Here is a 57,671-nt window from a genome sequence, read left to right as displayed (position 1 = left end):
ATTGCTAGTTTTATCAGATGATGGCGTGAATGCAGAGTGGATTGGTATTCCAGCATTATTAGCTGTTAGTGGTTTGCATCATCATTTAGTAAAAGCAGGAACGCGGACGAAAGTAAGTATTATCGTAAAAACAGCAGAAGCAAGAGACGTTCATCAATGTGCACTGTTAATTGGTTACGGGGCGGATGCTGTATTCCCAAGTTTAGCAATTGATACTTTTGATGGCTTAATTAAAGAAGGGCGCATTAAAGGCTTCACGCTAGATGAGGCGGAAAGTCGTTATATTGAAGCAATTACCGATGGAATTTTAAAAATCATGTCGAAAATGGGGATTTCTACCGTTCAAAGTTATCGTGGGGCACAGATTTTTGAAGCAATCGGAATTGGCGACGAAGTAATTAATAATTATTTTCCAGGTACCGCCTCACAAATTGGTGGGATTCCACTAGAAGTTATCGCTCAAGAAGCTTGGTTGCGCCACCGTGAAGCCTATCATGATATTGGCTACCAAAGTTTCACGCTTAATACAGGCGGAGAGTATCAGTGGCGTTCAAACGGAGAATATCACGTATATAATCCACTTGCAATCCATTCTTTACAACAAGCTACGCGTGAAAATGACCGAGAAACATATAATTTATATTCGGATTTAATGCAAAATCAAAGTAATGCCTTTTTAAGAGGGTTATTAACATTTACAAGCGACCGCAAGCCGATTCCTTTAGATGAGGTAGAGCCTGCGGAGTCGATTTTCAAGCGTTTTAAGTCTGGCGCGATGTCTTATGGTTCGATTAGTCAAGAAGCTCATGAGGCACTTGCTATCGCGATGAACCGTATTGGCGGCAAAAGTAATAGTGGAGAAGGCGGCGAAAACCCGAACCGCTTTACGCCAGATGAAAATGGAGATTGGCGTAGAAGTGCTATAAAACAAATCGCTTCTGGACGTTTTGGCGTAACAAGTCATTATTTGGTCAATGCAGAGGAACTTCAAATCAAAATGGCTCAAGGGGCAAAACCTGGTGAAGGCGGACATTTACCTGGGAAAAAAGTTTATCCATGGATTTCCAAAACACGTGGTTCCACAACAGGGGTTGGCCTCATTTCACCACCACCGCATCATGATATTTATTCAATTGAAGATTTATCGCAACTAATTTTCGACTTAAAAAACGCTAACCAAAATGCGCGTGTAAACGTAAAATTAGTTTCGAAAACAGGGATTGGAACGATTGCTGCTGGGGTTGCTAAAGGAAATGCTGATGTCATTTTAGTAAGTGGCTATGAAGGCGGAACCGGGGCAGCGGCAAGAACAAGTATCCGTCATGCAGGTGTGCCGTGGGAAATCGGCTTAGCTGAAACTCACCAAACATTACTGCTGAATGGCTTGAGAAATAAAGTTGTCGTTGAAACAGACGGAAAACTAATGACCGGGAAAGACGTTTTAGTTGCTGCTATGCTTGGTGCAGAAGAATTTGGATTCGCAACTGCGCCACTTGTAACGCTAGGTTGTGTTATGATGCGTGTTTGTCATTTAGATACATGTCCAGTTGGAGTAGCAACGCAAAATCCTGAGCTTCGTAAAAAATTCAATGGTTCAGCAGATTATGTGGTTAACTTTTTCCATTTTATTGTTGCAGAAATGCGCGAAATGATGGCTGAGCTTGGATTTAGAAGTCTAACAGAAATTATTGGTCATAAAGAGTTTTTAACAACCCATGAGAAAAAAGAAGCGCACTGGAAAGCGAAATATATCGACTTTTCGAATATGCTTTACAGCGATGACTTTTATAAAAATCAAGTCCAATACTGTACGAAACAGCAAGACCACAAAATCGATCAAACGCTAGATATGCGAGAAATTGTTCCATTAATTAAACCGGCACTCGAAAACGGTGAAAAAGTAACTGGAACTTTCGCAGTACGAAACGTTGACCGCGCAATTGGTACGATTGCAGGCTCCTTTATAAGTAAAAAATATGGTGCGGTAGGTTTACCTGAAGACACCATTTCACTTGATTTTGTCGGATCTGCAGGTCAAAGCTTTGGCGCTTATACACCACTTGGCATGACGCTTCGAATTCATGGTGATGCTAATGACTACTTCGGAAAAGGGCTTTCTGGTGGTAAATTAATTGTAAGTCCAGATCATAGAACACCAATTAAAGCTCATGACTCCGCAATTGTTGGAAATGTAACGCTATACGGGGCAACGGGAGGGCATGCGTATATGCACGGAAAAGCAGGTGCACGGTTTGCCGTTCGTAATAGTGGCGCAACAGCTGTAGTGGAAGGCATTGGCGATAATGGTTGTGAATATATGACTGGCGGGACGGTAGTTATTCTCGGAGAAATCGGCGAGAACTTTGCAGCTGGGATGTCTGGTGGAGTTGCATACATTTACACGAAAAACAGCCAAGAAACAACTACAAAAATCAACCATGAACTTGTTAACAGTAGGTCTACGTTATCTGCACCAGAATTAGCTAAACTAAAACAGTTAATCGAGCAACATGCTAACCTTACTCGAAGCGAGTTTGCACAAGAAATTCTTAGCAACTGGGAAGATGAAAAAGCGAATTTTATTTTCGTTATCCCGAATGAATATGAAATGATGTTAACAAGAATAACTTCACTAGAACAAACTGGAAAAACACATGATGAAGCAGAATTACAAGCTTTTTATGAACATAAAGACGGAAAATTAATTGCCGGAGTGGCGAAATAGAGAGGAGTGAAAGCATGGGAAAAGCAACTGGATTTATGGAATATGATCGAATTCCTTCGCCAGGACGTGATCCGAAAAGTCGGACGCGTGACTGGAATGAATATAGTTTACCGATGCCGGTAGCAGATTTAACTTTACAAGCCGCTCGCTGTATGGATTGTGGTGTGCCATTTTGTAGTGTAGGAATGGAAATTAAAAATGGTGTTTCAGGCTGTCCGCTGCATAATTTAATTCCCGAGTGGAACGATGCCGTTTATCGGGGTGATTGGTATGAAGCATTACAACTGCTTCTAAAAACAAATAATTTTCCAGAGTTTACTGGTAGAATTTGTCCAGCCCCGTGTGAGGGTGGTTGTACGGTAGCTATTTCTGAACCTGCTGTCGGCATTAAATCAATTGAAAAAGCAATTATTGATCGCGGTTTTGAGGAAGGTTGGATTAAACCTCAACCTCCTAAGAAACGTACCGGCAAACGTATTGCTGTGATTGGCTCTGGACCAGCTGGACTTGCTTGTGCGGATCAATTAAATAAAGCTGGTCATAGTGTGACAGTCATCGAGAAAAGTGATCGAATTGGTGGCTTATTGATGTATGGTATTCCAACGATGAAACTAGAAAAAGAACAAGTGACACGCCGAGTGAACTTGATGGCGGAAGAAGGAATTGAATTTGTAACAGGTGTTGCAGCAGGTACAGATGTTACTTTTGCTGAACTGCGCGCTGAATATGATTCGATTGTTCTTGCGACTGGGGCTGGTAATGCACGAGATATTCCGCTTGCTGGACGTGATGCGGCTGGGATTCACTTCGCCGTTCCGTATTTGACACAAAGCACACGCGATAATTTAGATAATGGCGGAGTTCAAACACTTTCTGCTAAAGATAAAAATGTTGTTATTATTGGTGGCGGGGATACTGGGGCTGACTGTGTGGCAACTGCGCTTAGACAAGGCGCTAAAAGTATTTATCAATTCGGTATTCAAGATAAATTACCCGAATTAAGAAATGGTGAAAATCCATGGCCGCAATATCCACGTGTTTTCAAAATGGATTATGCGCATGAAGAAGCAGAAGCAGTGTACGGCAGAGATCCACGTGAGTATCTCATCAATACTACTTCTTTCGAAAAAGATGCAGCAGGAAATCTTGTTGGGCTTCACACGGTAGAAGTTACAGAAGATAAAGAGACGAGACAATATACACCTGTAGAAGGTAGCGAGAAATATTTTGAAGTAGATATGGTTTTAATTGCTATTGGTTTTGCTGGTACGACAGAAGATATATTTACTAATTTCGGTGTAGGAAAAACAGAGCGCCATACAATTGACGCTGCTAAAGGATTTTACCGCACAAGTGAAGAAGGCGTGTTTGCTTGTGGGGATGCACGTCACGGTCAAAGTTTAGTTGTAACCGCGATTGCAGAAGGAAGAGAAGCAGCACGTGAAGTTGACTTTTACTTGATGGGAGAAACATTTTTACCATAATAAAAAAAGAGCTTATCCTAAAAAGGGTAAGCTCTTTTTTGACCAATTATTTCATTCCTGAAACATTGAATCCTTTTAAAATGTACTTTTGGAATGTCATGAAAATCAAGATGATTGGAATGACCATGAAAGTTGCTCCGGCCATTTGTAAAGCGTAGTTGCTGCCGTATTGTCCTTTTAATAATTGAAGACCGACTGATAGGGTATAGAATTTTTCGTCGTTGGCAATGATTAACGGCCATAAGAAGGAGTTCCAACCGGCGATGAATGTAAGAATACCTTGTACCGCAAGCACAGGACGGGAAATCGGAATAACTATCCGCCAGAAAATGTAAAATTCACTAGCGCCATCAAGTCTTGCTGCTTCGAGTAAATCATCAGATATGGTGGACATAAATTGACGGAATAAGAAAATCCCGAATGCGCCAACAAGTCCTGGAAGCACGATACCTGTCATCGTATTCGTTAATCCAGCCGCATTAAGCAACAAGTAAACCGGAATCATTGTTACTTGTCCTGGAATCATCATAGTAGCAAGGACAAGATAAAATAACTTGTTTTTCCCTTTAAATTTAAATTTAGCAAAGCCGTAACCCGCCATCGCATTTAAAAATAAACCGAAAAACGAGAAGAACACAATGATTAACGTATTTTTCAAGTAAATAGCAAAGTCCATTTCGGTAAATAGTTTGGTGAAATTATCTAGTGTAAAAGTTTCTGGCCAAATAGTAGGTGGGATTTTTAAAATTTCAGCATCCGTTTTCAAAGAGGAGAGAACCATCCAAATGAACGGTAAAATCATAAAGAATCCGCCAACTGTTAAAATTGTAATTACGGCAATTTGAGCGCCGCGCGACTTTTGTCTATATTGATTCATTTATAAACACTCCTCTCTTAAATATCCCCGTCATTATTTTTGCGCTGAATCCGGAATTGAATAATCGTGATAATAATAATCGCGATAAACAAGATAAACGATCCAGCAGCGGCATAACCAAATTTACTTAATTGGAAACCGTTTTGATAGATAAAGAGGGCAACAGAGTTCGTACTATCAAGTGGTCCACCTTCTGTCATAACGAACGGCTCCTCGAAGAATTGTAACCAACCAATCATCGTTGTAACTGTTACAAAGAAAATCGCGAAACGAAGCATTGGAACAGTAATTTTAAATAGTTGTTGGCGGCTATTTGCTCCGTCAAGTGAGGCTGCTTCGTAATATTCACGTGGAATGCCTTGAAGTGCGGCTAAGAAAATAATCATATTTACACCGATTGCTCGCCAAACAGCTAGGATAATCAGTGATAGTTTCGCAATAGTAGGGTCTTGTAACCATGGAACTGGTCCTAAGTCTAAAAACGAAAGCAAATAGTTAAGTAAACCAAAGCGCGGATTATATAAGTAACTCCAAACAACGGCTACAGCGACAACGTTTGTAATTGAAGGAGTATAGAAAATTAACCGGAAAAATTGGAAAATCTTTGCTTGCGAAAAGTTAATCATCAGCGCAATACCAAGCGAGCAAACGATAACCAGTGGAACGCCAATAACTACATAGAAAAGCGTGTTAAAAATAGATTTTAAAAATACCGGGTCTTGCATAATATTGACGTAATTGTCCACACCAACAAAGTTAATTTTAGAGTAATCGGCAAGCCCGACTAAATCAATGTCCGTAAAACTAATGACAAAAGCAAGCAAAATCGGAAGTAGGGAAAACAGAAGAAGTAAAAACAGTGCTGGCGATATAAACAAATAGGGTGTGTTTTTATTTAAAAATTGTTTCATAACATCCAGTCCATTCTAAAAGGGCAAATGGCAGAATAAATCATTTGCCCTTTTTATTCGTTATTTTTTAAGAAGTGCTTCTACTTGATCGTTGAAAGTATCCATTTGTGTTTGTACATCTGCCCCGCCACGGTAAATTTGTTCCCAAGATTTTCCGTATAATTGAGCAATTTCTTCAAATTGTGGGATAAGTGGCATTGGTTCTGCAGTTTTCATTTGTTCGCCAAAGACTTTGTAGTAAGGGTCGTTTTTCAGCATATCGTCTTCCCAAGCATCCATACGTGCTGGCATCGAGTTTGTATCTTTTAACCAAGATAATTGCACGTCAGGTTGACTCATATAGTCCATGAATTTAAGCGCATCATCTTTTTTGTTACTATATTTGAAAATGGAAAGGTTAGCGCCGCCTAAGCTTGATTCGTTATTTTCTTTTTTAGGTAGTACAGCAGTTGCCCATTTTCCGTCAATGTCAGGGGCAGTGTCTTTCAGTGTATTAACCATCCAAGGGCCACTCATGAACATTGGTACAATTCCGTCGCCGCCAAAGCTTTGAGACGCGTCTAAACCAAGATCAGTGTCTGGTGCGGAACCATTTTTAATGAAACTATCTAAATAAGTAACAGTGTCTACGAAAGGTTTTTTATTGAATACTGGAGTACCGTCTTTATCGAAAAGAGGGGAGCCGTTTTGACGTCCGAAAATGAAACCAGTAGTTTGTTCGTTTGGATCAATTGCAAAGCCGTACATATCTTTGCCGCGTTTAGAAAGTTTAAGTGCAGCGTCAGATAGTTCATCCCATGTTTTTGGAGCTTCATTATAACCAACTTTTTTCAGTAAATCGGTACGGTAGAATAATACGCGAGTTTCTGCATACCACGGAACACCGTATGTTTTTCCATCAAATTGAGTAGTTTTTACTGAACCAGGGAAAAATAGATCAGAGTTCATATTTTTACTTTTTTCTACATCTTTTGTAATATCAAGTAGTGCACCAGCTTCGACAAATTCAGGCATCCACGTTGTTCCCATTTGGACTACATCGGGGCCAGATTTTGAAGCAACGGCTGTAAGTAATTTATCATGTGCATTTGCCCAAGGAATAACTTGAACTTTAACTTCGATGCCAGTATCTTTCGTGAATTTTTGTGCGAGTTCTTTTAATGACTTGGCTTCATCGCCCATAGCCCAAACATTTAATACTTTAGAATCGCTGGAATTTGCATCATCCTTTGACCCACCACACGCCATTAATACTAAACTAAGCGACAACACTAAAGCTAAAACGACAAACATCTTTTTCTTCATGATTTTTCCTCCATTTTTTGTTTTTTTCAAAGCAACTTGACTAACTAAAAGCTGTTAAAGAATAAAAACTGTTGTACAGAACTTACGCGCCGTACGGGATGAAGCAAATTGTGAAAATCAATTCACATACACAATATTTCATAGAAACGTTTCGACAAGGTTATTATAGTATATTATGTAATCGGTTTCAAGTGAATTGCTATTTTATTTTTAGTTTATCTAGTTAGGACGTTGTGTATCAATGCTTTTGGTATCAGAAAAATTTGAACGAGTAAAATTCTCAAAAACGAGATACTATAGAAAGAACTGGAAAATAGGACCGTTTCACCATGTGAATGTCGTTTTTGGTTGACTAAAGAAAAGAAAGCGCTTATACTGTTGTTATATTTGAATAGAAACGTTTCGAAAAATGTGTGCAGGAGGTTCCTATGAAACAAGAAAAAGTACAAGAATTAGTTAGTCAAATGACCTTAGATGAAAAAATCGCTCAATGTCTTCAACTTTCGCCTTTTCTTTTTAAAGGTACAAACAAAAATGCAGAACTAACAGGGCCACTTCTTCAAGAAATGAAATTAACGGATGCGCATACTGAAAATGCGGGTTCGGTGCTTGGATCAAGTTCGGCGCTTGATATGATTGGTATTCAAGAAGCTTATTTAAAAACGAATCGCTTAGGAATTCCGCTTGTTTTTATGGCGGATGTTATACATGGTTATAAAACGGTTTTTCCTATTCCACTTGCACTTGGTTGTTCTTTTGACCGGGAGACAGTTCGAGTGATGGCAGAAGTTTCGGCGCTCGAAGCAACTGCAGATGGGCATCATGTCACTTTTTCACCAATGCTTGATTTAGTACGTGACCCTCGGTGGGGACGTGTGATGGAATCAACTGGTGAGGATCCATTTTTAAATAGTGAGCTTGGGAAAGCAATGGTAGATGGTTACCAAGGTGATGCGAGTAAACTACATGAAAACTTGGAGCAGATGGCGGCATGTGTCAAACATTTTGCGGCATACGGGGCTGCGGAAGCTGGGCTGGAATACAACACAGTTAATATGTCTACGCGCGAACTATATCAAAATTATTTACCGGCTTACAATGCGGCGATACAAGCTGGAGCTAAATTAGTCATGACTGCTTTTAACGTAGTGGACGGGATTCCAGCAACAATGAACAAATGGCTGAACCGAGATGTGCTACGAGGCGAAATGGAGTTTGACGGTGTACTTATTTCTGACTGGGGCGCTGTTGCCGAAGTAATTAATCACGGAACAGCAAGAAATCCTAAAGAAGCTGCACAGTTTTCGATGGAAGCAGGCGTTGATTTAGAAATGATGACGACTTGTTATATCCATGAATTAAAAGGTTTAATTGAAGAAGGCAAATTATCCGAAAGCCTTTTAGATGAAGCAGTACTTCGGATGTTAAATTTAAAAAATGATTTAGGACTATTTGAAGATCCATATCGCGGATTAAAAAATAACGACCGTACAAAAGACATTTTAACCGATGAAAGTCGCGGGAAAGCTCGGGCAGCAGGCGTTGAATCCGCTGTGTTATTAGAAAACAAAAACCAATTACTTCCACTGGCTAAAGAAGCAAAAATTGCCTTGGTTGGTCCGCTTGCAACGTCACCTGATATTCTCGGCGGTTGGAATGTATACGGCGAAGAAAAAGATGGCATCAATGTTGAAACAGGTTTGCGTGAAGTATTTGAAACAGTCGAGATTGTTTCAACGGAGTACACTGAATTGTCGGAAGAAGACAAAGTGGCAGTGAAAGCGGCAGTACAGAATATGGATGTTGTCGTACTTGCGCTAGGTGAAAAAAATGAATGGGGCGGAGAAGCAGGAAGTCTTGCTACTATTCGTTTACCAGAAGCACAATATCAATTAGCGAAATTCGTTCAAACACTAGGAAAACCAGTTGTTATTACATTATTTAATGGTAGACCGCTTGAAGTGAAAGAGTTAGCAGAATCTAGTGATGCTCTTCTTGAATTATGGTTCCCAGGAACAGAAGCAGGTCGTGTCACTGCAGATTTATTAAGTGGTGCAAGTAATCCTTCCGGGAAATTATCCATGTCATTCCCGCAAACGACTGGTCAAATTCCGGTTTATTACAATCATTTACGCACTGGACGACCACAAACACCGGAAAATAAAGGCGAACGCTATGTGTCGCATTATCTTGATATTCCAAATGAACCATTTTATCCATTTGGTTATGGAAAAAGCTATAGCGAATTCGAGTTAAAAACAAGTGCTCTTCCGAAAGAACTAAATTTAGGCGAACCACTACTTGTAGAAGTAACCATTAAAAACATTAGTGATATTGCTGGAAAAGAAGTAATCCAAGTGTATTTACAAGATGTGACAGCGAGCATTTCACGGCCTGTCAAAGAATTAAAAGCTTTTGAAAAAGTGGCGCTTCAAGCTGGCGAAGAAAAAACAGTTACATTTGAATTAACAAGCGAGGCGTTTTCATTCTATAACCATCAACTTGAAAAAGTGCAAGAACCGGGACTTCACCGAGTTTTTGTTGGGACTAGTAGTGAAGATGTAGACGTTTTTGAAGTGGAAGTGGGTGGATATGTGTGACAATGTTAAAAGAAATTAAAAAAGCGGATTTATCAGCCGCATTTTATCCGAGCGGGGAGCTTGCTTGGCTAAAATTAAAAGATATTATGCTAAATCAAGTGATTCAAAATCCATTAGAAAATCGCTTATCGCAAATATATGTACGCGCGCATTTAGGAGATAAAATAGAAATTTATCCACTACTTAGCAGGGATGCTGAAGTTGGTTTTAACGAAAACGGCGTGGAGTATCGCGGTGTAGTTGGACCATTTCGTTATAGCGTGCAAATGCATTTTCATACGCGCGGTTGGTTTTATGATGTCACAGTGGATGGTGATCTTGAGTTTGATCTTGTTTACTTACAAGACTTGGGGCTTGCAGAACAAGCGGCAGTGAGAACAAATGAAGCTTATATGTCGCAATATATTGATTATCATGTGACAGAAGGCACGACTGGTTTCACTGTTCAAGCCCGCCAAAACCAACCACAAAATGAACGTTTCCCAGCAGTTCAAATCGGAGCATTAACGAAAATTGTAGGGTATGCAACAGATGGTTTTGATATTTATGGGACTAATTATAAACTGACTGGCGAACTAGCTAACCTTAAGGAAAAATCATTGCCAAACCGCGTCTACCAATACGAATTCGCTCAAATTTCCTTACAAACAGAGCTATTTACTAATCACGGTGAAACAAGCTTTTACGGGTATGCAACAGAAAATCAACCAAAAGCATCTGGAGCACCAATCGAAAATTTAGCGGAACTAAAAAGTAATATTTCAGAGCAACCTTATCAACCAAGTACTAAAGCCATATTAAACAAACATATAGGAACACCAATTACCGGCGAAACAATTTCTGACAGCTGGCTTCAAGAGAACTTCCCAGACCGGATTCAAGAAGAACAACAAAACGGCGCACTGCTCTCCTTTTTCACACCAAACTATGCACATGTTGTGATGCGTGAAAAAGAAGCAGAACTAGAACGCCCGCATGGCAGTATTTTGCTTGATAAAGTCGATGTATTAAATCCAGAAGCGACTCTTTCAGCAACAACGTACATGTACGGGGCATTTTTATCACAATTAGTTGCTGGAAATACGAATATGAACAAATGGAATAGCCACGCGCGTAATCCGCTCAATATTCTTCAAACAAGCGGATTAAGAATTTATATCGAATTAGATTCCGAACTTCGACTGCTCGGCGTACCGTCTGTCTGGGAAACTAGTACGAATTACTCAACTTGGTATTATCAGTGGAACGGCGACCTAATCACGGTACAAACCACCTTAACTGCTGATAGTAAAGAGGCATTCGTCACCGTTCATTCGGAAAAAGGTCATTCTTATAAATTAGTCTTAACAAATCAAGTAACTATGGGGACAAATGAATATGATACTACCGTGAAAAAAGAAATCAAAGACGGAATCGTCACTTATTTCCCAGCAGAAGACTCGCCGATTTTAGAAACCTATCCGGCACTTCAATTCCGCGTAGATGGAACTTATAATGAACTGACTGACGAACGTTATTTTGCGAAAGATTACACAGGAACAGCAGGTTTGGATGTGTTTGTTTTTGAACCAAGTGATAAAGCTACTTTCCATGTTCAAGCAAAACTCAGCGATGAATTCTCGAAACCAACTGAGGATTTAGAAGCAAACAACAAAGTAATTCGCGCTAGCTATGACGAATTAACTGCTCAGTTCCATTTAAATCATCAAAGTACAACAGCAGAGAAACTGAATTTAACGGTTTATTGGTATGCGCATCAAATGTTGGTTCACTATGCTTCACCTCATGGGTTAGAGCAGTACAGCGGAGCGGCTTGGGGTACGCGTGATGTGAGTCAAGGTCCATTTGAATTTTTCCTTGCAACGGGCAATAAGGCTGTTTTACGTAAGCTAGTGTTAACCATTTTTTCTCATCAATATCAAGATACTGGTGATTGGCCGCAATGGTTTATGTTTGATAAATATACATCGATTCAGCAAGAAGAAAGCCACGGCGATGTTATTGTTTGGCCACTGAAAATTATTGGTGATTACTTGGAAATGAGTGGGGATACTGGGATTTTAGAAGAAGCTATTCCTTTTGTTGACCGCGAATCGAAAACCTTTACGAAAGAACAAGGGACTCTTCTTGAACACATTGAACTCGCAGTGAAAACGATCGAAGCACGCTTTATGAAAGGAACGGCTCTTTCTAATTACGGCGATGGTGACTGGGATGACACACTTCAACCAGCTAATGCCCAGCTGAAGAAAAACATGGTGTCCAGCTGGACGGTCGCGCTAACTTATCAAACATTTAAACGTTTAGCTGCATTTTTACCAGTAGGTGAGAAATACGAAACATTAGCAAAAAATGTTCAAGCAGACTTTGCGAAATATATGACAAATGATACCGATGTTATTCCAGGTTTCCTTTATTTAGAAGAAGGAAAAGCACCTGTATGGATGATTCACCCAGAAGACAAAGAAACGAATATTAAATATCGCTTAATACCACTGACGAGAAGTGTAATTTCTGAATTAGTCGATAAAAAGCAAGCCAGTCGTAATTTTGAAATTATTGGTGAGCATTTACTTCATCCAGATGGCGTAAGATTAATGAGCGAGCCAGCGCATTATGCTGGTGGTGTAAGTACTCATTTTAAACGGGCAGAACAAGCAGCCAATTTTGGCCGAGAAGTTGGTTTGCAATACGTGCATGCGCATATTCGTTATATTGAAGCTTTAGCTAAAATTGGCGATAAATCCGCTTGGCATATGCTTGATGTTATTAATCCAATCAATATTAAAGAAGTTGTCCCAAATGCGGCACTTCGTCAAAGTAATACTTATTTCAGTAGTTCTGATGCAGCGTTTTTAGATCGCTATCAGGCGCAAAATGAGTTTGGTCGTGTGAAAGAAGGCAGTATTCCGGTGAAAGGCGGCTGGCGGATTTACTCTAGTGGTCCAGGAATCTATTTACATCAATTAATAAGTTCTGTTCTTGGTATTCGTCAAACGGAAGATGCGCTTATTTTTGATCCAATTTTACCTGAAGAATTAGATGGATTAGAATGTCATATTGAACTAGATAATTATCCGCTTGATCTTACTTTCGAAAGTGCGGATGAGGGTTCTATTGTCGTGAATGGTGAAAAACAACCAGTTGAAAATGGAGCGAATTTATACCGAACTGGCGCACTCATTTTACCGAAAAAGAATTTAACGACAAAATGTTCACAAATCACGATTAAATTTCAAAAAAATAACCGTCTCTAAGGTTGTTTTGTGTATAATAAAAGAAAACAGAAAAGGATGCGATTCACGTGGTAGGAATTAAAGATATCGCGAAAAAGGCAGGGGTTTCCATTTCAACAGTATCCTACGCGCTTAATGGCAGCCCGAAAGTAACCGAAAAAACGCGAAAACGAATTATGACCATCGCAAATGAATTGAATTATATTCCCAATATGGCAGCACGAACGTTAAAAACAAGAGAAACAAAAATTATCGGCGTCTATTTAACGAATTACGGCGGGATTTTTTACGGGACTTTACTTGAAGGTTTAACGAAAACGCTATACAAACATGGATATGAACTGATTGCTTGCAGTGGTACGAAAACACACCGATTTTTACCCGAGAAAATGATTGATGGCGCTATTATTTTAGATGCGAATTTCCCGTCGAGTGAAATCATTAATTATGCAAATCGTGGTCATAAATTAGTTGTGCTTGACCGCGAACTTACTCATGAGAATGTGTGCCAAGTCTTGCTAGATAATAAGGGTGGTGCAACACTTGCGATTGATTATTTGTCTACTAATTTCAAAGGAGACTTTTATGTAATTACCGGTCCAGAAGATTCTTATGATGCAAGGGTTCGCCTAGAAACAGCAAAGCAAGAACTGGCTCGTTCGAATGATAAAAAAGTGCATATTATTGAAGGCGATTTTTCCGAAGAGAGTGGCGAAAAAGCAGCCGCAATTATTGCCGAAAACTGGAAAGCACCTGTTTCCGTCTTTGCTTTAAATGATAATATGGCGATTGGGATGTATCGATATTTTGCGGGGACGGATTTAGAAATTGGCAAAGACGTCCGAATTATTGGCTTTGATAATACGGATATTAGTGAATATTTAGTGCCGCGCCTAGCTACTATCGAATACTCGAAGTACAAATGGGGAGCAGTGGCTGCGGATAAACTTGTCGAACTTCTCGAGGGTGAAAAAGCCGAAAATGAAATAATCTATACAACTAGAATCAGTGGTCCATCTGTTTCAAACAGTTAGTACGCTTTTTTCCTTATTTTAAGGTATACTTAAGATAAAATTAAAGGAGCTGTTGGCTAATGAAACTAGGAATTATGGGAACGAACTGGATTACTGATTCTTTTATTGAAGGCGCGATTAATTCAGGCGAATGGAATTTAACTGCTGTTTATTCAAGAACAGAAGAAAAAGCACGCGCATTTGGAGAAAAATACGGCGAGTTGACTTATTTCACAGATATTGAAGAAATGGGGAAATCAGATGCGCTTGATGCTGTCTACATTGCTTCTCCCAATGCGCTTCATTATCAGCATGCAGTGAGCTTACTGAAAAATAAAAAGCATGTTATTGTAGAAAAACCGATTTTTTCTACCGTAGCAGAATTAGAGCATGCGCACCAAATTGCTCGTGAAAATAATGTCTTTTTATTTGAAGCAGCACGCCACATTCAAGAACCAAACTTCAAACGATTACAAGAAAATATCGAAAAAGTTGGCACAATTCACGGCGCAACACTTGCTTATATGAAATATTCTTCCAGATACGATCAAGTTTTAAACGGAGAAGAACCAAATATTTTCTCGTTGAAATTCTCTGGCGGATCAATAGTTGACTTAGGTGTCTATCCATTATATTCAGCGATTACACTATTCGGTGAACCCATTAAAGCAACTTATTTTGCAACGAAATTACCAACTGGTGTAGACGGACTTGGACCAATCATTCTTGAATATCCATCCTTCAATATCACTATCATTCAAGGAAAAAATTCACAATCCTTCTTACCAAGTGAAATCTACGGTCAAAAAGGAACACTAATTGTCGATCCGCTGACAGGAATTGAAAAAATTACTTTTTATGATAATGCGACAAAAGAAGAAACAGCGCTGGCTGGTCCAGTTGTCGCTAATGATATGCAATTTGAAGCTGCTGAGTTTGCAAGAATTATCGAACAAGGTGACCGAGATACATACGAATACTTAGCCGATTTAAGCTTAAAAGTATTACGTGTTTCAAACGAACTACGGCACCAAAACGATATTTGGTTTGACGCAGAAAAATAATTTTGAAGAGCTAGGAAAAAGCTACCATGCTGATTCCTAGTTTTTTTGTGCTTGAAAATAAATGAAATTCAAGTGTACTATTTACTTAATACACTAGTTTCGTTTAAAAAGGAGGTAACAATGAATCCGACTTTTCATGCAGATAAACCAATCTATAGTCAAATCTCTGACTGGATGAAAAAACAAATGATTATAGGTGAATGGAAGGGTGAGGATAAGTTGCCTTCTGTTCGGGAAATGGGCGTAAAGCTTGCAGTGAATCCTAATACCGTCAGTCGCGCCTATCAAGAATTAGAACGAGCGGGCTATATTTATGCAAAACGAGGGATGGGATCATTCGTCACTTCCGACAAAGCACTTTTCGACCAATTAAAAAAAGAGTTAGCAGATGAAATTACTGAACGCTTTTTGGAAGAAGCGAAGAGCATCGGTTTAGATGACCAAACAGCAATAGAATTACTAATAAAAAGGAGCCGAAACCATGAATGAAAACCTAATTACAATTACGGGATTAACGAAAAAATATCGAAAAAGAAAACCATTAAATGACATTAACCTTTCTCTTCAAAAAGGGAAAATCATCGGCCTTCTTGGACCTAATGGCGCGGGAAAAACAACTTTGTTAAATGCAATGTCAGGTCTACTTAAACCAACATCTGGAACGATAAAATTAGCAGAAAACAGCAGAATAGCCTATTTACCGAGTGAAGATTTTTTACCTAATATGGTTATCCGCGACTATTTTCAAATTTATCGTAGCTTTTTTCCGGATTTTGACCATGAAAAAGCAAAACAAATGATCCATTCGCTTGGAATCAACGTAAAAGAAAATACTAAATATTTGTCCAAAGGTAATGCTGCAAAAGTAATGTTAGCCCTTATTTTATGCCGGGATGTGGATCTTTATTTGCTGGATGAACCATTTTCAGAAATTGATTTGATTTCGCGAGATGACCTAATTAAAAGCATCGCGACGTTTCTTAAAGAAGATGCAACACTTGTTGTCACAACACACTTAATCCAAGATATGGAAATGATGTTTGATGAAATTATCTTCTTGAAACGAGGCAAAATAATCGAGCAAATAGACACAGAAACACTTCGGGAAGAAAACGGGAAATCAGTGGTGGATTACTATCGGGAGGTATTTGGACATGCTTAAAGCACACTGGAAATTAGAATGGAATGCGCATCGTTACATATTTTTTGCAACTTTTGTTGGTTGGCTGATTTGTTTACTTATTGGTCTTTTTTCTAAATTAGGAAATGGCTTATCAGAGCCGCTTGTAATGGAGTCAGATATAGATGGAGCTGTATTTGGGTCCGGCGATGGTGTTTTCATAGCTTTAATAGGCATTGTTGGTGCTAGTTGGTTACTCATTTGGTTACTTTTATTTTTGGCAGCAGCTCGATCTGGAATTTACGATGAAAACCGTTATTTGTTTTTTCAAACAGAAACACCTATTTGGAAAATACTATTGAATAAATTAATCATCGTCTTAATAGAAACAGCTATTCTAACGGCGGGGGTTATTGTGATTATAATTAGCTTGGCGATAATTGGCGGCGCGGAGCTGTCTTTTTCAGTAATACTAAATATCATTTTTGATACTTTTTTAGCGATAGGACTCAATACTTTTTCTTTCGTCTGTGCCCTTTTTTTAGCCACAGCTTTGAGTATGGTGCCAGTCAATGGTTTCCGCGTTGGTTTTATTGGCGCGTTAATCTACTTTGTCCTGATTAATGCAATTCAAATATCTATCGGCACAGATTTTTTACCTAAAAGTAGCTCAGAAATCCATTTTTATTATTCTCTTTTTTCAAGTGTTCATTTTAATTTTATCCAGATGGGTTTTAATCTTTTGATGGCTCTTATTTACATTTTTCTAGCAACAAAAATTCTAAATAAAAGTGCAGACTTGCAGTAAGCATGGTATGATACAGAGAAGAACTAATAAAGGAGTCGGGTCATGACAGAATCAAATATCCCAAGCTTTTGGGCGGAAAAATGGAAAGAACATGGTTATGAAACGCCAACTGAGATTCAAAGTGCGATGTACCAACCAATCAAAGACGGCGCGGATGTACTCGCAGTATCACCAACTGGAACGGGGAAAACAGTCGCTTATGCACTGCCAACCCTTGAAAAAATAGAAGCAATTCCAAAAACACAATGGCTTGTTTTAGCGCCATCTCATGAATTAGTTATGCAAATCACGGAAGTAATCCGTTCGTGGTTACCAAGTGATGAACTGACAGTAATCTCTTTAATCGGAGGAGCCAATGTAAAACGGCAAATCGAAAAATTAAAGAAAAAACCACAAATTATTGTAGCCTCTCCAGGTCGTGCACTTGAACTAATCAAACAAAAGAAAATAAAAATGCACGAAATTAAAACGATTACTTTAGATGAATGTGACCAATTACTTCGCCAAGAGAACTTCAAAAGTACTCTAGAAATAGTTGAAAGTGCTGTACGCGATCGTCAATTGACATTAGTATCTGCAACAAAACTCGAAAATCCTGAAGCCTTTTTCTTACAAACAGAAAAAACGCCAGTGATGCTTGAAGTAACAGTGAAACCAGAAGAATTAACAAACGTAGAGCATTTATACATGGATGTGGAGTCACGCGACAAAGCAACTCTTTTACGCCGAATTTCTCATATTAAAGACATGCGCGGCTTGGTTTTTGTGAAAGACAAACCACGTATGGAAATTTTATTAGAAAAACTACATTATGATAAAGTAAAAGCAGCCGGAATTCACGGCGAAATTCGTAAAGAAAAACGCAAAAAATATTTGGACGACTTTAAAAAAGGCACGTTAACTTATTTAATCGTGACAGATGTTGCGGCGCGTGGGCTAGATATAGAAGACTTACCATATGTCATCCATTATGACTTAGCAGCAAGCGAAAAAGAGTATACACACCGCTCTGGTCGTACAGGACGGATGGGGAAAACTGGTACAGTAATTACTTTTGCCAATCCTCGTGAAATCAGAACGTTAAAACAATATTTAACTATCCATCATCTAAAAGGGAAACAAGTTCGTTTTTATCAAGGAAAACTTCTCGACGGAGCGGTTCCAGAAAATAAAATTGCCAAAAAAGCAAGCAGACCTCCAAAACAAGTTCAAAAAGGCAAAAAAGATGAAACGAAAAAACCTTTCCGAAGCGAAAAACCAAGTGGAGGAGCGGGAAGTCGTAAAGAAAAACCTACTAACTCCTCTAAAACAACACGGAATAACAAACCAAATAAATTTAATAAAAAACCAAATAATTTTAAAAAATCATAAGCTGTCGCGAATGTTTTTCTCTCTTGATAGATTGAAAAGCATTCGCACTTTTTTTTACTTAATTTTTATCGTTGCGAGTATGCTATTTAAAAAGGTATAATGGAAACATAGAGTTTTAAAAAGGAGTAGAGTAGATGTCTAGTAGAAAAGAAGAAGTCCTCCAACTTCTAAATGGAAAAGAAGAAAAAGTATCTGCTGCAGATGTCGCAGAATTGCTTCAAATGGACCGAGCGAACGCTAGTCGTTATCTAAATGATCTTTTTAAAGAAAAAAGAATAGACAAACTTCCTGGGAAACCAGTATTTTATCAGGCTTTAAAAACTGCTTCTAAAATAGAAGAAGTAGCAGGGAGCTTCCAAGAGTCCGCATTTGGAAGATTAATTGGGTCGGAAGATAGTTTGAAAGTAAGTATACAACAAGCAAAAGCAGCAATACTTTATCCACCAAATGGACTTCATAGTTTGATTTTAGGTCGAACTGGGACAGGGAAATCCCTTTTTGCGGAATGTATGTACCAATTTGCGAAAGAATCTCAAACTATTCCAGCTGATGCGCCATTTATATCCTTTAACTGTGCCGATTATGCGCAAAACCCGCAACTTTTATTCGGTCATATTTTTGGTGTTATAAAAGGAGCATACACGGGAGCAGAAGAAACTCGTGAAGGTTTACTAAAAAAAGCGGATGGCGGGATTTTATTTCTAGATGAAATTCACCGTTTACCCCCAGAAGGACAAGAAATGCTCTTTACTTTCATTGATAAAGGCGAATTTCGGCCACTTGGGGAAAGCGCTAACGTTCATCATGCGCAAGTGCAAATCATTGGTGCAACAACAGAATCACCAGATAACTTTTTACTAGAAACGTTCACTAGACGTATTCCGATGACAATCACCTTGCCATCACTTGCTGAAAGAAACCTAGAAGAACGTTATCAATTAGTCGAGTTTTTCTTAAACCAAGAAGCAATCAGGCTGCATCAATCCATTCGCGTGCACCGAAAAGCACTTATTGCCTTTTTACTTTATCATGCAAGTGCCAACGTTGGTCAATTGCAAAGAGATTTAAAACTAGCGTGTGCCAAAGCCTTTTTACATTATAAAACAAAAACAGCTAATTATATTCTAATCGAACAAGATGATTTACCTATTCATGTCCAAAAAGGACTACTACATTTAAAAGACGAACCAGAGAAATTAAACCGCTTAATTGACGTTAATAAAGCGATTTTTAAATTTGTTGATACGAGTGATGCCTCTGCGGAAGTGGAAGATGTGCACGATGTTTACCATGCCATCCAAGAAAAAGCAGACCAGTTAATGAAAGAAGGTAAAGACCAAAGTGAGTTAGAAGAAGCGCTTTATGTCGATGTGGATCAATATTTCCACGACTATATGGTCCAATTACCTACCCACCAAACTGCCAAAGAAATTATCGCGCCAGCAGTTTGGGAATTAACAGAAAAAGTTTACGCAATGGCAGAAGAAAAATTAAATCGTAAATATAATGAAAAAATGAAATTCGCTTTTTCCTTACATTTACAAAGTACGATTGAGCGAGTTCGTGAACAAAAACATATTATTCACCCGGATTTAAATAATATTCGTAAAAAATATCCAAAAGAATTCCAAGTCGCAATTGACTTATCCGCTTTGATTGAGCAAGAGCTTAGCATTGAAATTCCTTTTGATGAAATCGGATTTTTGACAATGTTTTTGACAGAGGAAGTAGTAGATACAGCACTTTCTCAGGAAAATCAAGTCGAAGTAATAGTCATGATGCATGGCAGATCCACTGCAACAAGTATGGTTGAAACCGTGCAAGAGTTACTAAGCATTGAAAGCGGAATTGCCCTCGATATGCCTCTAACAGTTGAAGTGAAAGCGATGTATGAAAAACTAAAACAAACCGTCGTTAAATTAAATCCTGTCAAAGGTGTGTTGATACTTTCTGATATGGGTTCACTCACTTCATTTGGAAATATGCTTACAGAAGAGCTCGGCATCCGCACGAAAACGGTAACGATGGTCAGTACACCTGTTGTACTTGAAGCAATGCGAAAAGCATCTTTAGGTCGAGGTTTAGAAGATATTTACCAAAGTTGTGAGCAATTATTTGAAAATAAATATAAGGCCCATGTTTTACGAGCTAAGCCAGTCAAAAATGCTGTAATCTTTACTTGTTTTACTGGTGAAGGGGTAGCCGAACAACTGCGTAAAGTCGTAGCACCAATTATCGACGAAACGAAAATCGAAATTATCGTGTTACAATTCTTGCATAAAGAAGCTTTCAGAGAGCGGATCGATCAACTGATGGAAGAGTATAATATTTTAGCAATTATGGGTTCAGTTGCTTTTGAATATCGCGACATTCCATTCTTTAGCGCGCTTGAAGTACTATCAGAAGGCGGTTTAGGAATTGTTTCCAGAATTTTAAACGATGAAGTACCTTATGAAAAATTAATCGCCTCATTAGAAGGAAATTTACAAGCCGTGAGTTCTGCTGAGCAACTTGTTTATTTCCTAAGAAAAGTGATTTCAGAACTACAGCTGCAACTTAATGTGATTCTTGAATCTGGTGTAGACATCGGCATGATTCTCCACTTGGCTTTCCTTATCGAGCGTGTCAAACTGGGCGCGGTGGATAGAGAGTTCCCGGATTTAAATGAATTTGCTAAAAATCATATGGTTGAAATGCAGATTACGCAACAAATGATGGAAAACGTTGAAATTGAGTATGATATCGTCATCCCGCAATCAGAAATTGCTTATTTAACTCAGATGATGCTCTCTAATCAGGTGGAAGTTAACTAGAAAAAACAACCTGCCAAGTGTGTATTGTCTTACACACTTGGCTTTTTTACTTGTGTAAGTGGAAAGTTCGTACAGTAGCAACTTATAAGAAGAAAAGTTGGCACATATCTTGCATATTATATATACGTGCAGCTTTTCAAACTAGGAGGTTTATTAAATGAAAAACATCATGTTAGTTTGTTCGGCCGGTATGTCCACAAGTCTTCTCGTAAAAAAAATGACAGAAGCTATCGAAAATAATCATGTAGATGCCACTGTAATTGCAGTTGCAGAAGCTGATTTTGATAAGTATAAGGGCAATGTAGATGTAGTTTTACTTGCTCCACAAGTTCGTTTTTTAGAGAAGAATTTGAAGCGGGTACTGGATCCGCTGGGTATTCCAGTTTCAATCATTAATGGTATTGACTACGGAACAATGGACGGCGAAAAAGTGCTAAATGATGCACTAGCAATGATTAACAAATAACCTCGAGTTCGATACTGCTTGAAGAGGAAAAAGAAACAGTTTTGATAAATGAAAAGGATGTGTAAACAATGGAATTAGAACAAACAATTATGCAATTAATCGTACACGGGGGTAACGCCAAGAGTGACGCAATGTTAGCTATCGAAGCGGCAAAAAAAGGGGATTTTGACGTTGCAGATGAGCAAATCAAAAATGCAGAAGCGGCACTACTTGAAGCGCATCATTCACAAACTTCATTAATTCAAGGAGAAGCGCGCGGCGAAAAAGCAGAAGTTTCTTTACTGTTAGTACACGCACAAGACCACTTAATGAATGCTATTACTTTTAAAGATTTAGCAAAAGAAATTGTTGATTTATACCGTTCTAAATAAGCTTTTGAAGGGATGATTTAAATGAGAAAATTAGGAATATCCGTATTTCCGCAACACGTAGCGCTTGAAGAATCATTAGAATATATTGAAACAGCTGCAAAATATGGTTTTAGCCGTATTTTCACGTGTTTAATTTCTGCTAATGACGAAGCGGAGTTTGCTAAATTAGAAACAATTTGCAAACGCGCTAAAGAACTAGGGTTTGATGTTATTGCTGATGTTGATCCGACTGTATTTGAATCGTTAAATATCACTTACAAAGAATTAGATCGTTTCAAAGAGCTTGGTTTAGCAGGCCTTCGTCTTGATTTAGGCTTCTCTGGTTCAGAAGAAGCCGCAATGTCGTTTGATGATACTGACTTGAAAATTGAATTAAACATTAGTAATGGTACTCGTTACGTTGAAAATATTTTATCTTACCAAGCAAACGTAGGAAATATAATTGGTTGTCACAACTTCTACCCAAGAAAATACACTGGTCTTTCCAGAGAACATTTCTTACGTACAAGTAAACAATTTAAAGACTTAAATTTGCGTACAGCAGCATTCGTTTCTTCTAACAGCGGCGAATTCGGCCCATGGTTTGTTGTGGACGGCGGACTTCCAACAATGGAAGAACATCGCGGCGTGGACATTACTGTTCAAGCAAAAGATCTTTGGAACACCGGCCTTATTGATGATGTCATTGTAGGTAATATGTTTGCTTCAGAAGACGAATTACGCGCTTTAAGCGAATTAAACCGCAATGAATTACAACTCGCTGTTGAATTTTTAGATGGTGCAACAGATGTCGAAAAAGAAATTGTCTTAACACAAAAACATTTCAACCGCGGCGATGCTTCCGAGTACGTTTTACGCTCGACAATGACGCGTGTTAATTTCAAACAATTTGATTTCCCAGCACATGACACAAACACCATTGCAAAAGGCGATGTAACAATCGACAACGACGGCTACGAACGCTACAAAGGCGAAATGCAAGTAGCCCTTCAAGAAATGGAAAACTCCGGCAACACTAACATTGTCGCACGAATTGTTCCAGAAGAGCGTTATTTACTCGATACAATTTTACCTTGGCAACATTTTAGATTGGTTGAGAAGAAGAAATAAAACAACTATAAATAGTACTAAAAAACGCCTGTAATCCTTATTTATAAAAGGACTGCAGGCGTTTTAATGTATTAAAATTAAGCTTTCCCAATCAACCCATACAAAAACAAATGAATAATCTCCGCTTGTTTCTTCTCTAGCTCTTCTTCTGGAATTGTCAAACCTAATCCATTAATAGAATCAATGAAAAGTTGGATTACATCATCAGAAATGTCGTTATTGATTACTTTTGCTTTTTTTCCAGCGGCAACATATTCCATATAAATATCATTTTTTAACTTGTTAATATTGTTTACTAAAAGTGTTATAAATTGAGAATCCTTGATAGCTTCTGTGGATATAAATTTACTTAAAGAAACATTGATTTCCGCATGACAAAGTTGGATGGCGCGTGTTAGTTTTTCTGTAAAAGTACCTTCAGAAACTAATATTTCTTCGGCTAAAGAAATCGTATCTTGCATAATGACTTTGGCACATTCAGCAACGAGAGCTTCCTTATTTCCAAAATAATTATATATAGAAACCTGGGAGACCCCGGCGAGACTTGCTATATCTTTAATACTAACTTCCGAAAAACCAGCTTTTCCAAATAGCGTTAACGCAGCATGAGTGATAGCTGTTTTCTTTTTAAGCGTTCTTTTCTCGTAATTATTCATTACACACATCCTCCATTTTTATGCTAGCAATAATATACCATAATTTTTTCCATTTTGAAATATTAGCACCTATATTTCAAAATAACTTGACTTTAATAGCCGAATTATCATACAATAGTTTTGAAATATGGTAACTTATATTTCAAAACTATATATCGAAATACGAAAGGCTATGAACTCGTGAAGGGAATGTAACTGCGATGAAAATGACAAAAAAGAAGAAATTCACTTTAACTATTCTTGGGGGAGTACTCGTGTTAAGTTTTATTTTATATAAGCCGTTGATTAACTATTTAAGTGGTCAAGCTGCCAATCCACGCGGAATTATTGGTGAAATTACTACCAAAATATGGTCATCGTATTTTGAAGATTTGAGTAAATGGACGATTAATAATACAGAAATGGCGGGCGTTACAAAAGTTTTAGACGTTGGTTATGGGGGAGGTTCCAATGTTAAAAATCTAGTGAACTTAGATCAGAATCTAACAATTTATGGTATCGATATTTCCAAAGAGTCCTATAAAACAGCCAGTGCTTTAAATAAAAAAGCCATAAGTGATGGAAAAGTTAAGCTAACTGTAGCTGATGTAGCGGATATGGATTATAGGGAGGAGTCTTTTGACTTAGTTTATGCTATCCAAACTCACATGTACTGGGATAATCTCCAAAAAGGCTTTGAAGAAATCTATCGGGTCATGTCACAAGATGGTGTTTTAATACTGTCGTCCGAAAAAGATAAAATTGATTATCATATGGACGAATATAAAACAACCACCTCACTAACAGCACTCTTAAAAGAAATTGGTTTTAGGGAAGTCGTGGAGAAAGAGAAAGGAAATTGGTTTTTGTATACGATCAGAAAATAACAGATCCATGTCTAGTTTCTAATTAAAGTCACTAAAAAGCCGAAAGCCTTGATTTCTCAAGAGCTTTCGGCTTTTTAGGACGCCCATACGCGGAATCGAACCACGAACTAGCCCTTAGGAGGGGCTTGTTATATCCGTTTAACTATATGGGCTTTGAAATGCAAACAACAGAAATAAGTTTACCAGAAATAAACATGAAGAGCAAGATAAATAAGCATTTGAAAAAGCGTATAGAATGCCTTTTCAAATGCTTATAAAGTATCAAATTTTAGCTAATTTATCTACAAAAGCAAGTGATCTGCCAGTACCAATTGCGACAGATTCAAGCGGACTTGGAGCCATATGTACAGGAACATCAATTTCTTGCACCAGCCAGTCACGGAAACCTTGGAGAAGAGATCCGCCGCCACTTAAAATAATACCACGATCAACAATATCGCCACTTAACTCAGGAGGGCACATTTCAAGAGTATTTCGAATTGCTTCAAGAATACGTTGCAATGTCTCTTCAAGAGCGCTTTGTATTTCCGTAGAACTTACTTGAATTGTTTTTGGTAAACCAGTGAGTAAATCACGCCCACGAATATCAGCTGTTTGAGCTACATGTTCAATTGGCGCAAATCCTAATTCCATTTTAATACGTTCAGCAGTTGCTTGGCCGATTAAAAGGTTGTAGTTTTTACGGATGTATTGAATAATTTCTTCATCCATATGATCTCCACCAGTTCGAACGGAAGTACTAGAAACGACACCACCATAAGAAATAATAGCAATTTCGCTCGTACCGCCTCCAATATCCACAATAACATTCGCAACAGGCTCAGCAACCGGTAAATCTGCCCCAATAGCAGCAGCAACAGGCTCTTCAATTAGAGCAACCGAACGAGCACCAGTGGATCTTACCGCATCAGAAATAGCGCGACGTTCCACAGAAGTTGCTCCAGTAGGTGTACAAACTACGACATTTGGTTTTCTAACGCCGCTAGTTGAAATTCTTCGCATAATTTCGCGTAACAATCCGCTTGTTAAATCAAAATCAGCAATTACACCATCTTTCATTGGTCTCACAGCGGAAATAGAAGTTGGCGTTTTACCAATCATTTCTTTTGCTTCATGACCAATCGCAAGTACCGTACCATCATTCGTATTTAGCGCGACCACAGAAGGCTCATTCAAGATAATTCCTTTTTCTTTACTGTAAACTAAAATATTCGCAGTACCTAAATCAATCCCAATAGTTGTTGTTCCAAACATTCTCACACCTAACTTTCTATTAAAAATAACGAGTCAATTCTAGGTGTATAAATAACAGTATAGACTCTTTTCACCTTATAAGCATTATTTAAACATGCTTGACATCAAAAGGTAATTTAAACGCGGAATAAAGCTGGTGTTTTAGCCATTTCGTAAAAAAATCGTAAAAAAAGTAATCCAATCAAAAAACGACTATCCATCCATAGATAGTCGTTTTTCATTAGGAAACTTTACGTTGTTTTTCAAATTCCGAATACATATAATAATAAATTAATCCACTAACGAGCGCCAAAACACCAATAATTGTAAAAGTTCCAGTGTAGCCAATTAAAGTAGAAAGCGTAATCGCGAGTGGGGCAATAACTTTACCAAGCGTATAACGGAGACCAGCAGCAGAAAAATACATTGCTCGCTTATCTTCCGGAGCTAATTGGGATACAAAGGTTTGTTGTAAACCAACTGTCATCAATTCCGCAAAGCTAAAGAGAATAATTGCGCAAATCGCACCCCATGGACCAGTGGAAATACCAAACAAGAATATGGCAACTGCATAAAGGAAAGAAGAATTCATAAAAACAAATTTCTCTCTAAAATGACTCATCCAGCGAGTAACAACGACTGTTAAAGCTGCCACAAAGAATCCGTTGATAGAAACAATTACACCAAACAGCTGCTCCCCAGTAAAATGAAACGCGAACAAGTTAGATGCACCGATAACTTCTTTAATATATAGCGGGAATAGTAAATCCAGTTGCATAAACGACTGAGAAACAATAATGCCAGCAATAATGTATAAGAAGAAAATCTTATCCTTAAAAATAACTTTATAATTTTTAAGTTGCTCCAATAAAACTGCTCCAATACTTTTCCGAACAACTTCTTTTTGCAAATCAGGATTAACTAAAAGTGGTGCTGTTTCATGACCAAATTTTTGCAGTAAAAATAGTAATAATAAATCCGCACAAACAATTGCAAGTAGTGTTTCAGTCGTAAAATTATAAAATAGTACAGAACCAAGAATCGGTCCGATAACCACCGCGATGTTAATCATCATGTAGAAAACAGAATAAATATGTGTCCGGTGTTCAGGAGGCACGACATCAGCAATCATCGCTTGACTCGCAGGCTGATAAAAAGCCATGAAAACACTGGCAATGGCAAACCCAGCAAAACTCAAGTAAGGAGAATCCACAACATGAAGTGCACCTATTGCAAAAACAAGAAAACCGAAGCCTTCTCCAATGACAGAAATACTCATCATCCGTTTTCTACCAAAGTTATCAGCGAAGTAACCTCCAAGTAATGCCGTAAAAACAGCTAACACTTGCGAAATAATCAGTAGTAAACTTGTAAGCTCTCGTCCAATACTTTCAGAAAAATAAATTGTTAAAAAGGGGAAGACCATCCAAAAAGAAATATCGAGTAGTGCTTCCCCAAAAAGCCTTACTTTTAAATTGATGTCCCAAGTTCTAAATTTCATCTAATGCACCTCGCTCTCTTCTATGAAAAATAACAAACGAAAACCCTTGAAAGCAAAGAGCTACAAGGGTTTTACGCAAAAGGTATAAGGTTTAAAAAAGGATTAGAATGCCCAATCACCTTTACGGAAAACAGGAACAACTTCACCAGATTCGGTTACACCATCAATGTCCATTTCAGAAGAACCAATCATGAAGTCAACGTGTGTCAAACTATTGTTTACACCAGCAGCTTCTAATTCTTCGCGAGACATTTCTTCGCCACCTTTAACATTAAACGCATACGCACTACCGATTGCTAGGTGGTTAGATGCATTTTCGTCAAATAGCGTGTTGTAGAATAAAATGCCGGATTGGGAAATAGGGGATGGATCTGGAACTAGAGCCACTTCGCCTAAATAATGAGAACCTTCATCCGTTGCGATTAAATCTTTTAAAATTTCTTCGCCAGATGCAGCTTCAACACCAACAATTCGACCTTTTTCGAAAGTGATTTTGAAGTCATCAATAATATTTCCTGCATAACTAAGTGGTTTCGTACTTGAAACATAGCCTTCCACTTTTAGTTTATCCGCACAACAGAAAACTTCTTCTGTTGGCATATTGGCCATAAATTCATGTCCTTTTTTGTTCTTACTACCAGCGCCAACCCAAAGATGGTTTTTTGGAAGACCAATTGTAAGGTCAGTTCCAGGAGCCGTATAATGTAAAGAAGTAAATTGTTTTTCATTTAAACTTTCTGCTTTGGCAGCAAGTGTTTGATCATGATTTTTCCAAGTTTCTACCGGGTTTTCAGTGTTAATACGAGTTGTTTCAAAAATAGCTTCCCAAAGTGTTTCCATTTGTTCTTCAGGTGTTAAATCTGGGAATACTTTTGCTGCCCAACCTTGTGAAGCTGCTGCAACAACTGTCCAGCTTACAACATTTGCTTGCATTAACTCACGAAACTCGCTCATTGCGCCACCCATTGTTTTTTGGAAAGTGGCAATTTTGTTGCTATCTACGCCATTTAGTAAATCTGGATCTTCAGATGTAATTGAAATAAAACAAGCGCCTTCTTTGGCAAGTTCTGTTTTTTCTGCAACACGGTGAACCGGAGCGCTTTCAAAAACGCGTAGTGGAGCATTTTTGTAACGTAATGCGCCTAATTCTTCATCACGCCAATCCATAATGACATCCTCTGCGCCTACTTCAAAAGCATACTTAGAGATAAGGCGCACAAGGGGAGCCGCGTCAACTGGAGCCATAATTACTACTTTCTGTTCAGGTTGGACGTTTACCCCAACTTTTACAATCAATTCTGCATATTTTTCTAATTTTTCACTAAATACTGTCATAATTAATCACTCCAATCTTTTTATTCAATACGAGAATTGTATCTCAATTAATGAGGTAAAGCAACCACGAGGCTACTGTTTTTGCTATTTTTAAATAAATAAAAAAGCAAGTCCAAAAAAGAGGACTTGCTTTGAAATTATCCTTTTAATGCCTCGACGAAAGTTTTTGCATAACTTTCTGCGCGAACAACATCTTCTTCGTCAGGATCAAGGTCTACTTTTAGCCCAGCAACTGGAACTGTAGCGCCTTGTTCTTTCAGACGAGTTTCAACTAAATCAACTGTTAAGCAATATTCATCATAAAAAGTATCGCCAGAACCGAAAGAAGCGCAAACTTTGCCGCTAAAATCAACGTCGGCCATATCTTCGTAAAAATCAACAAATTCATCAGGTAGTTGACCATCATCATAAGTGTAGCCACCGATTAGAGCGCCATCATATTCTAGTAAATCTTCAGGATCAACTGAAATACACTCTTCAATTTCAACTTCAATATCGTATTTTTCTAATTCTTCACCTAAAATGTCGGCAATTTCTTGTGTATTACCAGTCATGCTGGCATAAACGATCATAACTTTTGTCATTTTGCATCCCCATTTTCTGAATTTTTTATTGTTTAAAATGGCACAAACCAGTCTACCATTTTTTCAACTGATACATTCTATTATAAATGTCTTCAGAAAAACTGCAACCTTTTTTCCAGATTACTTTATTTCTAACGGTTTTCAAGCTATAATAGTAAATAGTGGAAATTTTAGAAGGGAATGAAAAGAATGATTACACTCAAATCAAGACGTGAAATTGATGAGATGAAAGCAGCGGGGAAAATCCTTGCCGATACGCATAAAGAACTTAAAAAAATTATTAAACCTGGTATTACAAGCTGGGATTTAGAAGTATTTACAGATGAATTTTTACGCAAAAATGGCGCAACTCCAGAACAAAAAGGGTTTGAAGGCTACGAATATGCCATTTGTGCAAGTATCAATGATGAAATTTGTCATGGTTTTCCTCGCAAACAGAAGTTAAATCAAGGCGATATTATTACAGTAGATATGGTCGTGAACTATCACGGTGCGCTTGCTGATTCAGCTTGGACTTATGCAGTAGGTGAAGTTTCTGATGAAGTGAAGCATTTAATGGATGTAACGCATAAAGCTCTTTATCTTGGGATTGAACAAGCACAAGTAGGAGCACGAGTAGGCGACATTGGTCACGCTATCCAAACATATGTAGAGTCTGAAAATCTTGCTGTTGTACGTGAGTTTATCGGCCACGGTGTTGGACCTACTTTACATGAAAAACCAGATATTCCTCATTATGGTAAAGCAGGAAAAGGATTACGTTTAAAAGAAGGTATGGTTATTACCGTTGAACCAATGGTAAACATGGGAGCATGGAAAGCTAAAATGGACGATAACGGCTGGACTGCAAGAACCGTTGATGGATCTTTATCTGCTCAATATGAACATACTTTTGCTATTACAAAAGATGGCCCAGAAATTTTAACGTATCAAGGCGAAAATGATTAATTAAACTAGTTAGCCAGATGCATTTAGAACAGAATTCGAGTAAAAACACTTGTAGTTATTACACTGTTTTACTTTGACGTTTTTTTCTAGGCATCTGGCTTTATTTTTTAGAGGTGGTGACAGGGCAATTGGGAGAAAAAATGGCCATCTGGCGAACAAAAAAACCAGCAACAAAACAAAAAATCGTGTCAGACCTGAAAAAAGCGGGTATTAAAGAAGGTGATACGGTTATTTTTCATGCCTCCATGTCGAAAGCACACTGGATTTGCGGGGGACCTGTGGCGGTGATTTATGCACTTCAAGAGACAGTTGGCATTGATGGAAATATCGTCATGCCAGCGCAAACTGGACAATTGAGCGATCCGGCAAAGTGGGAAAATCCTCCTGTTCCAGAAAGCTGGTGGAAAATAATCCGAGCAGAAACGCCACCCTTTGATCCATTAGTAACACCAACCCGTAGTATGGGCGTCATTGCGGAAACATTTCGAGCTATGCCAGATGTGGGGCGCAGTTTTCATCCATATCATTCGTTTTGCGCTTGGGGGAAAGATAAAGAAGAAATACTTGCTCACCAGCCTCTTTCGAAAAGTTTAGGGGATGATTCACCGCTCGGTAAGTTATATCAACTTTCGGCTAAAATCATTTTGTTTGGAGTGGATAACAATAATAATACTTCTCTTCATTTAGCAGAAGAGAGGTCAAATGTATTTCCGCTTATCGAAAATCAAGCTGCATTTTTGAAACAAGGTGAGATTGTTTGGGAGAAGTATCAGGAAATTGATTATAACAGTGAAGCGTTTATCGCGTTAGGTCGTACATATGAGAAAGAACGTGATTTTCACCCAACGACGGTTATAGGAGCGCCAACTAAAATCTATGATATGCGTGATTTAGTAGATTTTGGAACCCATTATTTCCAAACAAAAAACCACTAAATAGTGGCTGGAATTTGTTTTATTTTCTAATCCGACGCAACTCTTCTGCAAATAATTGCATTTCGCGTGGGCTAAAATTTGATTTACGTTTAATTAGCTGATAAATATCAGTAAGTGCGTTATAATCAACAGAGTCAAGCTCGAGATTTTCAAAAACGCCAACATTCACCATTTTTAGTTTAGTAGTAATTTCTGCTAACATAAAATCTAAGTTTTCCTGTGAAGGGGTTTCAAGATTCATCTTTTTGCTCCTTTCAAGCTAATAGACAAAATTTTACCATAATAGAAGAAAAACTTCCAGATGAATGACTAGAAAAAGGGGGCCTTATCAGTGTGGAAAAAAGTAGTAAAATATATTAAACATAACGGAATTGTCCAAGTGGGCCAAACAGTAAGCGCACGAGTAGGGCGAAATGATGTTTCTGGGAATGCAGCACAGTTAGCTTATTATATGCTGTTTTCGATTTTCCCAATGCTTCTAATCGCGGCCACTTTGCTCGCTTATCTTCATATTGATAAAGATTCGGTTTTTAATATGATAAAAGAATTTGCACCAGATCAGATTATGGACTTTTTAGAAGAAAATTTAAATACCTTACTAACGCAGAAAAACGGTGGATTACTTTCTATCGGGATTATCGCGACTTTATGGTCGGCATCTAATGGTATGAATGCCGTAATGAAATCGCTCAATAAAGCATATGGAGTTACGAATAAACGGAATTATGTCGTACAACGATTATTATCGATGTTTTTCACTTTAGCAATGCTTGCAACGGTGGGGGCAACTTTGCTATTACTCGTATTTGGACAACAAATTGGAATGTTTTTAATTAACCATTTGAATTTCTCGGAAGACTTTCTTAGTTTTTGGAATAATCTTCGTTGGACTGTTACGCTCGTCGTTATTTTTGTCGTTTTTACCTTTTTATATTGGGTGGCGCCAAATAGACGTAGTACGTTAATTAGTGTTCTCCCTGGAGCGCTTTTTTCAACCATTGGCTGGACAATAGCTTCAGTTGGATTTGCGTATTATGTAAATAACTTCGGCAATTATTCCGCAACATATGGTAGTATCGGTGTGATTATTATTTTAATGTTGTGGTTTTACTTAACTGGTATTATTTTAATGATCGGCGGAGAGCTAAATGCAACACTTGCAATCCGTAAAAAGAAAAAAGAACTAGGCGAAATCAATTAAAAAACGCTAAAACTGCAGTGAGCAGTTTTAGCGTTTTAATTTTTCATGAATGAGTTGCATGACGTATTTCGCGTCGCTTGGTTTATTAATATCAACTTCATCAATATTAATAACGAGTGTATCACTTTTATCATAAGACTCAAACCAGCTATCGTAGCGACTGTGGAGATGCTTATAGTAATCAAGTAAGCCAGGATTATCATCGATTTGCTCATAAGGACGGCCACGCAAGGAAATTCTACTTAAAACAGTATCTAAACTTCCGCGCAAATAAATCAATAAATCCGGCGCTTTTTTTGGCATATATGCAAGTTCTTCCATCATATTATCAAGCAAATCAAGATATGTATCCATCTCAGGTTCCGAAATGTTACCTTCTTCAAAATTAATTTGCGTAAAAAGCGCATCTTCATAAATGCTTCGATCAAGCACATTATTTTGATCCGTTAATGCAGCTTTAATACTGCGAAAACGGGTATTTAAAAAATATATTTGTAAGGCAAAAGCCCATCTTTTTGGGTCATCATAAAACATTTCAAGGATGCGATTATCCTTAATGCTTTCATAAAATGCCTTTGTTCCAAGTTCATTTGCAATTAGCTCTGTATAACTACTTTTCCCAGCGCCAATCATTCCTGCTAAAACAATCACTTTATTTCCTACTCCTTTCATAACACGAGTAGCCTCCTTTTTGGTCGACTATCTGTTCATTATACTACTAATTTGCTTAATAAGGAGATTTTTTGTACGATAAAAGAGAAGAAATGAGGGATAATGATGACAAAACCATTAAAGCTAGTTTATACCGAAAATGGGTTTGACACAGGAAGTTTTTTAATTGATGATAAAATGACCGATTATTCACCAGCAGATTTGATGTTGATGTCTATTGCCAGTTGTAGCGCCATTGTTTTTCGTAACATTTTAAGGAAAAAACGAGTGGATTTTACTGATTTATGGGTAGATGCAACAATGGAACGTATTCCTGAAGAAGAAAATCGGATTAGCGCGATTCATCTTCATTTTAAAATAACTGGTGCTGATTTGGATCCTAATCCACTTGAAAAAGCGCTAAAATTAACCCCAAAATACTGTTCGATGGTTCGTTCTGTCGAAAAAAGTATTATTGTCGATGAAAGTCTTGAAATCATGCCATAAACTACTGACAAGTGGCAGTTTTTTTGTTAGTATTAATGAAGACTTGGAATGATGGAGGAAAATAATGAATCAAAATCCAGTAGAAGAAGGCCAAAAGTTCCCGCTAACTATTAGACGAATGGGAATCAACGGGGAAGGAATCGGCTACTTTAAAAAAGCAGTTGTATTTGTACCTGGCGCAATTACCGGTGAAGAGGTGGTTGTTGAAGCAGTTAAGGTTCGCGATCGCTTTACCGAAGCAAAATTAAATAAAATTCGTAAAAAATCTCCAAACCGAGTTACCGCACCTTGCCCAGTATACGAGGCGTGTGGTGGTTGCCAGTTGCAACATGTGGCTTATAGCGCCCAGCTTGAACTAAAACGAGATATTGTTATTCAATCAATCGAAAAACATACAAAAATCGACCCAACAAAATTAAAAATCCGCCCAACAATCGGTATGGAAGACCCGTGGCGCTACCGAAATAAAAGTCAATTCCAAACAAGAATGGTAGGCAGTGGTCAAGTCGAAACAGGACTTTTCGGAGCCAATTCTCACCAACTTGTTCCGATTGAAGATTGTATCGTCCAGCAACCAGTTACCATCAAAGTAACGAATTTTGTCCGTGATTTACTCGAAAAATACGGCGTGCCGATTTATGATGAAAAAGCAGGCAGTGGTATCGTCCGTACAATTGTCGTCCGTACAGGCGTAAAAACCGGTGAAACACAACTCGTCTTCATTACAAATAGTAAAAAGCTCCCTAAAAAACGCGAAATGCTAGCAGAAATCGAAGTAGCTCTTCCAGAAGTCACTTCAATTATGCAAAACGTCAACCAAGCAAAATCCTCACTTATTTTTGGTGACGAAACGTTCCTTTTAGCAGGAAAAGAAAGCATTGAAGAAAAATTAATGGAACTCGAATTCGATTTATCAGCCCGTGCCTTTTTCCAATTAAATCCGTTCCAAACAGAGCGGCTCTACCAAGAAGTTGAGAAAGCACTCGTACTAACAGGCAGTGAAACATTAGTAGATGCTTATTGCGGGGTTGGAACAATCGGCCAAGCATTTGCCGGCAAAGTTAAAGAAGTTCGCGGTATGGATATTATTCCAGAATCCATTGAAGATGCCAAACGAAACGCGGAGAAAAATGGTATCGAAAATGTTTATTATGAAGTAGGGAAAGCAGAAGATGTATTGCCAAAATGGGTAAATGAAGGTTTTCGCCCAGATGCAGTGATCGTTGACCCACCAAGAAGCGGCTGTGACCAAGGTTTAATTAAATCGCTGTTACAAGTAGAAGCCAAACAACTTGTTTACGTATCCTGTAATCCGTCTACGCTTGCTCGCGATTTAGCCTTGCTAGCAAAGAAATATCAAATTCGCTATATGCAACCCGTTGATATGTTCCCGCAAACAGCTCATGTCGAGTCAGTAACATTACTACAACGACGCTAAGGCTGGGAACTTAAATTTTTAGTTTATCCTATTAACAATCGTTGAAAATAAAAGTCAATTTAAAATGACCGTGACATCAATTAATGTAACTATTAATTTACATGATAAAGACGCTTCTGTAGAAGGAGCGTCTTTTTTTTACACCCAATTTATGAAAGAAAGCGAGCATTAAATCTAACTACAGAAAGCCTCAATAATTGTTGTTTCATATGTTTTTAAAATACCCTATAATGAAGTTATGGCTTCATAAAAAGGAGTGTTATGTTGTGACAACGAGCAAATATGAAAACGAATATTGGAAACATATTTTCGCCTTACAAGATTATATTGAAGCTCATCCAGCAGAGAATTTCACATCCGAACAATTAGCAAAAATTGCTGGATTATCCAAATACCACTTTCATAGAATTTTTAAAGCGTTAACAAATGAGTCGATATTTCAATATACAACAAGAATAAAAATGGAATGGGCGCTTGGCTTACTAATGAATCGAAAGGATTTAACAATAACAGATGTAGCATATGAACTCGGCTTCAGCGATTCTTCTGTTTTTTCTAGGGCATTCAAGAAATATTTTGATGTGTCTCCTATAGAAATTAGAAAACAAAATAGCAACAATTGCAAAGAGAATTTTCTTACTTCCCGCTATAATAAGCCTGTAGATGAAAAACAATATAATATTCAAGGCAAAGTAACCATTACTACGCTACAGAATATACCTGTCATCTATAAGAGAATAGTAGGTTCTTACAAGGAATTAGAACTCACCAACCCTTTGAGTGAACTCTTTCAATATGGAATGGAGCATGATTTACTTGATAAAGATTCATCGTTTCCGTTGACAATTTACCATAGCCATCCCGATATAACAACAGCTGATAATCAGAGAGCTAGTAGTTGTATTATTATTAAACATAATGTTAAAAAGTTAGACAGTGAGGAAATCGGGCTTATGGAGATACCTTCTGGGTTATACGGCGTCATTCATTTTGAAATACGTCAAAAAGAGTATCCAGATGCTTGGGATTTTGTTTACGGAAAGTGGCTTCCTTCTAGTGGTTATTTGCCAGCAAACTCATTTCCATTTGAAGTATATTTAAACAATCCACTGGAAGACCCACTTCAAAAACATATTGTGGATATCTATATTCCTATTGAACCAATAAACTAATTAGTAGGGGGAAAGCATGGACTATATTCAAATTGAAAACGCATATATTAATAACCTGAAAAATATAAGTATAGAAATCCCTAAAAATAAATTTATTGTAATTACTGGAATCAGTGGTTCAGGAAAATCAAGCCTAGCATTCGATTTGATTTTTGAAGAAGGTAGAAAAAAGTATCTTCAATCAATAGGAATGGCTTTAGATTTTGGAACAGACTATTATACAAATATTACCGGGTTAAGTCCCACTGTAGCAGTAAAGCAAAACCTCATCAGACAAAGTAATCCGCGCTCTAGTGTTGGATCTAAAACAGGACTTTTAAACAAATTTAGTCTATTATTCGCAAATGAAGGTTCTTACCAAGATAGTGAAAGTTTTTCGTTAGCTAATGATGATATAAATCCTGATATTTTTTCCTATCTTTCGCCAAATGGGATGTGTTTTGACTGCGCTGGAACTGGTAAACAATTTCATATTCATATGGAAAATATTATTTCATCTAAAACAATGACCGTCGAACAAGTATTTCAACAAATTGGTTCAACAAAAGGTTACCTTAATTTACTACAGAGAAAATATACTACTTATTTTCATGAAGCTTTTTCGAATTGTCCCATCGAGATTCAAAATGAATTAATTTATGGTGTAGTAGATAATTACTCTGGGAAAACAAGTTATTGCATTGAACGAGTATTACATAATCGGTATCTACGTAATGAAGATGTTCAGAGATTTTATTCACAAGAAATCTGTGAATCCTGTAATGGCTACCGCATTTGTGATGAAGCTAGAATGATGAAAATTGCTAATCTACACTTGGGTGAAATTGCCAGCATGTCCTTAATAAAAGTAAAAGAGTTCCTTGATAATTATATAGAGATGAATAAATTGTCAGCTTTTGGGACAGAGTTATCTCGTTCGCTTATTGCAACTTTAAATTCACTCATCCATATTAAACTAGGACATTTAACGATGTACCGAGAGATTCCGACCTTAAGTGGAGGCGAACTACAACGAATTTTTTTATATGACCACTTAGAATCAAAACTAGATTCACTCATCTACGTGTTTGATGAACCTACTAGCGGACTACACGAATCAGAAAAACAAGAGATTATCGAGTCACTTCAATCAATCAAAGCCCATGGAAACACTGTACTTATTGTTTCTCATGATAAAAAAATAATAAAAGCTGCTGAACATATTATTGATGTTGGAACAAATGCTGGAGATTTAGGCGGTGAAATAGTTTATCAAGGATCCTATTCAGAGTTTCTGAATAATCACCATTCGCTTACTTCAAAATTTCTAGATTATGATATGACAAAAAGTTTCAAAAAAAATAAGCAGGAAACAAAAGATACACTAAGGATTAGTAATGCAAATCGAAACAATTTAAAAAACATTTCAATTGAAATTCCGATTAACAGCCTTGTTGGAATTGCTGGAGTTTCTGGGAGTGGAAAAAGCACTTTAATATCTAAAACATTAGTACCACTCTGCAAAGAACAATTAAAGAACAGCGATTTCAGTAATCCAAATATCAAAGGAATGGATAAAATACAAAAGATAATTGAAATATCACAAGCTCCAATTGGACGCAAAGCAAATTCAAACCCGGTTACTTATATAGGTTTATGGGATAAGATAAGAGAATTATTTGCAAAACAACCTCAAGCAGTTAAAGAAGGATTAAAAGCAGGCGATTTTTCTTTTAACTCAAATGGCGCATGCCTATCTTGTAAAGGTAGTGGGGTTGAAGATATTTCGATTGGCTACGACATTCAATTTAGTAAAACTTGTCCAGAATGTAATGGGACACGATTTAATTCTAAAACCCTGCAAGTTTTGTACAAGCAAAAAAATATTAATGATGTTCTAGAAATGAGCGTAGATGAGGCTATCTCATTTTTGGAAAGTTCAACGATTGACCTATCCGTATTAAATATCCTAAAAAAAATAGGGATGGATTATGTGAAATTAGGTCAACCTACCTCAACTCTTAGTGGTGGTGAGGCTCAGAGAATCAAATTAGCAAAAGAAATTGGAAAAACAAGAAAAAAAGATACCCTTTATGTGTTAGATGAACCGTCAGCGGGCTTAAGTCAATATGACATTTCAAAATTGCTTTATTTACTAAATGAGTTAGTTACAAGTGGTAATTCAGTAATTGTTATTGAACATGATCTCGATATATTAAAATGCTGTGACTGGATTATAGAGCTTGGCGAAGGTAGTGGAGACAAGGGCGGAGAAGTTATTGCACAAGGAACTCCAATCGACTTAAGCGAAAATAGTGCATCTATTACAGGGAGGTATTTATAAGTGAATAACACGCCTATGTTGCCTCAAGAAAAATTTTTAATAATTGATGAATTAGTAAAGAAGAAGTACTCAAATATTAGAGGACTATCTATTTTTCAAAATGAAAATCACGTACTAGAAACCTATTATGGTCGTAAAACTAAAAATGATAAATTTAACGTTGCTTCCATAACTAAAAGCGTCATATCCTTATTAATTGGAATTGCGATCGATAAAGGTTATATTCGAAGTGTAAACGAAAAAGTGATAGATTTTTTTCCTGAATATAAATTTACTGATAACAATGTTTTAAGGAATCAGATAACTATTAAAAACCTTTTAACAATGACGGCTCCATTTCCTTTTCCAAATATGCGAGAACCTTTAACAAGACTATGTCGGCAGAATGATTGGGTGGAGTATGCGCTTAAAATAATGGGGTCAGGCGGGAGAATTGGAACTTTTAAATATTCTACAAGCGGTGCCCATTTGTTATCAGCAATTCTTACAAAAGCAACAAAAATGAGTGCGCGCGAATTTGCAAATAAACACCTTTTTGAACCATTATCGATTGAAACAGTTCCTAATTTCCCGATGAAATTTGATATAGATCATGTCTTTGGGAGGAAAATGAAAGGTTGGGTTTCTGACCCTTTAGGAAATAATGCGGGTGGTTGGGGGCTAACACTAACTTTAAATGAAATGTCAAAACTTGGACAACTATGCCTCCAGGAAGGATATTTCAATGGAAAGCAAATTATTAGTAAAGAATGGCTAGAAGAGTCTACCCGCCAAGTAAAAAATAGTTACGGATATTATGGATACCTCTGGTGGGTTAGAGATAATAAAGATGAATATATGGCAGTGGGGTCAGGTGGAAATATTATTTATATAAATAAAAATAAACGGATAGTAATTGCAATTGCTTCAACTATCATTTCGAAACCTGCAGATAGACAAGAATTAATTGATAAGATACTATCAATACTATAGCCAGTGAAAGGAGAAATAGGTCGATAGGTAGGAAAAGTACTTCAAAGAAAACAGAAGGACTGGTGAGTACATGATTTCAGGATTAAGCCATATCACTTTAATTGTGAAAGATTTGAATAAAACAACCACATTCTTAGAAGAAATTTTTGACGCAGAAGAAATCTATTCTAGTGGCGATGACACATTTTCGCTCTCCAAAGAAAAGTTTTTTCTAATCGCTGGACTGTGGATTTGCATTATGGAAGGTGAATCTTTACAAGAACGCACTTACAACCATATTGCTTTTCAAATTCAAGCAGAGGAAATGGATGAATATATCGAGCGAATTAAATCACTCGGCATGGAAATAAAACCAGAGCGCTCTAGAGTAAAAGGCGAAGGACGATCCGTTTATTTTTATGACTATGATAATCACCTGTTTGAATTACACGCCGGGACATTAGAAGAACGCTTAAAAAGGTATCATAAATAGCAAACACAGGAGGAACTACTATGAAAAAACTATTTGATGAAACGAATGAATTTGAAAACAAATACTACCGAACTATTTGGTACGGTTATATCGAAAATGAGTTTGAACCTGAATTAAGTACCACGATAAAACAGCTAATTCAAAGCGATCTTACCGAAAAAACAGCAAATCCAATCGAAGCCGCGCACTGGGTTTTCTATAGTGGAGCACAAGCTGGCGATGCAATCGGTGATAAAGTCCGCTCATCCATAATGGTCCGCCATCGTGATAACGAGTTTGTCGTCCATTACAACATGAGCGATTTCCAATTTGTTACCGTGTTTGACGTAGCAACCAACTTTAAAAATCAACTTGAACAAGATTTGAATAAATAAAAACATCCCACCTATTGTTAGGTGGGATTCTCTTTCATCCAAGTTCTTTCCAGTGCCAATTACCGATATGTAAACCTTGATCCATTTCATTTGATGTAAAACTATCAGCTCTTGCTTCTGTTTTTGCTCGTGTTAATGAAGTCGCGCTTCCAAAACTATTTGCAGTTTCGTAGTGGTACTCTTGATTGTTCAAGCGAATAATAATGGCACGACCAGAAGGATGTTTTCCAATTAGTTTCAAGACTTCTTCGCTCCTTTTTTCAGTCGGTTAAATCATTTTTGTGAAAGCACCGGCATTTTGATCCAAGGCAGTAGAGGCAGATTCAATTTGGCTAAAATCTTCTAAAGATAAAATAAGGACTTCTTGGCTTTCCTCGACTTTTGCTTCGACACGTTCTGTACCACTTGAGATAGTATTAATTTCTTGCGTGATACCGTTGACACTTTTTTCCACTTCTTTAATTGCTTCTTCTACACGACTCGAAAGCTTCCTAACTTCTTCAGCTACAACACTAAAGCCACGCCCAGCATCACCAGCACGTGCTGCTTCAATTGCTGCATTTAAGGCAAGTAAATTGGTCTGAGAAGCAATTCCGTTAATTGTATTAATAATGCCGTGAATATTTTGTGCTTCTGTTTGCAAATCGTGAAGGGTATCGGTATTTTCATTTGATTCTTTCGTGATTGATTTCACGAGTTCGAGGAGAGCTTCACTGCGCGTTTTTCCAACACTGGAATGTTCTTTTAAATTTGTTGCCATGCTTTTTAAACCAGATGCAAAATCATGGACAGTTTCTTCTCTTCTCGTAATATCAGTTGCTATTTTTGCAACTCCGACTACTGTTTCTTCGCGAATAATAGGGATATAAGTCGCTTCGAACCAAACACGTTCGCCACGAGCGTTTTTTCGTTCAATTTTATTTTGAAATTTTTGTCCAGCTAGTAGATTTGTCCACATTTCTTTGTAACTCGCAGTTTGTACAAAGTCTGGAAAGCATAAGTCAGGGTGCGATAATTGCAACATTTCTTCTTCTGTATACCCCATAGCTTCCGCGAAAAGTGCATTAGCGTAAGTTACTTTTTTATTAGTATCAAAACGAATTATTGCTACGTTTTGAAGTAAACCATCGAGAAGGAGAGTTGCGTCTTCTGTTTCCGCATTAACATTCATTAAAAAAACCTCCATTTTTTAGAAAAATAATATGAAAATAACCAACACCAACATAATAACACACTTATATTCGTATTAGAAGGTTTATTTTTTTATAAAATGGGTATAATTGAAAAATTTAGCTCAGTAGAGTTACTTGCAATCCTGTTAGAACAATCTTATAATTTAGAAAAATACGGGAGGGATAGGGATGCGAATTACGGGGGAACGGATTTACTTAAGACCTTTTCAAATAACCGATGCGAATCAAAAATTAGCTTTTCATTTAGCGAATAAGTCTTTTTTTGCAGGCTATTCGATGGAGCGGGATGAGCGCTTTTATACAATAGAAGAGCAACAAGCGCTTATTTTACGATTAGAAGATTTTGCTGCAAGTGATGTAGAGTATTATTATGGAATTTTCTTGAAAGATACAGATGAACTTATTGGCACAATTAATTTATTTAGTATTTTGCGTGAATCGTTACAATCCGCATTTATCGGTTACTTTTTGGATAAGGCTCATAACGGAAATGGGTATGCTACCGAGGCAGTACAGTTAATAGTAGATTTTGGATTTGATATTCTTGGACTTCATCGTATTGAAGCGGGTGTTATGCCAAAAAACGAGCGATCTAAGCAAGTTCTTTTAAATGCTGGATTTCATTTAGAAGGGCTAGCGGTTCAAAATGTGCGCATTAATGGAACGTGGGAAGATCATCAAGTACTAGCCATTATAAATCCTGGAGACTAAAAAAAGCCAAGTGGCGCAATTTGCGCACTTGGCTTTTTCTTCTTTTAACGTCCGTCGCCGTATTCCCAGTTACGAATAGCATCGTCTTCATCAAAAGAAATTAACACATCAGCAACTCCGCGAAGTTTACCGATATTTTCTTCTAAACGGTCTTTAATATCATCTACTTCCGCAAGTGTAAGCATCGGATCAAGTTCGACCTCGACATCAACGTGAAACACATCGCCTTCTTTTAACACGGTAAGTACTTGTATATCACGTACATCTGGATCGCTCATTACTAATTGTCCAACAGTTAAATGCATGCTTTGATCCGATTCTCCAATCACCCCAGCAGCATTATCTAAAAATACTTTTCCGACAACAATAAACATCATAACCCCAATTAACATCGAGGCAATACCTTCCGCTTGATGAAATGGAGTGTAGTGGGAAATAATGACTGCAATCATTGCAAGTAAGCCACCGCCAGTTGCAACCGAATCCTCTAAGAATACTAGTTTAGTCGCCGCTTTTGCCTTACCAAGATTTAAAATACTATCTTTAAATAAGCTAAGACCTTTTGATTCTAAACCAACATCATGAGCAATTTCGTGCATCGCTTTTACAAGAACGGAAAACTCTAAAATAGTACAAAGTAAAAGTACCACGAGATTAATAAGAAAACCGGTTGAACTTGTCGGATCGATGATGTGCGCGAAACCTTCTCGAATTGTCTCAAATGCCATAATACCAACAACAATTACCGCGCCAAGAAGTACTAAGTTAACCATCCGGCCAAAACCATGCGGAAAACGTTTCGTCGGCCGTTTCTTACTTAAAGCAGAACCTATAAATACGAAAAACTGGTTAGCTGCGTCACCAAGGCTATGTAGCGTTTCAGCAAACATCGCAATGTTCCCTGTGAAAAAATAAGTGACACCTTTTATAATTGAAACAATCGTATTAACAAGAGCTGCTGTTAAAGCTGATTTATTGCCTTCTTTTAATAACCCTAATAATTCTTTCATCCTAGTCTCCTCCACGAATATCATTAAGAAATTGTAGCATTTTTTCACTCAAAAAGAAAATAGGAACTAAGAAGCTTTCTAGAAGCTTGCAAAAATGTAAGTATAAACAAGCTTTCTTTTCAAATTTATATCTGCTAAACTGGTACTAGGTGCTTATTCAGAGAGTCTGAAAGCTGATTTTGAAACGGAAGGCGTTGGGATACGAGAATGCAAGTCCAAAAATGCCGTTTTTTTGTATTGTTACTGCCAGTATTATATCTCTTATATGGGGTTTCACTTGCACTACAATTTGGGAATAACGCTGATTTAATTAATACGATTACTAATAGTTGTATACTTTTATTAACAACATTAATTTTAACAAAACTGGCTAAATTAAAAAACTGGATTGATTTCATCTGGTTTTGTGTATTTATTTTATATATATTTGTGCTCTTACATCTAGTAGCCTATATTTCGATTGGTGACTTTGTAAACAGCACGTATACAGGGAATTTCCACATTCAAAAAGAAATGATTAATTTAATACCTTTTACAACAATAGAAAACACATTCCAACAAACATTACCAACGATGCCAACAATTATTCAAATAATCGGGAATGTTTTATTATTATGTCCGCTGTCTTTCTTTCTACTTTACTTTAAAATCACTAGTACAGCAGGAAAAACTATACTTGTTATTTTCCTTACTTCTTGTGGTATTGAATTGCTACAATTTGCTCAAACAACGATGATTACAGGATTTGAAAGTATCTCACTTCCACCAAACCGCTCTACAGATGTAGATGATATTATTTTAAATACGTTAAGCGGTTTAATTGGTGTCTTACTTGCATATGCAATTTCACCAGTTAGAAAACGTATAAATAAAAGAAGATGAATGTAATCGTTAAGGAGACTTAGTTATGAAAGAAAAGTTAATGCAAGCCTATGCTTGGTTCCAAAGAAATAGTATGATCGTAAAAATAGTTTTTATTACCTTTGTAATGGGGTTCGTCATATTTGAGATTGTCAATATTGCGACAGGGATTGATTACCCATCATTAAAGGCAAATATCACTTCTCAAAGCCCAGAACAGATATTTATTATGTTCATTGTCGGCTTAATTGCTGTGACACCAATGCTTTTGTATGATTATGTTATTGTAAAACTTTTACCAGGAAAGTTTTCGCCAATTCATGTGGTTGCATCTGGTTGGATTACGAATACATTCACCAATATTGGTGGATTTGGCGGGGTATTAGGCGCAAGTTTAAGAGCAAGTTTCTACGGAAAAAATGCCTCCCATAAAGAAATTTTACTAGCAATCTCAAAAATTGCTTTATTCCTAGTATCGGGATTATCGATTTACTGTTTAGTATCATTAACAACATTACTTATTCCAGGTTTTGCTGATCATTTCGTTAATTACTGGCCATGGCTTCTAGCTGGCGGTCTTTACTTTCCGATTTTATTCACGATTACCAAATGGAAAAGTAAATCGTTATTCGTGGACTTGCCAATTAAGAGAGAATTAACGTTAATTGTTGCTTCCCTTTTAGAGTGGGGCTTTGCATTTGGCTGTTTTGCAATTATTGGTGTTTTAATGGGAGAACCAGTTGATATTTTCAAGGTATTTCCATTATTTGTTATCGCTTCTGTCATCGGTATTGCTTCGATGGTTCCAGGGGGCGTAGGAACTTTTGATGTAGTAATGATTCTTGGACTTAGCCAATTAGGTGTTTCTCAGGAATTGGCACTTGCTTGGATGCTATTTTATCGGATTTTCTACTATATTATTCCGTTCATTGTCGGTCTACTTTTCTTTGTTCAAAAAGCAGGAAAACGACTAAACGATTTTTTAGAAGGATTACCACTACTATTTTTACAAAAAGTGGCACATCGATTTTTAGTGTTTTTCGTATATGGATCGGGGCTATTACTGATTTTATCTTCCGCAGTTCCAAATGCGATTTACCATGTACCATTCTTATACAAAATCATGCCATTTAACTTCTTGTTTACATCACAAATTACAATCGTTGCTTTTGGCTTCTTATTACTCGGGCTTGCAAGAGGGATTGAATGTAAGACAAAGAAAGCTTACATTATAACGGTCATCGTACTAGGTTGCGCTATTTTCAACACACTTGCTCGCGTATTTTCGATGAAACAAGCGATTTTCCTAGGAATTGTTTTACTATGTTTATTCCTTGCTAGAAATGAATTTTACCGGGAAAAACTTGTATATACCTGGAGTAAAGTAATCATTGATAGCATCATCTTTATCGTATGTTTAGCTGGTTATATTGTAATCGGTATTTATAATTCACCAAACATTAAGCATTCCAAAGAAATCCCTGACTATCTACGCATTGCATCTGAACATTTATGGTTAGTTGGATTTGTCGGCGTCTTTATTGCTGTCGTTAGTCTAGTTATTATTTACATTTACTTATCTACTACTAAAGAAAAACTCGGCTCGCCATTTGAAGCAGTCAAAGTACGTGAACATTTAGCGAAATGGGGCGGAAATGAAGTCAGCCATACCATGTTCTTACGCGATAAACTACTATTTTGGGCGGCAAAAGGGGAAGTACTTTTCTCTTACCGAATTATTGCTGACAAGATGGTAATTATGGGAGAACCAACTGGAAATATGGACAAAATGGAAGACGCCATTGAAGAAGTCATGACAAATGCGGATCGATTTGGTTATCGTCCCGTGTTCTATGAAGTCCGCGGCACAATGATTCCTTATCTGCATGACCACGGCTTTGACTTCATTAAGCTTGGCGAGGAAGGTTTTGTCGATGTTCAAAACTTTACAATGAGCGGTAAGAAGAAAAAAGGCGAGCGAGCGCTAATGAACAAATTAGATCGCGAAGGTTACACGTTTGAAATCATTCAGCCACCTTTTAACAATGAGATGTGGAAGACCTTGCGAGCTGTTTCAGATGAATGGCTTGATGGCAGGGAAGAAAAAGGCTTTTCTCTTGGCTTCTTTGATACGTATTATTTAGAACAAGCAGATATAGCTCTTGCCAAAAATGCAGACGGAACCGTAGTTGGCTTTGCTTCTATGATGCCGTCGTATACGGATGAAATGACTTCGATTGATTTAATGCGATACTCAAAAGAAGCCCCGTCAGGCATTATGGATTTTCTCTTCATCAATTTATTTGAAAAAGCGAAAGAAGACGGATTCCAAACATTCAATGCAGGCATGGCACCACTAGCAAACGTTGGTGAAAGTAAATATGCATTTCTTGGTGAACGCTTGGCCGGGCTTGTATACCGTTATAGTCAAGGTTTCTATGGATTTAAAGGTTTACGAAATTTCAAATCCAAATATGTAACAGAATGGGAACAAAAATTTGTAGCATTTAGAAAACGAAGCTCCATTGCGTTTACAATGTTACAGCTAATGATTCTCGTAGGGAAAAAACGACCACTTGCTAATAATCAAGTAGTGCTCGATTTTCCGCTAAATGAAGAAATAGAAAAACCAGATTCTGAGTAAATCAGAATCTGGTTTTTTTAATCAATTAAGTCATCTAAAGCTTCTTGCAACGTTTCGAACCGAAATTCAAAATGATTACTCATCAATTTTTCTGGATAAGCTCTCTGGCTATCCAAAATGGTCATTGCTCGTTCACCGAGAATGAATTTAATGATTTTCTTCGGTACTGGAGTTTTATAAGGTTTATGCATTGCTTTACCGAGTCGCTCGGCAAATTTCTTTTCTTGAACAGGGTGAGGCGCTGTAAAATTAACTACCCCATTAATCTGTTCATGATTAAAAATAAACAACATTGCCGCTACAACATCATCGACATGAATCCAAGAATACCATTGTCGACCACTGCCGAATTTCCCGCCTGTATATGTTTGGAATAACTTTTCAAAAACAGGAAATGAACCGCCGCCAGTCCCAAGTACAAGCCCAAAACGAGCGTAAACTACTCGAATACCTAAATCACTTGCTGCACTAGCTGTCTTTTCCCATTCATAAACTGTTTTTCCTAAGAAGTTATCTGCATAAGCATTTTCTTCCGTGTCTAGATAAATAGTTGATTTGGAGGAAGTATAAGCTCCAATTGCACTTGCATTAATCCACAATTTAGGTTTGGATTTCATTTTTGAAACAATCGATAAGAGTGCTGAAGTAGCTTCGATGCGGCTATTTACAATCACTTTCTTCCTATCATATGTCCATTTTTCATCCATCAAACCAGCACCTGCCAAATTAATACAAACATCTACTGGTAAATCTTCTAAATTAGGTAACTTATCATCATTTAACCATTCAATATAATGTACATTTGCGCGGTTTTTTAGCTTTTGTCTTGTTAAGATGAAAAGCTCGTGATCTGATTTTTCTAATTCATGTACTAAATGATTACCAATAAAACCTGTTGCGCCTGTAAGTAAGATATGCAATTTTATCACCTCTTTATAGTCCTAACTAGTTTATTCCCTTTTTAGTAGTATTAAAACCAATTTTTGCGGTATGATAGATAAGAGAAGGAGGCGGATTATGAAAATCACGTCCATAAGTGTCCAACAAAAAAATAAAGAACGCTATAACATTTTTATTGATGAAAAATATAATTTTAGTGTGGATGAAGAAGTTTTAGCCCGTTACCAACTAATGAAGGGAAAAACGTTAACCGAGGCTGATATAGAAGAAATAAAACAAGCAGATATGGTCCGGAAAGGTCTTAATAAAGCAATCAATTTCTTATCACATCGCGTCCGTTCGGAAAAAGAAATTCGCGATTATTTAAGAAAGCAAGAAATGGAACCTTTCGCAGTAGATGAGATTTTAAAAAAATTAGCTGATATGGATTATATTAACGACGTCGAATTTGCCGAACTATACACAAAAACACAAATCAAAACAACGCTAAAAGGACCGCGAACAATTGAGCGTGAGTTAGTTGAAAAAGGTTTAACAAGAGAAATTATTAGTCAAGTAATGGAAGAATATGCAAGTGATACTCAGCTCGAAAATGCCACCAAACAAGCGATGAAAATCATGAAACGGAACAACAAAAGCGCAAAGAAAATGCTACAACAAAAAATTATCACTGATCTAATTCAGAAAGGCTATTCTAGCGAAGTAGCGAAAATGGCTGCAATTGAAGCTACAAGTGAGTTAGATGTGGCGGATGAAGCAGACATTTTACAAAAACAAGTTGAAAAAACAATTCGTAAAAATAAACGCTATAAACCAAGCATCGCCAAGCAAAAAACAATCACATCGCTAATGCAGAAAGGTTTTTCTTATGATACAATTCAATCATACCTAATTGAAAATGAAATCAGTTTCGAGGAGGAAGAGTGAATTGTATACGTATTTAGATGAACTAACGGCGGAATTGATGGCTAAAAATCCGCATTTAGATAAAGAGCAAGCCTTATGGTGGATTGAAATGCTGTGGTCAGATTTCGAAAGTTCCTATGCAAAAGCAGGCTACCCGTACCGTGGCCCTGAGTACGCAGCGGATTATGTTCGCCAACAAATCGAGCGTCACGGTAGCTTTTTACATCAAGTAGAACGAAAAGACCCAAACAAATAGGAGTGAACAAAGTGAAAGTAAGAGGATTTGAAGTAGTTAATGAAGCAAGTAGAAAATTTCCAGAACAAACCATATCGCTACCAATACGCGGCGATAAAGGTTCAGCTGGCTATGATTTCTTCTCCAATGAAACAATAACTATTGCACCAGGAGAAAAACATATTTTTTGGACAGACATTAAAAGTTATATGCAAGAAGATGAAGTTTTAAATATCCACGTGCGTTCTTCTATCGGCATTAAAAAAGGTTTATTGCTATGTAACGGTACTGGAATAATCGATTCTTCTTATTATAGTAACCCAGGTAATGACGGGAATATCGGAATTGCAATTAAAAATTTCTCTTCAGACCCAGTAGAAATTGAATCCGGTGAACGTGTTGCACAAGGGGTTTTCCAAAAATACTTAGTAGCAGATACTGACATCGTTGCAAACGAATCCCGCGTTGGTGGGGTAGGCAGTACTGGTAGATAAATAAAAAAGACCCGGAATCCCGGGTCTTTTTTTAAATACTAACAGGTGCTAGTTTTTTGTATAATTTTTCAGTTGAGAAAATCCAACCAGTGTAAGATGAAATGATATTTAAGTCATCATCTAATTTAACTACTGCTACGAATGGGTAATGCCCATTACTTCGATAACGCAAATCAGTAAAAGTAACATAGGTTCCATCTAGTTTTTCTTCAATGCGCCAATTGTACACTTTGGAGAATGAGATGAAAGCTGCCAAGTTTTTATCTTTTTTCGCAGAACGAATGATTTCATTATCAGGAACAGGTAGCCGATCAAATTTTTCATAAATGGAGATATTTCGTTTGAAAGCTCGACCTACGTAGTAATGATCCTTGGTTGTAACCGCCACACGCCACTGAAAGAAATGGATAGTGGACGCGATAATGATTTCTTCTGAATCGGGAATTAAGTTTTGAACCGCATGTTTGATCATCCGCTGCGTCACAAATCTTGCCACGTAATAAAGTGCCAAAATAATGTAGAGCGTGACAAACGTAGGAACTGCTGGTGAACCTAATAGCCAAACCGCAATAGCAACGACATGAGAGCCGAAAATGAACCAATCAAAAGTATTGATAAATCCAAAAGCAACCCATGTCTCTTTAAACGGTCTAATAGCTTGCGTCCCGTATGCGTTGAAAATATCAACAAAAATGTGTAACCCAACCGCTATAAACGTCCATAATAATAAATGAATAAACGTGGCTGCTGGGAAAATTAAATACAAAATGGATGAAATAAGTAATGGCCAAATGGCAAGCATCGGCAAGGAATGCGTGATTCCTCGATGATTTCTAATATAATCAGCGTTATTTTTAAGTTTTAATACAGTGTCAATGTCTGGAATTTGTGAACCAATAATTGTTGCTGTCATAATACCAATGGCAGCTTGAGAACTTCCGGCAACTACCGGGTCTACGGTTGCTAACGCTCCGAGTGCAATTCCCATTACTACATGTGTGCCAGTATCCAATGACTTTGCCTCCTCTAAAATCGGTCTTTAAAAATACAAGTGGTGCTGCCTAAGAAAGCACAACACTATTCAATTAAGCCAGCTTTCGGTATAATAGAAAACGGCTTAAGAATGGGTATACTATTTTATTCCCTGTTTACATTATACTACACATCCGGAGTATCACACATTAGAAATCTATTAGAATTACGAGGGGAAAATGAGAAAAATGAAGAGACTAACATGGGATGAAACAAAAATAACTGCTTTTCAAGAAGCACTCGTTTCCTGGTATGAAGCGAATAAACGCTTTTTACCTTGGCGCGAAAATACTGAACCTTATAGAATTTGGGTCTCAGAAATCATGCTTCAACAAACAAAAGTCGATACTGTGATTCCTTATTTTAATCGCTTTATGACTCAATTTCCGACAATGGAAAGTTTTGTTAATGCAGATGAGGCAGACATATTAAAAGCATGGGAAGGATTAGGTTATTACTCGCGTGTTAGAAATCTTCAAACCGCGATGAAACAAGTAATGACTGATTTTTCTGGAGAAGTACCAAGTGATTTAACGACTATTTTATCACTTAAAGGTGTCGGTCCATATACGGCAGGAGCTATTCTAAGTATTGCATATAATCAAGCAGAACCAGCTGTCGATGGAAATGTGATGCGTGTTATTGCACGAGTTTTGGAAATTAGCGAAGATATTATGAAAGCATCCACACGGAAAATTTTTGAAGAAGTGCTGTATCAACTAATTGACCAAGGAAATCCGGCAGCATTTAACCAAGGCTTAATGGAAATTGGCGCGCTCGTTTGTACACCTACAAAACCAATGTGTCTGCTTTGCCCCTTGCAACCTTTTTGCGAGGCGCATAAAAATGGTGTCGAAACCAATTACCCAGTGAAAATCAAAAAAACAAAAACGAAAACCAAAGAATTACTAAGTATTATTGTAATTTCAGACGATGGAAAAATAGCGATAGAGAAACGACCAGAAAATGGTTTACTAGCGAATATGTGGCAATTTCCAACCATTGAAATCGCCAAAAAAGAAAATGATGAAGTAGCAAAACTACAATTTTTACATAATTATGGCTTAGAAGTATCGCTAGAAGAGGAGCCGATTGCGCATATCAAACACATCTTTTCTCATTTAGTCTGGAAAATGGACATTCGTGTGGCGAGACTTCGGTCAGCAGTTCCAAATGAAAACTGGCATTTCGCAACAGAAGAAGAAATGAAACGGCTTGCTTTTCCAGTACCATATCAAAAAATGTGGCAAGCTTGGAAAGAATTTAAGGGGGAGTAATAAATGAACAAAGTAGCATTAGTAACAGGAAGTAGTAGAGGACTTGGAAGAGAAATAGCCATTGCGCTTGCAAAAGAAGGTTATGACATTGCAGTAAACTTTTCAAGAAATCGAAAAAAAGCAGAAGAAGTACAACAAGAAATTGAACAATTAGGAAGAAAATGCACTATTTTTAAAGCAAATGTTGGCGACGTAGAAAAAGTGAGAGCTTTATTTAAAGCTGTAGACGAAGAATTTGGTCGATTAGATGTTTTTATTAATAATGCAGCAAGTGGTGTGCTTAGACCAATTATGGAACTAGAAGAATCACACTGGGACTGGACAATGAATATCAATGCGAAGGCGTTATTATTTGCAGGTCAAGAAGCAGCTAAATTAATGCAACGTCAAAAAAGTGGTAAAATCATTAGTTTGAGCTCTATTGGTTCGATTCGGTATTTGGAAAACTATACAACTGTTGGCGTATCAAAAGCAGCGGTAGAGTCACTTACTCGTTATTTAGCAGTTGAACTTGCGCCTTTTGGAATTGCTGTAAATGCTGTTTCAGGTGGCTTAATCGAAACGGAAGCACTGAATCATTTTCCAAACCGTGAAGAGTTATTAAAAGATGCCGTAAGTAAAACTCCAGCAGGTCGAATGATTGAACCAAATGATTTAGTCAATGCTGTACTATTCCTTGCTAGTGAAAAAGCAGACATGATTCGCGGGCAAACTATTTTAGTAGATGGTGGTAGAACACTTTTAGTATAGTAAAGTAAAAAGGATAAAAATTAGCTATTTTTCGTAAAAATTGTTCTTTTTTGAGGAAATTATTCCGTTTCAGCACAATATTGTTTTTTTGCAGTCTTGCCTTATGTTATAATAATAATGATTTTGATAGTACATGAGGAAAGTAGGATAAAGGATGTACTTACCCAAAGAGAAAGAAATAATACAGATCAAGAGCTACAAACATAACGGTAAACTTCATCGTACTTGGAAAAAGACAGTGGTGCTTAAATCTACGGAGAATATTATTATCGGTGGAAACGACCACACATTAGTTGTGGAAGCAGACGGACGTAAATGGGTAACGCGCGAACCATCAATTTGTTATTTTCATAGTGATTACTGGTTTAATGTAATTTCGATGATTAGAGAAGATGGCATTTATCATTACTGTAATTTAGGTACACCTTTTGCGGTAGATGAACAAGCGCTGAAGTACATTGACTATGACCTCGATATTAAGGTTTTCCCAGATGGAAGGTTTCATTTGCTTGATGAGGGCGAATATGAACAACACCGTCGCCAAATGAAGTATCCAGACTCAATTGACCGGATACTAAAAACTAATGTAGATGTGCTAAGCCACTGGATTTTGGACAAAAAAGGTCCATTTTCTCCTGATTACATTGACATTTGGTATGAAAAGTATAAAGAATATCGTTAAAAAAACGAGCTTGGAGTTTATCTCCAAGCTCGTTTTTTGTTTATTCTTCATTAACGTTAATATCGATTTGATTTTCTTCTGTATGTCGAAGTTTAAAACTGTGAATTAATTTTTCTAAATAATCGATTGTTTCTTGATAAGCAAAAACAGAAGCGATAATACGCATTAGATGATATTTATCCATCATGTCTTCATATTCATCTTTTTCTGTTTCTTCCATCTCACGCAGGAAAAGTTGCATTAAATCTTGTGGATCTTGTGCTAAATGTGACTCTACATATTCAAGATCGATAGAAACTTTGTCAATATAGGTTAGTAAAAGTTGTTCATGTTTATCTGTTAAGTAATCAATATGTTGTCTAATTAATTCTTGTTTATCTGGCGGTAGTTGCAAATAATCATTTTCATAACGGTGTTGGATTTTTAACAGTTCAAAACCTTTTTGAGAGCAAAGCAACATCTGCCTATAAACAGCAATTTTCCGACCTTTTGAAATAGCATTTTTCTTCAGGAAAGTACGCTCTTCTCGGTATAATCCGTATAAGTTACGCGTTTGATTTAACTGTTTTTGCATCCATTCCATATCTTTTTTTAGAAGAGGGAAGTCTGCGGCGTGGCGAAGATTTAGTTTAATCCAGCGTACAATCTCGCTATTAGTATTGTAAATCAACTGGAAAAGAGAAACTTCATATTTCGGTGGTAAAAAGAACAGATTGACGATAAATGCAGCAAGTAAACCTAACATAATTGTCCCAAAACGAATGAGGGCAATTTCTAAAAAGTCATTACCAGGAGAGTCCATGACAATGATTAAGGTAACTACAGCAAGTCCAATCGTATTCTCCAAACGAAATTGCATTAATAAAGCCACACAGATTATCGAAGCAACACCAATTAAAATAAAATCATTACCAATATAAAGTCCGAAAATAATTGCAATGATGGCTCCAATAACGTTCCCTTGTGCCCGTTCTAAAATAGTTCGATATGATCTATAAATAGAAGGCTGGATAGCAAAAACGGCGGAAATGCCTGCCAGAGATGGAGATGGTGAATTGCAAAGCTGGGCGATAAAAAGCGCCAATGTGATTGCAATACCTGTTTTCAAAATTCTAGCTCCGAATTTCATGGAAGGTTATTCCTTTCTATAGACTATTTGAGCGGGATTTTTAAGTTTTCCCGCTCATTCTTCTTCTATTATAACGTTTCTCTCAAGTTTATACAGTAATATTACCTATTTACCTTGAACCAATTTGCCAAAAACAGTATCAACTGCTTGAATCGTTTCTAAAATATCTGCCTCGGAATGCGCGGAAGTAATGAACCAAGCTTCATATTTTGACGGTGCCAAGTTAATCCCTTCTTCTAGCATACCCTTAAAGAAGCGACCGAATAAATCTCCATTTGTAGCCCCAGCTTCTGCATAATTAGTCACAGGCTCATCTGTAAAGTAAACAGTAAGTGCTCCGACAATTTGGTTGACTGTAACTGCGATACCATGTTTAATAGCTGCTTTTTCAATGCCTTCTTTTAACATCGAACCATATTTTTCAAAACGATCATAAAGACCTTCTTCTTGTAAAACTTCTAAACAAGCAATACCAGACAGAATAGAGGCCGGATTACCCGCATGAGTTCCAGCTTGATATGCTGGACCAAGTGGAGCGACTTTTTCCATAATATCTACTCGACCACCGTAAGCGCCAATCGGAAGACCGCCACCAATAATTTTACCCATCGCAGTCAAATCTGGAATAACACCTAAATAATTTTGAGCACCACCATACATAAAACGGAACGCCGTAATAACTTCATCATAAATAACTAACGAGCCATTTTCATGTGCAAGTTCATTCACAGCCTCTAAAAAGCCTTCCACAGGAGCAACCATTCCAAAATTCCCAACGATTGGTTCTACTAAAACAGCAGCAACTTGATCTCCCCAAACAGCTAATGCTTCTTTGAAAGATGTCAGATCGTTAAACGGAACCGTAATAACTTCCTCCGCTGTTGATCTTGTTACTCCAGCTGAATCTGGAATACCGAGAGTAGAAGGGCCAGAACCAGCTTCCACTAGCACTAAATCAAAATGCCCGTGATAACAACCGGCGAATTTAATAATTTTATCTCGTCCAGTATAAGCACGAGCCACACGAATAGTAGTCATAACCGCTTCCGTTCCAGAGTTTGTAAACCGAACTTTTTCAAGAGAAGGAATGGCCTCTTTTAACATTTTTGCAAAAGTTATCTCGTGTTTCGTAGGAGTACCGTACAAAACGCCATTTTGCGCAGCTTTTGTAATCGCTTCTGTAATATGAGGATGCGCATGCCCGGTAATAATTGGTCCAAATGCAGCTAAGTAATCAATATACTTATTACCATCTACATCATAAAAATAAGCTCCGTTAGCCCGTTCCATTGTTACAGGAATACCACCGCCAACTCCTTTATTTGACCTAGATGGGCTATTAACCCCGCCAACTATATGTAAAAGTGCTTCATCATGCAGTTTTTTTGACATTGAATGATCCATTTCGTCATCTCCTCAAAATTTTAATACCTTCTATATTCTATGCGAAAAAGTGAGATGCCGCAATCGAAAAAACAATATTATTGCTGACAAATGAAAAAAAGCATAAAATTAAAGTATAGCTAAAGAGAGGAAGTGAGGCAGAATGAAAGTTTTGTTTACGCTAGATGTACCCGAACGCCTTAAAAATTTACAAGCGGAAAAATTTCCGGACGATACCTTCTATTTTGAAAGTATTGATCATTTTACCAATTTAGGCGAAGTGGATGTCATCATCACATATGGATCTAACATTACTGAAGAAAAAATAAAAAAAGCTACTAATTTGAAACTAATAATGGTATTTTCTGCCGGAGTAGATAGCCTACCAACAAAAATTATCCAAGAACAAAAAATAAAAGTTGCTAATGTAAGAGGGATTCATGCAATACCAATGGGAGAATATGCCTTATCATTTATGTTATCTCACGTAAAAAAAGCAGCTTTCTTCTATCAAATGCAAAAAGAAGAAAAATGGGCAAGCGAAGAACCTATTACTGAATTAGCAGGAAAAACATTAGTGGTGGCAGGTACTGGAGCAATCGGAGCAAAAGTAGCAGAATTCGCTCAAGCTTTTGATATGGAAGTTATAGGGATTAATACTACTGGCCATCCAGTAAAACCATTTAGTAAAACATATGCCATGACTGACTTGGAAAAAGTAGCTCCCTTAGCCGATTTTTTCGTAAGTGTTTTGCCACAAACAGAAGAAACCTCAGGCATTTATCAGTTATCCTTTTTTGAGAAAATGAAAACTAACGCCGTATTTATTAATATTGGAAGAGGAAGCGCAGTAGAATTAGAAACTTTAGAACTAGCTTCAAAAGAAGAACAAATCGCTCATTTTTATCTAGATGTTTTACCAGAAGAACCACTGCCTGCAGAAAGCTATCTATGGCAAGCGAGCAATGTAACAATTACCCCGCATGTATCTGGTCATTCTGATAAATATTTGGATCGTAGTTTTGAGATTTGGTTTGAAAATATAAATAATTTGAAAGAAAATACAAAATTGCGGAATGAAATTGATTTAAATAAAGGCTATTAAGCTACAAATTATGCCATTCTATTGACAGTTAAGCGTTATTTCCGGTATTATGAATATAATAATTATTTTTGGAAGGGAGTGCATGGCGGTGTCTAATGCAACTCTAAAAGAGGCAGTAGATGTCTTAAAGAAAACAGGAGTAAGAATCACTCCTCAGCGTCATGCTATACTTGAATTCTTAATTAACTCACATACACACCCAACCGCAGATGATATTTATCGGTCTTTAGAAGGAAACTTCCCAAACATGAGTGTAGCAACGGTATATAATAATTTGCGCGTTTTTCGAGATGCCGGTCTAATTAAAGAATTATCCTATGGCGATGCATCTAGTCGATTCGATTTCTCAACTTCTAACCACTACCACGCAATTTGTAACGTATGTGGAAAAATAGTAGACTTTCATTATCCAGGCTTAGATGAAGTAGAACATTTCGCAGCCCACGTAACTGGCTATGAAATTGATAATCACAGGCTGGAAGTATATGGAACATGTCCAGAATGTAAAGAAAAACAATCAAATAATTAAACAAAAACACTTAGCCTAGCTAGGTGTTTTTTATGTTTTTAGTACTTTTTTTCATTTTTATTTAATTTTATGCATAATTCGGTTGACATATATCTCAAAACTTGATATATTAGTTTTCGGCGCTACAATAGCAGTGATTTAAAAGAATTTTATTCATAAAATAAATTTAAAAAGTTGTTGACAGATAGTTGCTTAAATGATATGATTTAAAAGTCGCAAAAAACAAACGAAAACATTCGCACATCAAGGATGAAAGCGACTAACTGACCTTTGAAAACTGAACAAAGAAGAAGACGAAAAGCAATGAGACGTAAAGTCTCACTGGTAATCGCAGGGCAGAAAACAGAAAGCTGTTTTCAACAAAAACAAACTAGTAATTTAATTGCTA

53 protein-coding genes and 1 tRNA gene (1 of these 54 running past the window's edge) are annotated in these 57,671 nt (G+C 37.2%); 36 read left to right on the top strand and 18 right to left on the bottom strand.

All coding sequences use genetic code 11. The features are described 5' to 3' along the window. On the top strand, window positions 1-2,725 hold the 3' portion of the coding sequence (gene gltB, locus AC4PG8_RS13535) for a glutamate synthase large subunit (RefSeq protein WP_492170455.1). The gene continues 1,868 nt to the left of window position 1, outside the view; 2,725 of the gene's 4,593 nt are visible here — the last part of the coding sequence; the start codon falls outside the window, past its left edge; the stop codon is at window positions 2,723-2,725. 14 nt (window positions 2,726-2,739) lie between these two features. Next, window positions 2,740-4,209, top strand: a complete 1,470-nt coding sequence (locus tag AC4PG8_RS13530; protein WP_003767332.1) for a glutamate synthase subunit beta — start codon at window positions 2,740-2,742, stop codon at window positions 4,207-4,209. Between the two features lie 46 nt (window positions 4,210-4,255). Here AC4PG8_RS13530 and AC4PG8_RS13525 read toward each other — a convergent pair whose 3' ends face one another. The 3 genes from AC4PG8_RS13525 to AC4PG8_RS13515 are packed head-to-tail and all read right to left on the bottom strand — an operon-like array spanning window position 4,256 to window position 7,302. Beyond that, the gene (locus AC4PG8_RS13525) at window positions 4,256-5,086 is read right to left on the bottom strand and encodes a carbohydrate ABC transporter permease (RefSeq protein ID WP_003722209.1); all 831 of its coding nucleotides are present in this window, start codon (window positions 5,084-5,086) and stop codon (window positions 4,256-4,258) included. 17 nt (window positions 5,087-5,103) lie between these two features. Further along, complete coding sequence (locus tag AC4PG8_RS13520; RefSeq protein WP_003762776.1) at window positions 5,104-5,997, bottom strand: carbohydrate ABC transporter permease; 894 nt, start codon at window positions 5,995-5,997, stop codon at window positions 5,104-5,106. 60 nt (window positions 5,998-6,057) lie between these two features. Continuing rightward, window positions 6,058-7,302, bottom strand: a complete 1,245-nt coding sequence (locus AC4PG8_RS13515; RefSeq protein WP_010990984.1) for a sugar ABC transporter substrate-binding protein — start codon at window positions 7,300-7,302, stop codon at window positions 6,058-6,060. A gap of 428 nt (window positions 7,303-7,730) precedes the next feature. Between AC4PG8_RS13515 and AC4PG8_RS13510 the strand changes: the two genes are divergently transcribed. The 12 genes from AC4PG8_RS13510 (at window position 7,731) to AC4PG8_RS13455 (ending at window position 23,274) form a co-directional block, all read left to right on the top strand. Beyond that, window positions 7,731-9,902, top strand: coding sequence for a glycoside hydrolase family 3 N-terminal domain-containing protein (locus tag AC4PG8_RS13510; RefSeq protein WP_492170454.1), 2,172 nt, complete (start codon window positions 7,731-7,733; stop codon window positions 9,900-9,902). Further along, on the top strand, window positions 9,899-13,159 hold the full coding sequence (locus AC4PG8_RS13505; RefSeq protein ID WP_492170453.1) for a 1,2-beta-oligoglucan phosphorylase: 3,261 nt from the start codon (window positions 9,899-9,901) through the stop codon (window positions 13,157-13,159). Before AC4PG8_RS13510 ends, AC4PG8_RS13505 begins: the two co-directional genes overlap by 4 nt. Before the next feature lie 47 nt (window positions 13,160-13,206). Further along, window positions 13,207-14,172, top strand: a complete 966-nt coding sequence (locus tag AC4PG8_RS13500; RefSeq protein WP_003767321.1) for a LacI family DNA-binding transcriptional regulator — start codon at window positions 13,207-13,209, stop codon at window positions 14,170-14,172. Between the two features lie 59 nt (window positions 14,173-14,231). Next, window positions 14,232-15,215, top strand: coding sequence for a Gfo/Idh/MocA family protein (locus AC4PG8_RS13495; protein ID WP_492170452.1), 984 nt, complete (start codon window positions 14,232-14,234; stop codon window positions 15,213-15,215). A 120-nt stretch (window positions 15,216-15,335) separates the two neighbouring features. Further along, window positions 15,336-15,704 (top strand): GntR family transcriptional regulator, encoded by a 369-nt coding sequence (locus tag AC4PG8_RS13490; RefSeq protein WP_160464850.1) that lies wholly within the window; start codon window positions 15,336-15,338, stop codon window positions 15,702-15,704. Then, a complete protein-coding gene (locus AC4PG8_RS13485; RefSeq protein ID WP_492170451.1) occupies window positions 15,697-16,377 on the top strand; it encodes an ABC transporter ATP-binding protein in 681 nt (226 codons plus the stop codon). The genes AC4PG8_RS13490 and AC4PG8_RS13485 overlap by 8 nt, the downstream gene beginning before the upstream one ends. After that, window positions 16,370-17,143 carry a hypothetical protein gene (locus AC4PG8_RS13480; protein ID WP_185513305.1) on the top strand — a complete coding sequence of 258 codons (774 nt, stop codon included), beginning with the start codon at window positions 16,370-16,372 and terminating at the stop codon, window positions 17,141-17,143. The genes AC4PG8_RS13485 and AC4PG8_RS13480 overlap by 8 nt, the downstream gene beginning before the upstream one ends. A 42-nt stretch (window positions 17,144-17,185) precedes the next feature. Continuing rightward, window positions 17,186-18,514: a DEAD/DEAH box helicase gene (locus AC4PG8_RS13475; protein ID WP_492170450.1), complete on the top strand. Its 1,329-nt coding sequence runs from the start codon at window positions 17,186-17,188 to the stop codon at window positions 18,512-18,514. 134 nt (window positions 18,515-18,648) lie between these two features. Continuing rightward, window positions 18,649-21,327 carry a sigma-54-dependent transcriptional regulator gene (locus AC4PG8_RS13470; RefSeq protein WP_185513307.1) on the top strand — a complete coding sequence of 893 codons (2,679 nt, stop codon included), beginning with the start codon at window positions 18,649-18,651 and terminating at the stop codon, window positions 21,325-21,327. 157 nt (window positions 21,328-21,484) lie between these two features. Beyond that, on the top strand, window positions 21,485-21,793 hold the full coding sequence (locus AC4PG8_RS13465) for a PTS sugar transporter subunit IIB (RefSeq protein WP_003762761.1): 309 nt from the start codon (window positions 21,485-21,487) through the stop codon (window positions 21,791-21,793). A 68-nt stretch (window positions 21,794-21,861) separates the two neighbouring features. After that, a complete protein-coding gene (locus AC4PG8_RS13460; protein WP_003722196.1) occupies window positions 21,862-22,164 on the top strand; it encodes a PTS sugar transporter subunit IIA in 303 nt (100 codons plus the stop codon). A 21-nt stretch (window positions 22,165-22,185) separates the two neighbouring features. Continuing rightward, window positions 22,186-23,274, top strand: coding sequence for a DUF871 domain-containing protein (locus AC4PG8_RS13455; RefSeq protein WP_003729776.1), 1,089 nt, complete (start codon window positions 22,186-22,188; stop codon window positions 23,272-23,274). 77 nt (window positions 23,275-23,351) lie between these two features. On the opposite strand, the gene AC4PG8_RS13450 is transcribed toward AC4PG8_RS13455, so the two are convergent. Beyond that, the gene (locus tag AC4PG8_RS13450; RefSeq protein ID WP_185571217.1) at window positions 23,352-23,930 is read right to left on the bottom strand and encodes a TetR/AcrR family transcriptional regulator; all 579 of its coding nucleotides are present in this window, start codon (window positions 23,928-23,930) and stop codon (window positions 23,352-23,354) included. A gap of 200 nt (window positions 23,931-24,130) precedes the next feature. Here AC4PG8_RS13450 and AC4PG8_RS13445 point away from each other — a divergent pair, with 200 nt between their 5' ends. After that, window positions 24,131-24,796 carry a class I SAM-dependent methyltransferase gene (locus AC4PG8_RS13445; protein WP_492170449.1) on the top strand — a complete coding sequence of 222 codons (666 nt, stop codon included), beginning with the start codon at window positions 24,131-24,133 and terminating at the stop codon, window positions 24,794-24,796. Window positions 24,797-24,876: 80 nt separating this feature from the next. Here AC4PG8_RS13445 and AC4PG8_RS13440 read toward each other — a convergent pair. The 5 genes from AC4PG8_RS13440 to AC4PG8_RS13420 form a co-directional block, all read right to left on the bottom strand. Next, a tRNA-Arg gene (locus AC4PG8_RS13440) sits at window positions 24,877-24,948 on the bottom strand. Between the two features lie 109 nt (window positions 24,949-25,057). Further along, complete coding sequence (gene mreBH, locus AC4PG8_RS13435; RefSeq protein ID WP_010990971.1) at window positions 25,058-26,050, bottom strand: rod-share determining protein MreBH; 993 nt, start codon at window positions 26,048-26,050, stop codon at window positions 25,058-25,060. Window positions 26,051-26,270: 220 nt separating this feature from the next. Beyond that, window positions 26,271-27,530, bottom strand: a complete 1,260-nt coding sequence (locus tag AC4PG8_RS13430; protein WP_003768991.1) for an MDR family MFS transporter — start codon at window positions 27,528-27,530, stop codon at window positions 26,271-26,273. 102 nt (window positions 27,531-27,632) lie between these two features. After that, window positions 27,633-28,865, bottom strand: coding sequence for an aminopeptidase (locus tag AC4PG8_RS13425; RefSeq protein WP_003767291.1), 1,233 nt, complete (start codon window positions 28,863-28,865; stop codon window positions 27,633-27,635). Window positions 28,866-29,002: 137 nt separating this feature from the next. Then, window positions 29,003-29,449 (bottom strand): flavodoxin, encoded by a 447-nt coding sequence (locus AC4PG8_RS13420; RefSeq protein ID WP_003767289.1) that lies wholly within the window; start codon window positions 29,447-29,449, stop codon window positions 29,003-29,005. A gap of 189 nt (window positions 29,450-29,638) precedes the next feature. Between AC4PG8_RS13420 and map the strand changes: the two genes are divergently transcribed. Further along, window positions 29,639-30,397 (top strand): type I methionyl aminopeptidase, encoded by a 759-nt coding sequence (gene map / locus AC4PG8_RS13415; RefSeq protein WP_003767285.1) that lies wholly within the window; start codon window positions 29,639-29,641, stop codon window positions 30,395-30,397. Between the two features lie 128 nt (window positions 30,398-30,525). Continuing rightward, window positions 30,526-31,332, top strand: coding sequence for an AAC(3) family N-acetyltransferase (locus tag AC4PG8_RS13410; RefSeq protein ID WP_492170448.1), 807 nt, complete (start codon window positions 30,526-30,528; stop codon window positions 31,330-31,332). A 19-nt stretch (window positions 31,333-31,351) separates the two neighbouring features. On the opposite strand, the gene AC4PG8_RS13405 is transcribed toward AC4PG8_RS13410, so the two are convergent. After that, window positions 31,352-31,573, bottom strand: a complete 222-nt coding sequence (locus AC4PG8_RS13405; RefSeq protein WP_003768985.1) for a DUF1128 domain-containing protein — start codon at window positions 31,571-31,573, stop codon at window positions 31,352-31,354. A 90-nt stretch (window positions 31,574-31,663) separates the two neighbouring features. Between AC4PG8_RS13405 and AC4PG8_RS13400 the strand changes: the two genes are divergently transcribed. Next, window positions 31,664-32,533: a YihY/virulence factor BrkB family protein gene (locus AC4PG8_RS13400; protein WP_003762733.1), complete on the top strand. Its 870-nt coding sequence runs from the start codon at window positions 31,664-31,666 to the stop codon at window positions 32,531-32,533. A 27-nt stretch (window positions 32,534-32,560) separates the two neighbouring features. Here AC4PG8_RS13400 and AC4PG8_RS13395 read toward each other — a convergent pair whose 3' ends face one another. After that, the gene (locus AC4PG8_RS13395) at window positions 32,561-33,205 is read right to left on the bottom strand and encodes a deoxynucleoside kinase (RefSeq protein WP_492170447.1); all 645 of its coding nucleotides are present in this window, start codon (window positions 33,203-33,205) and stop codon (window positions 32,561-32,563) included. 105 nt (window positions 33,206-33,310) lie between these two features. On the opposite strand from AC4PG8_RS13395, the gene AC4PG8_RS13390 reads away from it, so the two are divergent. From AC4PG8_RS13390 to AC4PG8_RS13360, 7 genes are all read left to right on the top strand, one after another. Then, window positions 33,311-33,691: an OsmC family protein gene (locus AC4PG8_RS13390; RefSeq protein WP_045552641.1), complete on the top strand. Its 381-nt coding sequence runs from the start codon at window positions 33,311-33,313 to the stop codon at window positions 33,689-33,691. Between the two features lie 64 nt (window positions 33,692-33,755). After that, entirely contained in the window at window positions 33,756-35,129 is a 1,374-nt protein-coding gene (rlmD, locus tag AC4PG8_RS13385; protein WP_160464844.1) for a 23S rRNA (uracil(1939)-C(5))-methyltransferase RlmD, read from the top strand. Between the two features lie 266 nt (window positions 35,130-35,395). Then, window positions 35,396-36,301: an AraC family transcriptional regulator gene (locus tag AC4PG8_RS13380; protein WP_003762637.1), complete on the top strand. Its 906-nt coding sequence runs from the start codon at window positions 35,396-35,398 to the stop codon at window positions 36,299-36,301. 16 nt (window positions 36,302-36,317) lie between these two features. Then, entirely contained in the window at window positions 36,318-38,624 is a 2,307-nt protein-coding gene (locus AC4PG8_RS13375; RefSeq protein ID WP_492170446.1) for an excinuclease ABC subunit UvrA, read from the top strand. Next, on the top strand, window positions 38,625-39,596 hold the full coding sequence (locus tag AC4PG8_RS13370) for a serine hydrolase domain-containing protein (protein WP_492170445.1): 972 nt from the start codon (window positions 38,625-38,627) through the stop codon (window positions 39,594-39,596). A 70-nt stretch (window positions 39,597-39,666) separates the two neighbouring features. Then, a complete protein-coding gene (gene fosX / locus AC4PG8_RS13365) occupies window positions 39,667-40,068 on the top strand; it encodes a fosfomycin resistance hydrolase FosX (protein WP_003762632.1) in 402 nt (133 codons plus the stop codon). Window positions 40,069-40,088: 20 nt separating this feature from the next. Continuing rightward, window positions 40,089-40,442, top strand: a complete 354-nt coding sequence (locus AC4PG8_RS13360) for a hypothetical protein (protein WP_185482713.1) — start codon at window positions 40,089-40,091, stop codon at window positions 40,440-40,442. Between the two features lie 34 nt (window positions 40,443-40,476). Here the strand turns inward: AC4PG8_RS13360 and AC4PG8_RS13355 are convergent, their stop codons facing one another. Together AC4PG8_RS13355 and AC4PG8_RS13350 are read right to left on the bottom strand one after the other, a co-directional pair. Then, the gene (locus AC4PG8_RS13355) at window positions 40,477-40,683 is read right to left on the bottom strand and encodes a hypothetical protein (protein ID WP_003762628.1); all 207 of its coding nucleotides are present in this window, start codon (window positions 40,681-40,683) and stop codon (window positions 40,477-40,479) included. Between the two features lie 27 nt (window positions 40,684-40,710). Beyond that, the gene (locus tag AC4PG8_RS13350) at window positions 40,711-41,613 is read right to left on the bottom strand and encodes a methyl-accepting chemotaxis protein (protein ID WP_010990964.1); all 903 of its coding nucleotides are present in this window, start codon (window positions 41,611-41,613) and stop codon (window positions 40,711-40,713) included. A 190-nt stretch (window positions 41,614-41,803) separates the two neighbouring features. Between AC4PG8_RS13350 and AC4PG8_RS13345 the strand changes: the two genes are divergently transcribed. After that, window positions 41,804-42,346 (top strand): GNAT family N-acetyltransferase, encoded by a 543-nt coding sequence (locus AC4PG8_RS13345; protein ID WP_185485080.1) that lies wholly within the window; start codon window positions 41,804-41,806, stop codon window positions 42,344-42,346. Window positions 42,347-42,390: 44 nt separating this feature from the next. Here the strand turns inward: AC4PG8_RS13345 and AC4PG8_RS13340 are convergent, their stop codons facing one another. Next, complete coding sequence (locus AC4PG8_RS13340) at window positions 42,391-43,356, bottom strand: cation diffusion facilitator family transporter (protein ID WP_003762620.1); 966 nt, start codon at window positions 43,354-43,356, stop codon at window positions 42,391-42,393. Window positions 43,357-43,563: 207 nt separating this feature from the next. Here AC4PG8_RS13340 and AC4PG8_RS13335 point away from each other — a divergent pair, with 207 nt between their 5' ends. Together AC4PG8_RS13335 and mprF are read left to right on the top strand one after the other, a co-directional pair. Continuing rightward, entirely contained in the window at window positions 43,564-44,238 is a 675-nt protein-coding gene (locus tag AC4PG8_RS13335) for a VanZ family protein (RefSeq protein ID WP_492170444.1), read from the top strand. A 25-nt stretch (window positions 44,239-44,263) separates the two neighbouring features. After that, complete coding sequence (gene mprF, locus AC4PG8_RS13330) at window positions 44,264-46,861, top strand: bifunctional lysylphosphatidylglycerol flippase/synthetase MprF (RefSeq protein WP_492170443.1); 2,598 nt, start codon at window positions 44,264-44,266, stop codon at window positions 46,859-46,861. Window positions 46,862-46,878: 17 nt separating this feature from the next. Here mprF and AC4PG8_RS13325 read toward each other — a convergent pair whose 3' ends face one another. Beyond that, window positions 46,879-47,781 (bottom strand): TIGR01777 family oxidoreductase, encoded by a 903-nt coding sequence (locus AC4PG8_RS13325; protein WP_492170442.1) that lies wholly within the window; start codon window positions 47,779-47,781, stop codon window positions 46,879-46,881. A 97-nt stretch (window positions 47,782-47,878) separates the two neighbouring features. On the opposite strand from AC4PG8_RS13325, the gene recX reads away from it, so the two are divergent. Genes recX through AC4PG8_RS13310 form a run of 3 tightly spaced genes read left to right on the top strand, consistent with a single transcriptional unit; the run spans window position 47,879 to window position 49,396 of the window. Beyond that, window positions 47,879-48,688, top strand: coding sequence for a recombination regulator RecX (gene recX / locus AC4PG8_RS13320; protein WP_492170441.1), 810 nt, complete (start codon window positions 47,879-47,881; stop codon window positions 48,686-48,688). A gap of 1 nt (window position 48,689) precedes the next feature. Further along, window positions 48,690-48,923 (top strand): YfhJ family protein, encoded by a 234-nt coding sequence (locus tag AC4PG8_RS13315; RefSeq protein WP_003730568.1) that lies wholly within the window; start codon window positions 48,690-48,692, stop codon window positions 48,921-48,923. 11 nt (window positions 48,924-48,934) lie between these two features. After that, the gene (locus AC4PG8_RS13310) at window positions 48,935-49,396 is read left to right on the top strand and encodes a dCTP deaminase/dUTPase family protein (protein ID WP_033837566.1); all 462 of its coding nucleotides are present in this window, start codon (window positions 48,935-48,937) and stop codon (window positions 49,394-49,396) included. A 31-nt stretch (window positions 49,397-49,427) separates the two neighbouring features. On the opposite strand, the gene AC4PG8_RS13305 is transcribed toward AC4PG8_RS13310, so the two are convergent. Then, window positions 49,428-50,408, bottom strand: a complete 981-nt coding sequence (locus tag AC4PG8_RS13305) for a metal-dependent hydrolase (RefSeq protein ID WP_070023972.1) — start codon at window positions 50,406-50,408, stop codon at window positions 49,428-49,430. Window positions 50,409-50,607: 199 nt separating this feature from the next. On the opposite strand from AC4PG8_RS13305, the gene mutY reads away from it, so the two are divergent. The 3 genes from mutY to ntdP all read left to right on the top strand — a co-directional run bounded on the left by mutY (window position 50,608) and on the right by ntdP (window position 53,137). Next, complete coding sequence (mutY, locus tag AC4PG8_RS13300; protein ID WP_492170440.1) at window positions 50,608-51,705, top strand: A/G-specific adenine glycosylase; 1,098 nt, start codon at window positions 50,608-50,610, stop codon at window positions 51,703-51,705. 3 nt (window positions 51,706-51,708) lie between these two features. Further along, window positions 51,709-52,455 carry an enoyl-[acyl-carrier-protein] reductase FabL gene (gene fabL, locus AC4PG8_RS13295; RefSeq protein WP_003768955.1) on the top strand — a complete coding sequence of 249 codons (747 nt, stop codon included), beginning with the start codon at window positions 51,709-51,711 and terminating at the stop codon, window positions 52,453-52,455. Between the two features lie 154 nt (window positions 52,456-52,609). After that, window positions 52,610-53,137, top strand: a complete 528-nt coding sequence (gene ntdP / locus AC4PG8_RS13290) for a nucleoside tri-diphosphate phosphatase (RefSeq protein WP_003719986.1) — start codon at window positions 52,610-52,612, stop codon at window positions 53,135-53,137. Between the two features lie 40 nt (window positions 53,138-53,177). On the opposite strand, the gene AC4PG8_RS13285 is transcribed toward ntdP, so the two are convergent. Both AC4PG8_RS13285 and AC4PG8_RS13280 read right to left on the bottom strand, forming a co-directional pair. Continuing rightward, window positions 53,178-54,266: an aromatic acid exporter family protein gene (locus AC4PG8_RS13285; RefSeq protein WP_003767254.1), complete on the bottom strand. Its 1,089-nt coding sequence runs from the start codon at window positions 54,264-54,266 to the stop codon at window positions 53,178-53,180. 105 nt (window positions 54,267-54,371) lie between these two features. After that, the gene (locus tag AC4PG8_RS13280) at window positions 54,372-55,670 is read right to left on the bottom strand and encodes a glutamate-1-semialdehyde 2,1-aminomutase (protein ID WP_185485076.1); all 1,299 of its coding nucleotides are present in this window, start codon (window positions 55,668-55,670) and stop codon (window positions 54,372-54,374) included. A gap of 142 nt (window positions 55,671-55,812) precedes the next feature. On the opposite strand from AC4PG8_RS13280, the gene AC4PG8_RS13275 reads away from it, so the two are divergent. Both AC4PG8_RS13275 and perR read left to right on the top strand, forming a co-directional pair. Then, complete coding sequence (locus tag AC4PG8_RS13275) at window positions 55,813-56,754, top strand: NAD(P)-dependent oxidoreductase (protein ID WP_492170439.1); 942 nt, start codon at window positions 55,813-55,815, stop codon at window positions 56,752-56,754. An 82-nt stretch (window positions 56,755-56,836) separates the two neighbouring features. Beyond that, the gene (gene perR, locus AC4PG8_RS13270) at window positions 56,837-57,283 is read left to right on the top strand and encodes a peroxide-responsive transcriptional repressor PerR (RefSeq protein WP_010990957.1); all 447 of its coding nucleotides are present in this window, start codon (window positions 56,837-56,839) and stop codon (window positions 57,281-57,283) included. The last annotated feature ends 388 nt before the right edge of the window (window positions 57,284-57,671 follow it).

The sequence above is a fragment of the Listeria sp. MAN/IMW/UF555 genome (assembly GCF_058684075.1).
The sequence above is the reverse complement of the archived record's forward strand: the minus strand, read 5'-3'. Positions and strand labels throughout refer to the sequence as shown.

Excerpts from the sequence above, each read along its gene's own strand:
- AC4PG8_RS13530 (WP_003767332.1), top strand. The coding sequence starts at position 2,740 with ATGGGAAAAGCAACTGGATTTATGGAATATGATCGAATTCCTTCGCCA.
- AC4PG8_RS13525 (WP_003722209.1), bottom strand. The coding sequence starts at position 5,086 with ATGAATCAATATAGACAAAAGTCGCGCGGCGCTCAAATTGCCGTAATT.
- AC4PG8_RS13520 (WP_003762776.1), bottom strand. The coding sequence starts at position 5,997 with ATGAAACAATTTTTAAATAAAAACACACCCTATTTGTTTATATCGCCA.
- AC4PG8_RS13515 (WP_010990984.1), bottom strand. The coding sequence starts at position 7,302 with ATGAAGAAAAAGATGTTTGTCGTTTTAGCTTTAGTGTTGTCGCTTAGT.
- AC4PG8_RS13510 (WP_492170454.1), top strand. The coding sequence starts at position 7,731 with ATGAAACAAGAAAAAGTACAAGAATTAGTTAGTCAAATGACCTTAGAT.
- AC4PG8_RS13495 (WP_492170452.1), top strand. The coding sequence starts at position 14,232 with ATGAAACTAGGAATTATGGGAACGAACTGGATTACTGATTCTTTTATT.
- AC4PG8_RS13490 (WP_160464850.1), top strand. The coding sequence starts at position 15,336 with ATGAATCCGACTTTTCATGCAGATAAACCAATCTATAGTCAAATCTCT.
- AC4PG8_RS13485 (WP_492170451.1), top strand. The coding sequence starts at position 15,697 with ATGAATGAAAACCTAATTACAATTACGGGATTAACGAAAAAATATCGA.
- AC4PG8_RS13480 (WP_185513305.1), top strand. The coding sequence starts at position 16,370 with ATGCTTAAAGCACACTGGAAATTAGAATGGAATGCGCATCGTTACATA.
- AC4PG8_RS13475 (WP_492170450.1), top strand. The coding sequence starts at position 17,186 with ATGACAGAATCAAATATCCCAAGCTTTTGGGCGGAAAAATGGAAAGAA.
- AC4PG8_RS13470 (WP_185513307.1), top strand. The coding sequence starts at position 18,649 with ATGTCTAGTAGAAAAGAAGAAGTCCTCCAACTTCTAAATGGAAAAGAA.
- AC4PG8_RS13465 (WP_003762761.1), top strand. The coding sequence starts at position 21,485 with ATGAAAAACATCATGTTAGTTTGTTCGGCCGGTATGTCCACAAGTCTT.
- AC4PG8_RS13460 (WP_003722196.1), top strand. The coding sequence starts at position 21,862 with ATGGAATTAGAACAAACAATTATGCAATTAATCGTACACGGGGGTAAC.
- AC4PG8_RS13455 (WP_003729776.1), top strand. The coding sequence starts at position 22,186 with ATGAGAAAATTAGGAATATCCGTATTTCCGCAACACGTAGCGCTTGAA.
- AC4PG8_RS13450 (WP_185571217.1), bottom strand. The coding sequence starts at position 23,930 with ATGAATAATTACGAGAAAAGAACGCTTAAAAAGAAAACAGCTATCACT.
- AC4PG8_RS13445 (WP_492170449.1), top strand. The coding sequence starts at position 24,131 with ATGAAAATGACAAAAAAGAAGAAATTCACTTTAACTATTCTTGGGGGA.
- mreBH (WP_010990971.1), bottom strand. The coding sequence starts at position 26,050 with ATGTTTGGAACAACAACTATTGGGATTGATTTAGGTACTGCGAATATT.
- AC4PG8_RS13430 (WP_003768991.1), bottom strand. The coding sequence starts at position 27,530 with ATGAAATTTAGAACTTGGGACATCAATTTAAAAGTAAGGCTTTTTGGG.
- AC4PG8_RS13425 (WP_003767291.1), bottom strand. The coding sequence starts at position 28,865 with ATGACAGTATTTAGTGAAAAATTAGAAAAATATGCAGAATTGATTGTA.
- AC4PG8_RS13420 (WP_003767289.1), bottom strand. The coding sequence starts at position 29,449 with ATGACAAAAGTTATGATCGTTTATGCCAGCATGACTGGTAATACACAA.
- map (WP_003767285.1), top strand. The coding sequence starts at position 29,639 with ATGATTACACTCAAATCAAGACGTGAAATTGATGAGATGAAAGCAGCG.
- AC4PG8_RS13405 (WP_003768985.1), bottom strand. The coding sequence starts at position 31,573 with ATGAATCTTGAAACCCCTTCACAGGAAAACTTAGATTTTATGTTAGCA.
- AC4PG8_RS13395 (WP_492170447.1), bottom strand. The coding sequence starts at position 33,205 with ATGAAAGGAGTAGGAAATAAAGTGATTGTTTTAGCAGGAATGATTGGC.
- AC4PG8_RS13390 (WP_045552641.1), top strand. The coding sequence starts at position 33,311 with ATGACAAAACCATTAAAGCTAGTTTATACCGAAAATGGGTTTGACACA.
- rlmD (WP_160464844.1), top strand. The coding sequence starts at position 33,756 with ATGAATCAAAATCCAGTAGAAGAAGGCCAAAAGTTCCCGCTAACTATT.
- AC4PG8_RS13375 (WP_492170446.1), top strand. The coding sequence starts at position 36,318 with ATGGACTATATTCAAATTGAAAACGCATATATTAATAACCTGAAAAAT.
- fosX (WP_003762632.1), top strand. The coding sequence starts at position 39,667 with ATGATTTCAGGATTAAGCCATATCACTTTAATTGTGAAAGATTTGAAT.
- AC4PG8_RS13360 (WP_185482713.1), top strand. The coding sequence starts at position 40,089 with ATGAAAAAACTATTTGATGAAACGAATGAATTTGAAAACAAATACTAC.
- AC4PG8_RS13350 (WP_010990964.1), bottom strand. The coding sequence starts at position 41,613 with ATGAATGTTAATGCGGAAACAGAAGACGCAACTCTCCTTCTCGATGGT.
- AC4PG8_RS13345 (WP_185485080.1), top strand. The coding sequence starts at position 41,804 with ATGCGAATTACGGGGGAACGGATTTACTTAAGACCTTTTCAAATAACC.
- AC4PG8_RS13340 (WP_003762620.1), bottom strand. The coding sequence starts at position 43,356 with ATGAAAGAATTATTAGGGTTATTAAAAGAAGGCAATAAATCAGCTTTA.
- AC4PG8_RS13335 (WP_492170444.1), top strand. The coding sequence starts at position 43,564 with ATGCAAGTCCAAAAATGCCGTTTTTTTGTATTGTTACTGCCAGTATTA.
- mprF (WP_492170443.1), top strand. The coding sequence starts at position 44,264 with ATGAAAGAAAAGTTAATGCAAGCCTATGCTTGGTTCCAAAGAAATAGT.
- recX (WP_492170441.1), top strand. The coding sequence starts at position 47,879 with ATGAAAATCACGTCCATAAGTGTCCAACAAAAAAATAAAGAACGCTAT.
- mutY (WP_492170440.1), top strand. The coding sequence starts at position 50,608 with ATGAGAAAAATGAAGAGACTAACATGGGATGAAACAAAAATAACTGCT.
- fabL (WP_003768955.1), top strand. The coding sequence starts at position 51,709 with ATGAACAAAGTAGCATTAGTAACAGGAAGTAGTAGAGGACTTGGAAGA.
- ntdP (WP_003719986.1), top strand. The coding sequence starts at position 52,610 with ATGTACTTACCCAAAGAGAAAGAAATAATACAGATCAAGAGCTACAAA.
- AC4PG8_RS13285 (WP_003767254.1), bottom strand. The coding sequence starts at position 54,266 with ATGAAATTCGGAGCTAGAATTTTGAAAACAGGTATTGCAATCACATTG.
- AC4PG8_RS13280 (WP_185485076.1), bottom strand. The coding sequence starts at position 55,670 with ATGGATCATTCAATGTCAAAAAAACTGCATGATGAAGCACTTTTACAT.
- AC4PG8_RS13275 (WP_492170439.1), top strand. The coding sequence starts at position 55,813 with ATGAAAGTTTTGTTTACGCTAGATGTACCCGAACGCCTTAAAAATTTA.
- perR (WP_010990957.1), top strand. The coding sequence starts at position 56,837 with ATGGCGGTGTCTAATGCAACTCTAAAAGAGGCAGTAGATGTCTTAAAG.